Below are 57,249 nucleotides of genomic sequence, written 5' to 3'. Positions count from 1 at the left end.
GCCACTTTGCGTCAACATTTCAATTTGAAAGCTTTTACATAAGCGATGTCAGGATCAATACAATGAACCCTCTTTATCTGACATGTGTTCTCGCAAATAATCCTCAATCTGATACCGTCCGTCCATGGCCCGGAAATTTCTCCAACGTGGCAAGACAGGCTCGCCTTATTGAAGCGGCTGGCTTTGATGCCCTGCTCTGCGCTGAGCCAGAATCTTTTTCACAAAAATTATCTAAACAGAATGGGTTTTCTTACGAGAACTACACGTTGTCAGCTGCTCTTGCCGCAATGACCAAGACACTCAAGTTGATTATCCCTGTGCCAACAAGCTGCAGTGAACCATATAACGTTGCCCGTCGGCTTGCAGCCATTGACCATATCAGCAATGGCCGCACAGCTTGGATTGCAACTCCCGTATCCAGTTACGATACACTGGCACATTATAATTCTATTGTGACAGACAATGATCCTTACGAACGGGCAGGTGAATTCATAGACGTGACAAATAAACTCTGGAATAGCTGGTCTGCCGAAGCCATTATCATACGCGAGAATGGACGATCTGGTGTTGACGCTTGCCTTAACAAACCGATCCAGCATGTCGGTAAACATTTTTCAGTCATGGGCCCCTTGGACGTCCCCCGACCGCCGTACGGTCCTATCCCGATAGCGTGGACCGACATCAGTGAGGCAGGAAAAAAACTCGCTGTATGCCACGCTTCATGTATATTTACTGACCAACCTACTATGACACATACAAGCCATTTCAAAGATGAAATACATCACCGCCTATTAACGCAAGGTCGTAAAAAGGAAGACATAAAAATCATCACAAACCTGACCGTCACATTAACATCTGCGACCGAAACAGGAGATTCTGCTCATCCTGCAATGATGCAAGAGACATATCAGCCCGAAAGACCAACATATATCGGCCACGCAGAAGGCCTACTCAACTTCATGAAACGCTGGCATGCTCATAAAGCCACCGATGGTTTCAATCTTATTTGGTCTCAAGGAGAAAGCGGTCTTATCGCGTTTGCCAAAACGCGAAGCGCTGGAGTTGTTAATCTGCTATAATGAATTGCCCTATGTGTTTCACAGACTTGCCTATGGAACTGAAGCTGAAGGGGTTGTTTGAAAAGTCAGTAGCTGAGATCTAGCGAGGGGTTTGGGGGGGCTGAAAGCGCAATGCTGGGCCATCGGGACAAAAGTTTAGTGCTTTCAGTTTCGAAAAGACCCGCGAGACCGATCTGGCAGGCTTCTCAAACAACCTCTCAGTGACGTGTTTTTACTTTCTGAACGCCAGACGGAGGTGATCAAGCCATATTTCCCTGAAGCATTGATAGGCCGGCTTTTAGTTTCCGTAACATTCAAGCAGATCGCATCAGTTGGCACCAGATCGCAATACCCACAAACATCCATTCACGAACGGACGGTTATCCGATCCTGCGCGCCTTTCCTGCCAGCAGCACCGTGATCTTCTCCCTACTCACTGCGCTCAATTCTTACTTTCTGATGGCTTTGTTGCACAATTCATTTTATCGGCGTGCCGAGGCCGTTATAGAATCTTCCGTTACACGACTGCGCGTGTGAGAGGGCTTCCGAGCGCTGTGAACCGGTTAAGGATAGCAACACGGATATGAACTTCGGTGATCTGGCGGTCGAAATCGCGTGCCGTCAGACGTTGTCCCAGGAGCTTGATGCAGTGCATCTTCGTCTCGACGCGGCTTCGTCGATGGTAACCGCTCCGCCGTCTCCAGATAGCCCGTCCGAGATGCCTGCAAGTCCGCAGAGCTTCATTTCGGGCGATGGCCCCCGGTCATGTGGGGCACCAGGGCTTTGCGTTTTTCCGCGGCGGAATGATAGCCCGAGCACGACGTTCGGCAATGGTTTCATGGATGTCCTTGTATCATACGCGCCATCAGCCGTAACGCTGGCGATGTCCTCTTCATCGGGGATCTGCCCCAGAAGCACCGGCAGAACCGGAGTATCACCGATCTCGTTTCCCGTCATTTCTACGGCTCTGATTTCCATTGAGCCTTCGTCGATCCCGATATGGAGTTTACGCCAGATACGACGTTTCGAACCGCCATGTTTGCGCCGATGCCATTCACCTTCTCCCTCGACCTTGATCCCGGTGCTGTCGATCAGGAGACGCAAGGGGCCCTCTGAGCCGCGATACGGGATATCGACCGTCACGGACTTCTGCCGACGGCTCAGTGTGCTGAAATCCGGCACAGACCACGCAAGTCCGGCCAAGCGCAGAAGACTTTCGACAAAACCCGTCGTCTGTCGCAGGGCAAAACCGAACAGAACCTTCAGCGTCAGACAGGTCTGGATCGCGCAATCGCTATAACCCGGCTGACGCCCACGACGCCCAGTCGGAAGGCCCTCCCAATTCATCCACGGGTCAAACCATACCGTTAGAGACCCACGTTTCTTCAGCGCCGAATGGTAGGAGGACCAGTTCGTCGTTCGGTAGCGCGTCGGCGTCGGTTTGCTCATCACACTCAGCTAACAAACTGGTTCCAGACAGGGAATCCCTGCCCCGTATTTGCGCAACAAAGCCCCTTCCGATCACCATTGCTTGCTCCGTATCTCAATACGGAACCCTGTAAAGCGGCAAGCAGGCTATGTGGGAGCTCTGAACGTCGATTGAGCCTAATTTTCTTTTGGTGACACACATGCGCTGTTCTTAGGTCAGGCTGTGTCGTCTGGACCTGATATGATAAAAACAAAGTGCCAGAAAAGACATATATCGGTTTGGCAAGCCCGACGCCCTGAACATGATTCTGATCACGCTCTCCTGCCAGAGCAGATCCCGCAGCCGGATCGCATGGCTCAGACGCCATGATGTGCCGGTAGGCGCAAGATCGACATTGTCTAGCGCCTCGCATGATATGACAGGTGTTACCACCGGCAGGGTGGCGATATCCGCGGTTCGTGCTGAAGGTGAGAATAAACTCATCCCCCCACTCACAAACGCAAACAGGACAGTCAACCGCAGACGTATTCTTGTCATCTCAGATAGAATGTCCTGTTTCGTCGTGTGTTCGATCCGTATCATGAACCAAAATTACGCCATGTTATGCTATAGCCTGTCGTCAGCTAGGCCCTTTGTATGGCGCATAAAGGTTGTACTTTCTATCCTCCGTCCTCTCTGTTCGTCCGCTTTTGGGAGGCTGGTAGATGCGGTGACATGGCTTCCGCGACGGCCAACGAGAGCAGATAAAGGATATCCCCCCGGTCGGGAAAGTCATGTCGGCGGCACGGCTGTGCGCAACCGCCTGTTCGTGGAGGGCGCTGTATTGCTATCGTGCCGGCTTTCCATGGCCTGGCCTCCCTGCCCTCTTCGGTGACTGGAAAAACATGCACCCGGGGTCTGCATCGCTGGTATGAAAGAGGTAAGATCAACAGCACGATTTTACGTGCGCATCACCACACTGCCCGAGCCCTCAAAAAAGGGCATGGATCAGGCCTGCGGACAATCTGGAGCGGTCTGACTACAAAAATCCACGCCATTTGCGGTGTTCTGGTAATCCAGCGGAATTTGATAGCACACCGAATCAGGATGCCGATATCACTCAGGTGGAACCACTGCGAGAAAACATCTACCCAGATGCCTTCCTTGTTGACAAGGATGTGATGCGAGCAGGTTGATCGACAGGCTGACAGACCGCGGAATTACCACGCTCACTCCACTAAAACGCAACAGAACAATACAACCGAAAACAGATTTCGTTCTCTACCTAGAGCGAAACTCTATCGAGTTTTTCTTCAATAAATTCAAAGAATTCCATTCCATTTCGACCTACTACAACAAGCTTAAATCCACCTTCCTCGTAGCTGTTCAACTCACCTTACTCTTTATCCCGCTCAACTGACGACACACCGTCGATCGGCATATCGTGTTTGCGGCACCCCATCATTGCACACGAATATATGTTATTTTTTCGTATGCACCTTACGACTCGTATTTATTTTGTTGACCACTCTCATTTACGGTGGAAATATAATGGAGCTACGCCTTTCGATGTTACCTGCGGAGTGAGAAGGTTGATACATTCCCGACCGATACCAGTTTCACATCGATGTTGTGCTTGCCTATGTCCGGTGCGGGCTTTTTTGTAACTCTGTCGATTCGCAGCTGTTGGCTGGGCCTATGCGCTGATGACGTTTGTGATGCTGGCTGCATAAACTCAGCACAATGACGGTGTTTGTGTTGGCTATTTTATTCAGATCCGAACGCCATGCGCTCCCGCATTCTATACAAGCCACAACACCGAAAAACTCCTCCAAAATCACGCTCCGGTTCATTCCAACACCATGCGATGACGGCTAATCTTGTGGCGCCGTCGATGTTGGAAGACCTGAGTGCCCTCCATAGATAATTGACTGTATTCCAAGGAGGTTTTTGAAATGAGCAAGCGTTTCTTCCGACAGAATACAGCCTGTATGCCCTCCCTACTGGCTGCGACGAAAGTCTCAACAACCGACAACCTAAACTTCCAAGCGGCAACTGGCATGAAAAAGTAAGGGGCTATGCCCTTTTTAGCCTCTGGTTACTGCGTAAAGGCACAACAAAATGTCGCGAACAATGCGAACCCATCCACATATTGTCTTGTTACGTGACGATGATACTGATTTTTTGAAAATTCCCAGTCTTATGAAAAACAAGAAATTTTCGCCACTTCCCTGCATAGTAAGTGGAGGCCTTCTTTTACTAAGCGGAATAACCACGCCCGCATTTTCTCAACCATCACTACAAAATAAAAATCAAGAAGATGTTAAAGGTGCCCCCATACCTGCACAGAAGAATACAAAAAAAGGCAACATAAAAAGCTCTGCCGTTGTCGCCTCAAAAAACACTGAAGAGATAAGAGTAACAAGCACAGGCCCCATACGCGCCGCAGAAAAGAGATTGCGGAAAGTACCTGGCACATTTGCTATCATCAGCGCTAAGGATGTGGAAAAAGGGCGCGCGGCAACACTTGAAGATACACTTGCTTTTCAGCCTGGCATTTTAGCTCAGGCGACCACAGGAAGCACCGGCAACAAAATTTCCATTCGTGGCTCTGGAGCGGGAGTCTTCTACGGCGGATATAGCCTCGGGATGAAATATCTTGTTGACGGCCTAACAGTGAGTGGCGTCGGCGGTTTTCAGGAGGATCGACTTAATACAACCGGCTACCAGCGCACCGAAGTTCTATACGGTGCGAATGCCTTTGACTACGCAGCGACATCACTGGGTGGTGGAATTAACTTCATAACCCACACAGGGGTCTCCGCGCCCGGGTTTATGGCACATTTTGAAGCCGGAAGTTACGGCACTTTGAAAGAACAGGTTAGCCAAGGCGGGACTTTTGATCACAAGAAGGGAGACTATTACGTCACGGCTGCACGCACCAATCGCCAGGGTTTTCAGAGTTATACTGCCATGTACCGAACGGATGTGGTGGCCAATGTTGGTTATCATTTTACCGACAGACTTTCTGCTCGTCTCATCTTTCGATGGGATGAAGGCTTCGGTCATTACGGTGGCTTGCTGACCAGAGAACAACTCAGAAAAACGCCCACCATTAACCCGAATGACTGGGGCGGTCGTCCAACCCGCAGTTCAATGCTCGGATTTAAAACGGACTATGTTTTTGATGATAACTCCAAACTGGAATATGGCATTACATGGAATGACTACCCTCTTTTCAATGGAACCAATACCAAACAGTTTAACTTATGGCGCTCAACCGACATCAATAACTCTCTTAAATATAATAGGAAGGACAGACTCTTCGGACGAGAAATTGATACCAATTTTATTCTGAGCGACGTACATATGATATCAGGAGATTCCCGTTATTATACGTCGTCGGTTCTTTCCACGACCTCGAACCGGGAAGACTGGACATTACATCAACGCGTCAAATATGGCGGCTCTCACGATTCCGTCTTCGCTTTTGGTAACAATTTTAATCTTTTCAAAAATCTTTGGCTTACAAGCGGGTTTTCTGTCATTTGGGTTGACCGGAACATACGCCTTGTTGATCGGCTTGTTCCCAATGCCTCTTTGCAAAGCAGAGAACACTATAACAATGTCTTCATCACACCGCGTGTTGGGCTACTCTATAATATAAACCCCAATATAGATGTATTCGCAAACTTTAGCCGTTTAATAGATCCTCCTGTCACATGGAATTATCATAACGTGCAGGGTGGCAGTCCCTATAATGATACAGGCACAGTAGGCCCGCTCAAAGCCCAACGCGCCAATTCTGTAGAAGTCGGCATACGAGGACGAGTTGGTCGTTTTGAAGGCAATCTGACACTTTATCGGACATGGATCCGTGACGAACTCCTGACCGTTGTCGTGCAGCGCGCAACCAATACAACAGCAGAAATCACAGCGACCTCAAATGCCAGCCCGACCATTCACCAAGGGGTCGAGGCCGGCTTATTAACGCACCTTATAGACTCCCGTCGTTATGGCACTCTGGGATTTCGACAGGCGCTAACGGCCAATGATTTCCACTACCGTCATGATTCGGTGTTTGGTTCCAATAGGTTACCGTCGTTGCCAATCTGGATGTACCAAGCTGAACTGCAATATACTCATCGCTCAGGTTTTTACGCAAATTTCGATTTTCGGTCTTCCTCCAGTTACTACGTGGACTATGCCAACACATTGAAAGCCCCCAGCTATGGTATATTTGGTCTAAAACTTGGGTACGAAGCTCCTTCAAAAAAGTGGAGTACATTTCTCGATTTTCGAAACCTAGGTAACAAGCATTACGCGACTGCAGCCTATACGGCCTATAACCTTGGCGGACGAGATGCTGCAATGTTCTATCCGGGTGATGGATTTAGCGTATTTGGCGGCGTAACGGTCCGCTTCGCCGGACTGGGTCGCAATCTATAGGTTGGAGCGTTAGAGAAGCCCTTTTTGTGGCTTTAGTGGAGTTAATAATATCACTATGTTAGCCATCGCACCCGTACGCAAAAAAGACTTCTTAGCCCCCCCCTCCGATATTCAGGCATCCATTTCGGCGAGAAATTGAATTTCTCCCTGAAAGTCTGCCATCATGCTCGCCTTTTCCTCATCAGAAAGCCATGAAGCCTCAATGGCCCGGAGAGACATCCTCATGACTTCTTCCACGCCCAGTGACAGAATTCGCGCCATTGTCACGTAAGTCGTGCCGATATCTGTCCCGAACATCGGAGGATCGTCCGTACAAGGAACAAGAAACAGACCTGCATCATGCATCGCTTTCAGCGATGCAGCCCGCTTTTCCATGCGCTGCGGCACACAGGTATGAGAGCATACCGTAAACGGTACACCTTGTTCCCTGCATCGACACGTCAGAGCCGGGTCTGCCAGAATATTATAGCCATGATCAATCCGGTCACAGCCCAGAACATCAAGGCAAGTTTCAACATTGCGTGGCGGCGCCTGTGTCAGCGTCTGATTGTCCTCACAGGCATGTGCCGTGCAGCGTAGGCCTGCAGACCGAGCCAAAGCATAGGCCCCCTCGAACAACTCTGGCGGTCCTTTGAATTCGGCACAATCCATTCCGATCCCTATGACCTCCTCTCGCCGATGGGCGAGAACATCCCTCACCATCGCTATCGCGATCTCCGGTCCCAGTTCGCGGTTGATGGCAGGAATCAGGCGCCCGGTAACGCCGAACTCCTCTTTCGCCTGACGAAGACCATCCACAAAACCATCCACCATTGTCTCGTAACTGACGCCGTGCGGGTAATGGTAATCTGGGCTAAAGAAAAACTCGGCGTATCGCAGGTTTCCTTTCAGATACCCATCCGCAAGCGCCTCGTAAGACACGCGAGCAAAATCGTCCCGTGTGACCATGCAGCGACCTATCACCTCAAGCCGCGACAGGAAATCGTAGAAATCCGTAAAGGCATAGAATTTATCAGGATCCGTTACCGGAAGCGCAACATCGTTCTTCGCTGCAAGAGCAATAACGGTCCGTGCGCTCAGCGAGCCAGCCAGATGACAGTGCAGGTCAATCTTCGGAATTGCTCTTATAAGAGCGTCAATGCTCATAATAGATCTTTCTTATTGTGAACACGCACGTCACTCCGACTGCGCCACAGAGGACAAAACACGATGGCACAGTTGACCAGAAAGCCGATTAGCCCCGGATTGATACCACCAATAGACACCCCAGACGCGAACAGTGCGATAGCCACGCCTGCTCCCGAAAAAAGCCCCAGCCCCGCGATCCGGGCCGAAACGGGCCAGCCAGTCAGAATCAGGAACCACAGGGAAGCAAACTGAATTCCGACATAACCACTGAGGTTCAGAGCCGTCAGCATGATAGCGGGAGCATGCGCGGTGGCGACCAGCGCCAGCACGAGAAACAGAATAACCGCCAGATTGATGGCCCTTTTAGGATGCCGACGCCCCAAGCCTGGTGCGATATTTCGCGTCATCATTGCCGCGATGTTGAGAGAGGTCGCCGCCAGAACCAGCAACCCGGCCAGCAATGCGCCCGCTGCTGCCAGCGCCACGATCCACGATGGTAGAAGCGTGGCGGCGACATGGAAAAACACGGCATTTGGATCTGGCAACGACGGAAGAAACCTGAGAGCGAAAACAGTCGCAAATACGGCGAATGGATACATCACCATATAGAGCGGCATGAAAACCATTGCTCGGCGCACAGCCTGCGCCGAGCGCGCCGTAAACAAATATGGCGTGACGGAAGGCTGAAAATAAAATCCAACGCCCTGATAAATGATCGTGCTGATCGCAAAGACAAGACTGCTACCAGTGGGAAGCGGAAACGTCGGCGTTGTTATTACAGCGTGCCCGGCGGAGAGTTTATATTGCATGCCTATCGCACCGACGCCGACAGCGGCGATGCCGAACAGCATTAGAACATCCTTGAGGAATGCAACGTAAGTCGAAGCACGCACGCCGCCCAGTGACACATAGGCAAATGCGATCACCGCGCATCCCGCCAGCCCCGCAGCTGGCGCTGCGGAGAAGCCCATCGTATCAAGAACAGAGCTCAGACCAATAAACTGAAACTGTCCCCATGGAACCAGAGCGATAACGCATGCCCATGCTGTTAGCCGCTCGAACGCAATGCTTCCAAAATGCCGTCCAAACACCTCGGGTAAAGTGCATGCATTATACTGTTTCGCCCGGCGCCAGATGGCTGGCCCGACAAAATATCCAACAGGAAATGCCAGAAGAAGATAGCCTAGAAACCAGTATCCGTAGCTCACACCGTGCGCATAAAGACCAGATGGAAAAGCAACGATCGAACCAATACTGTAAATCTCACCTACAGTAAGAATAAACAGCATGGGCGCAGGCAACGCCCGATCCGCCACAAGCAGCGTTTCAACTGACATATGCCGTGACCGCACTCGCGCAAGCCACGCAGCACCGAGCGAAAGGATAAGGATACTGGCGACAATCATCCCGGTCATATGGACCGCTCGCATAACCATAGACACAACGATGTCAGCGGAAACCACGCAAATATCCAGAGAAAAACAACCGGGATTCCGAAAACGGTAAATGATAGACAACTGAGAAACGGCGCGACAAAAACAATCGCAATAAACGGCACGCCCAAACCTAGCGCCAATGACTTCCTGTTTGGGCGAGCGGACATCACGGCTTCTTTTTTCCGGCTTGAACGGACCGTCGGGTCTCGCTCAGGACCAGCTCCATAGCCCAGCCAATGGTTGCCCCAATATCCTTTCCGTCCATGCCAAACTCTTCTCTGAGCGTCAGCCAGGAGAGAACATTGTCCAGACAGGCCAGGACAGCCTCTGCCCTCAGTCGGTCAGATGCGGAGATGTCAGGTGTGTTGCGCCATAAGACTTTACGTCTCCGAACAGCCAGTTCATTACGGAACGTGCTGCGCATTGAGCGCCCAATTCGAGTAAGAGCAAGAATGCGCGCAAGATCCGGACGACTATCGAACTTTCCGGCGGCTACCTGAAAGCCTTTTACAACGTCATCTGTGTCATCCTGTGACGCCAGCCCGAATACCTCTGTATTCAACCAGTCAGCCGTTGCCGCCAGGAGATGGTCGCGCGACGGAAAATAACGATACACCGTACGAAGTGAAACACCGGCCTTTTTTGCAAGTGCAGAAGTGGAAATACTGCCATCCTCGCTCTCTTCAAGAAGAGCAATGAAGGCCTCAATAATACGTTGCCGGGTTTGGGCTGCATATTCGTCGCGTAGCATCTGACACACATATGTAATTTTGACACAAGTGTGTCACATAAATATGGTTCTGACAAGCTCAGGGCTTCGCCAAAAAAAACATCCGGATTTTTCTGGCAATAGCAATATCAATATCAAGTGTTTATGATTCTTACATGAAATAACGTATATTTTTAGAATATATTCATATCAAAGCGCATAATACCCCCTGGGGTATTGGCAGAATATTCATTCCCTGCCGGGCCATGCCAACAGGCAGAGAAACTGCATACACACCGCCCCCAGTGGCAGCCACACAAAACCTGCGGTAATCCACGCAGACAGTTCCAGAGGCTGCATGGCCCCGGCCTCAACATAATGGCCTTGCGAAAGGAATTGCGCCAGAACAAAGCCAGTCAGCCCCATTGCCAGCTTCGTAACCCACGTGTTGATAGAATACGCCAGACCGGCAGATCCAGTTGAGGTCCGCGGATCACCATCATCCACGGCTTCTGCCAGCAAAGTATAATATAGCGGAGACATCACGCCCTGAGCCAGCGCCAGAAGCGCTATGGATAGGAAAAAATATGTCATGGATGCACCTGACACGGCCATGGCCAGATAGGCCATCCCCTGCGCAATCAGGCATATGAGCCCGGCACGGATGGTCCCCAGATGTCTGGCAAGCGGAAGGCATGCTGGCACACCCGCAAACAACAGGACGGTGACGAAGGTAATGATATTGGCACCAAGCTGCTCCGTGCCGCGCAGAATAACGTGGGCATAATACAGGGCAAACCCGAAAAGGGCCGCCTGCCCCACGAAATAAAAGAACGCGAGAAGGTTGCTCAACACCCATTGCCGGTTTCCAAAAAGATGGCGCAGCGTATCCACCATATCCTGCCGGACAGGCGCCGGCGGATACCGCACCGTGCAGCCGCGCGCCACGCACAGCCATAAGATACTGCCCAGAACCGACAGAACCAGCACATAGATGGCTATGCCATATCGGTGCTGCGCCACACTTTGACCTCCACCCAACCATGTGATGGCGGGAACGGTCAGCAGCGCCACAAACAGCGATCCGGCCTGACAGCCCATCATACGGAATGCATTAAGGCCGATGCGCCCTGTCGCAGAGCGGCTTATCATGACGGCCAGCGCACCATAGGGCGTATTGATGCACGAATAGATCGCGCCAAAAACGATATAGGTTAGTCCCGCCCAAAGGATTTTCCCCGTGGGAGAGAGCGGCAAGGCCAGAAAACAGAGGAAACCCGTTATGCCAAAAGGAATGGCGAGGATCCGGATCAGGCGCGGTACGATCAGACCGCCCCGGCGATCCACAATATAGCCAATGGCTGGATCGCAGAAGGCATCAACAACACGAGCCACCAGTAGTATCCATGATACGGCAATCAGCGGCAGGCCATAGATATCCGTGTAGTAATACATTAGGTACGATGACGTCATGCCCCACATCATGTTGGAGGCAGCATCACCGCAACCGTAAGCCATCTTTTCTTTCACGGAAAGCGTCTGCTGGTTGTTCATTATCCTACTTTTCCTGAAACTCTTAGGCATGCCTTACGCTATCATGGGATTGTGAAACCACAAGCCAGGCCGGATCCCGTCAATCCATTGCCTTTTACCAAGCCCGCTTTAAGGAAAATTCAGAAAAGGATCGACGAAAAGTGGACCATTGAGCACATGGCCGAAATCGCGCATATCAGAGTCCGAGCGCTTCATCGCCATATTCAAGACGCGGCAGGGCTTGCACCATCTGAGTGGCTCACGCAGCAGCCCATTGCCTGCGCTCGCGATTTACTGGAGGAAACAAACTTTTCTATCGATGAAATTACGCCGAGCTACGGCTTTGGCGCGACGACCAATTTTCGTCAGTATTGCCGGACTACCACCGGACTTCCGCCAGCTAGCAACCGATGCCCTTTCCGTCATCACGATCCAACGGCCGAGGGCCTCTTATCGAAGGAACCTGACATGCACTTCGAACTGACCTCGAAAACCTAACTGCGAGATTCGTTCAAAGCGCGGTGTAGTCGGAGCCCTTCCCCTGCATCTGCTTCGACCATCGTCTCTGCGAGCAAACAGCGCAAGCACTCCGGTCTCTATGCGGAATGAACCGAATGTATTCTTTCTGATTTAGATCACCAGAAGCGAATATCTAATTTTCGGAAATTTTCTAGAACCGGCTTATCACAGATAATTTTTCCCTAATGCCGTATTCAGGTTAACCGCATTGATAAGGAACGCAACATAAGTATCTGCAAGGTTTGCTTCGCCTGCATTTTCTAAAAGCGATGCCTGCAGTAGTTCTCTTTGTGAAATGTCACCACGCTGATACTGTTTCCCGAGAGCGTCAATCCGTGCTTGTCCAGTCTTCAGAAGAGAAAGCTGACTTTGATATCGAGACAGGAAAAATTTTTCATAAGAAAGAAGGTTTTCAATTTCAATCCACGCGTTCAAGACTACATTTTGGTAGAATAGGCCTGCGCTTCTCTGCTCCGAACGACGAAGTTCCAGTTGGCGCGACAGACGGCCACCATTAAAGATCGGAAGCGAAAGAGTGGGGCCAAAGGAGGTATTCCGTGCGTTCCACCCCAATTCCGCAACTGTGAGGGCATCAAGGCTGATCTGACCTGTCAAAGTAATCTGCGGATAGAAATCAGCCTGCGCCATGCCAATCGTGGCTGTCGCGGCATGAAGACGCGCTTCTGCTGCCCGGATATCCGGACGGTTTCTGGCGATATCAGAGGGAATCCCTAGAGCGATCTTCGGAATTTTCACATCCAAAAGATTTGCGGGCTTTGCCAGTTCAGGTATCTCGGCATCCGGTCGCCCTGTGGTAAGAACAGCCAGAGCCCGATGCAGCGACGCCTGCTTCAGGGCCAATTCTTCTTTTTCCCCCTGAGCTTCATGAGAGAGCGCCTGTTGACTGCCCAGATCAACACTCGCCAGCAGACCATGTGCATGAACAGCCTGATCAATACGCAGAATGTTTTCCGCTCTCTCCAGCTTTTTTTCAGCCTGATTGAGACGATCGGAAACCCAAAGCCACTGGAAATAGGTTCGGGCGATTTCTGCCTGTGTCGAGAGATGCATGGCATCCATATCGGCTTGCACGGCAGAAAATTCTGCCTTTGCTGCCTCCTGAAGGCGGCGCTGCCGCCCCCATAGATCAAGCTCCCATGAGGCAACCGCGCCAATACTGTAATTAGTATAGGAAACGCCTTCTGGTTCCTGCCCTTGCATTCCTGGAGACAATCCCAGAAGCGGCTGCAGAACCTGCCCTACACCCGCTGTAGCAAGGCGTTCATGTGTATAGGCCGCCTGCCCGTTCAATGACGGAAGGCTTTCAGCCGATGCCGCGCGACGTTGAATTCTGGCGGCTCTGATCCTCTCACGTGCCAGCACCATATCAAGGTTTCCAGTTTCTGCACGGCGCATCAGACTATTCAGCACGGGATCGTTAAAAATGCCCCACCACAGCGCAGAGGACGGCTGAGAGCGCGCCACGGTATCAGCATTTTGCCAATGATCCGGCAATATCGGCTTAGGCCGCACGAAATCCGGCCCCATGGCACACCCCACCATGGCGAACAACACAGCGAACAGGATCATGCCCCGCCTGCAGATGAAAAAAAACTTTTCAGACATGGGCAGGTGCTTTCTGAACGGGCGCATTACGGTCAAACAAAAGAGCGTAAAATGCTGGCACAGCAATCAATGTCAGCACTGTCCCCCCCACAAGACCGCCAATCATGACAATGGCCATAGGCCCCCAGAACACATTGAAGCTCAAGGGAATGAACGCCAGAACCGCAGCAACGGCGGTCAGGCAGACAGGACGAGCCCGCGTTAACGTCGCTTCAATAATGGCGTCATGCAGCGGCACGCTATTTCCGTGATTGAACTGGATCTGATCAACCAGCAGGATCGTGTTACGCATGATCATGCCAGCAAGCGCGATAAGCCCAAGCAAGGCGACAAAGCCAAAAGGCGCACCTGTCACCAGCAGGCCGGACACCATCCCGATAAGACCGAGAGGCGCCGAGAACAGCACAAGCAGAGAGCGGCTAAAGCTTTGCAACTGGATCATCAGGACCAGAAGCATCAATCCCCCGGTCAACGGCAGAAAAGCGAAAATCGCATCATCTGCCGTTGAGGAAAGCTCCACGTCTCCGCCCGTTTCAATTCTGTATCCCGCGGGAAGTTTGCTCCGCAGCCTCTCTATTGCAGCAGCCGAACGCTGCACCACTGTGGCGGGCTGCACGCCCGTTGCAACGCCGGACTGAACGGTCATGCAGAGTTCGCCATTTCTCTGCCAGAGGATAGGAAAGTCGGTTGTCACCCGTATGGCACCAAGCTGACCAAGCGGCACGACAGATGCTCCCGTCGTGATAGGGAGGCTCTTCCACTGGCCAGGATCAGAGCGCACAGGGCGCGGTGCGCGCACCATGACCGCAATATGATGGTGTCCGTCGGGAATATCTCCCGCAACTTCTCCTGAAATGGCGGCCTGGAGCTGTGCTGCGACACTGACGCGGTCTGTCTGAAAATACGCCAGTTTCTCCGGGTCGGCGTCAAGTGTCAGGCTTGGTGTCCGGTTGCCCCAATCCGCCTGCACTGAGACCGCGCCTTCAGTGCCACGCAGGATTTCATCGACCTCATGCGAGATGGCCCTCAACGTTTCAGGATCTGGCCCTAAGATGCGATACTGTACCGGAAAATCCGCCGTCGGCCCCAAAGACAGACGCTGGACATGCAAATGTACGCCTACGGGGAGAGACATCGCTTCAATCTGCCGAATGAGGTCTTCTCGTGCCTCAAGGCTTTGCGCGACCAGAAGAAGCGTCGCGTGTGTCACACTCGGCGTGGCGGGTGCATAGGGAAGATAAAAACGTGGTGCACCATCACCAATATGCGCTTCCATGTGGCGCAACGATGTGCTTCCCGTGAGACGCCTTTCCAGAATGCGAACAGCGCCGCTGGTTTCCTCCAAAGCCGTGCCCGGTGGCATGGCAACATCCACGATCACTTCCGGGCGATCTGACTGAGGGAAAAACTGCTGGTCCACCAATAGGAAACCACCACACGCCAGGAACAGTAGCGCTATAGTCCCGCCCGCCACCGCTTTCTTGTATCGTAGGCTGGTACCCAGGATAAGGCGTAGCATTGTCCTGACGCGACGCTCATAGGATACCGGCATATGGCTTTTGGGTTCGGGCAGGAGATGAACACCCAGAAACGGGATGAAAACTACGGCAACAATCCAGCTAAAAAGCAAGGCGGCCCCACTGACCCAGAAAATCTCGCCCGCATATTCACCCGTTGTTGACTGAGCCAGACCAACCGGCAGAAAGCTGATCACTGTCAGCACCGTGCCCGTCAGCATGGGGAACGCGGTGTGGCTCCACGCAAAAGAGGCTGCCTCCTCCCGACTGCGCCCCTGTTCCAGTTGCACGACCATGGCTTCAATACTGATGATGGCATCATCCACCAAAAGCCCGAGCGAGAGGATGAGAGCGCCAAGAGAAATCCGGTCCAGCCCGATATGGTCCATGCCCATATAGAGACTGACCCCGGAAAGGGTCAGCGGCACAGAGCAGGCTACGATAATCCCCGCTTTCCAACCCAGACTGACAAATGCAACCAGAAGAACAACACTCAAAGCCACGACAAACTTGATCAGGAATGTATTCACCGCTTCCCGGATCACGCTGCTTTGGTCTTCTACCTGTGTCAGCATCATGCCTGCGGGAAGCTCAGCCGAAGCTGCTACCTTCTGAAGCGTTTTGCCCAGCGTAAGACCATCTGCGCCATCAGCCATTGCTACAGCTATGACAACGGCAGGCTTGCCGCCATAACGGATCAGTGAAGGCGCAGGATCTGCGTAGTCACGATTGACCTGAGCAATATCTCGCACGCGCACAATGCCGGATCGCCCAGCTATCGGCGTATTTTCAACAGACCGAACGCCGTCAAGCGCACCGGACACATTTAGAGGCACAACAGTTTTAAAGTTGACGGAACCGCCAGACGCCAGAGCCGATCTGCTCTGAAGCGCCTTGGCAACCTGATCAAGACTTATCCCTCTGGCAGCGCTCTGTTGCGGATCAATATCGACGGTGATCTGCCGGGGGACTTCCCCACTGATCTGGACTTTCCCCACACCATGAATAGTCTGAAAAATCTTCTTCAAATATTCCGCATTTTTTATAAGGTCAGCATTCTCATCGCCAGTCAGGGCGAACACATACCCATAGACATCCGCATAATCATCATTGGCAGCAAGTGCCACGCCGGACGGAAGCGTGGGAGCAAGATCAGAGAGCTTGTTACGGACCTGCTGCCAGATAACCGGAACACGGTCCTTTCGTTCATCATCCTTGAGAAACACCTGCGTCACACACGCCTCTGAAACACAATAAGTGCTAAGGATGTCTATTGCTTCAACATCGCGAAGCCCCTGTTCAAGTGGCTCTGCAACCTGCTTTTGCATCTGCTGCGCACTTGCGCCCGGCCATTGCGCAGAAACAACCATATTCTTCAGCGTAAAAGCCGGATCTTCCGCACGCCCCAGATGGAAAAAAGCATATCCACCAGCAAGAAAAAGACAGGCCATCATGAAGCTGACCAGCGCCGGGTGACCAACGGCCCAGCGTGAAACGTTGAAACGCTCCATCATCAGCCTTCACTCGCCTGACTGACAACATGAACAGGCTCATCCGACTTAAACGACCCGTCGTTATTGGTGACGATCCTCTCACCGGCAGTCAGCCCTTCAACAAGTGCGTCCGCGCCCCTTAACCCGACAATCTGGACACGCCGCAGCACAAGATGTGGTTCCTGCTCCTCTGTCAGCCCCCAGAGATGTGCATGATCCTGATCTTCTGAAATCAAAGCAGTCAGCGGCACGCGCACCGCATGAGATACCTCATGCGGTACAAGCACAATGGTGACGAGGCTATCGACGGCCAGGGGGAGCGAATGGTCCAGCTTCAGTTTCACGTCCTGCATCTGGCTGCTGTCATCAACCGCGCCGATTTCCTTGATAACAGCATGCACAGACTGACTATTTTGGCTTACAGATACGCCAACATCTGCCCTATCCCCTACAGTCCATGAGGAGGATGATGGAACCTTGAAATGCACTTCAGGCTCTCCGGCGGACAGGCGTATAATCTCACTCCCCGCGCCAACAAGACGACCAGGAACGCCCGTGACGCTGATAATCCGTCCATCTTCTGGAGCGCGAATTTTGGCTTCAGCCACTTGAATCTGAGCCTGCGTCAACGCTGCGCGCGCGGATTTGTATTTTCCCTGAGCGACCTGCCATGAATGCGCACGCTCTTCAACAACGCCAGAAGACAAGCCACCAATGGTGTCCAGCCCCTGACTCCTTTTATACGTTGCCGCTGCCTGTTTTACTTCGGCTCGGGCAGCGTCAACCTCCCCTTCAGCCTGCTCTTCCATCTCCAGCAGAAGCCTGTCTTCTAACGCAGCCAGTATGTCTCCACGATGAACATATTGGCCACTTACGACAGAGATCGCTGTGATGCGTCCGGCTTGTGTCGGAGCAAGGGGGATACTTCTGCTTGTTCCATATGTTCCAACAAAAACGGACTTCTCTGACGATGCATCCTGCACCGTCAGAGCTTGCACGGCAGGAAGAGACGCGCGCCGCATGGAAGAAGGTGCAGGCTTACACCCCAGCAGGCATGAAGCCGCAATTAAGGGCAGCACCCTTTTCAGGACGTCTGAACGGGTTCGACAAGACATGATAATTTCCGAAAAAAACTGGAACTGTATTCTTCACGGCGGTGCCGCGATAATCGAAATTCCTAAAAGAATAAGAACAATGCCCGCGGCCTGATGTCCACCAAGCTGGTCACGGAAGTAGATCCAGCCAGCAAGATTGGCCAGAACGATGGAAAGACCGGCCGAGCCTGCATAGACAATGCCCATAGGAACCAGGCGAAGAGACAGAGCAAGAAAGACAAAGGACGAGACGTACCCTGCAACCATGATAATAGTCGGAAGAATTCTGGTGAAATCCAGAGTTTCCTTCTGGGCTGCCGTTGCAACAACCTCTGAGACAACCGTCATGAAAATGTAGAAATAGCCGAGCATTTTATAAACGCAGCACCCCGGATTCATGCGTCAACTGCTCCATCAGACCATGGAGACCGTCTCGGGTTTTCTGATCCAGAATATCTGCTTCAAGAATATCCCACAGAGAAAGGCCATCAGCCGCCATGCAGGCAAGCAGCAAAGCTGGCGTCATGGTCTCAAACAACCCTACCGATCGGATAACGCGCCAGTAATGCTGTATCCATTCCTGACTGAGTTGTGGGTCTATCAACATGGCAGCCAACAGATGGCGAATGATGACGGGCGTCTCTTTAGCGCCATCCTGATTAAGCCCGATATAAGCCCGTGCGGCCCGACCGAATTCGACCGGGTCTTTCTCCATTGAAGCAATAATTTCGTGCTTGAACAGGTCCATTTCACGCTTGAAAAGACCATCCAACAAGGCTTTTTTGTTGGGGAAATGGTGCAGCAAACCGCCTTTGCTGACATTGGCCTCTTTGGCCACCAGTTCCAGCGTAAACGCCTGAATGCCGTTTGTGACAAGTATCTGCCCCGCTGCGTTGAGCAGGTCATTTTTTACCACATCGGGTTTGTTCGCACGTTTTGGTTTCATAGTCATGAAAGTTACATACCGTCCAGACGGTATGTTTTCAAGAGAAAAGCAGCAACGCACTATGCGCAGGCAAATTTCAGCTACTGAATGCGGCAACGCGGCCCCGCATTCAGAAAAAATCCGCCTATGAACCGGAACTGGCACGTAAATGTGTCATGAAATGACGGAGGCCCCCATTAGATTGGTGGTGAACTGACAGTCGATTTTGGCCTCCGTCGTCTTCTCTGCTGCACCGCACAGACCATAACCTGCGTTACCCGGCAAGAAGGCCACTCCCCAACCTTCAGCTGAAAAAAACCAGATGAGACTGGCCCCAAGGCACATCTCGTATCCACGAAATCCAGTTGCCATAATGCTTATGGCTTTCAATCCCACCATCAAACGTCAATGGGCTATAAGGAGTAATTCATAATTTAAGGCACATGAAATCCGCCTCGCCACGCCCAAAAACCATTCCGATATCAAGACATTCATCGGGCGGCATGCCTATAGTCACTACGTCTTTCGCATTGGCCGCAAACCGGGTCCGATGCTGGACAATTATGCTTCCTTGGTCCGCAGCGGGCGCGTACACGTTGCCCTTCATGATGAAACGGTTCACGGCTGATCCCGGAGACCGATGCCATGCTTCTCGACAACGTGGCGGTCGCCCCCGCTGCGCAGAGATTGGGTATAGGGAGAAGACTGCTGGAGTTTGCGGAAAACACCGCCTCCAAGGCTGGTTTCAGTCACATCAAGCTCTATACCAATGAAGCCATAACTGAAAACCTCTCCCTCTATCAGCGCATCGGGTATGCTGAGACGCATCGCGCCGAGGAAAACGACCTTCGACGAGTTTATGTGGTCAAGGTACTGCCCGAACGTCCTTGCTCGCCATGAGCAACGAACGGATCGTCTGCGATGATCGGAACAGGGAGATGAGGAACTGGCATTACTATGACAGTTCGGAGGATGAGGGATAGACGTTCATCCCCGCGCGTGTGCGGGGAACACCGCGCATGCAACGCCTTCACATCGTCTTCATACGGTTCATCCCCGCGTGTGCGGGGAACACTCTTTGTGGAACCACTTGATCTTAAAGCATTATTTTTATGTCAAAGAATCTACCAGCCTTATGACTGTTTTTATCCCCTTCCACGTCGCCTTGGAAGGGTCATTGCTGCAGGCCCTGGTTGCATCGGAAGAGCGGCTTCACAGCCAAAGGCAACCAACCGCAAGCCGTCAAGATCCACCGGCACCCGACGGTTCCTTCCGCAAGTATCAAATTCAAACCCGGCGTCATTTGGAGCAGCCCAGGCGATCACAGCATTGCCGTCTTCAATATAGGCACAAACTTGCCCCCATATCATTTCCCGCACTCGCCGCCCGTAACTGCCAATATAGACACCGGCTCGCACTTCCAGAAGCCACACAGCCAGCCGCCCGCGTAACCGCGGAGGCGCATTTTCAACCACGATGACCAGCATCACCTAGAAAATGCAGAGAGACGGACATCCAGAATCTGAGGAATTACTCCTGCAGCTGCGTTGCAGCTTCCCGGCCTTTCAGGAAATCGATGAAAACACGTAAAGGCAGGGGCATTTGTCTGCGGCTGGGATAATACAGACAGAAGGGTTCTGCTCTGGGCATCCAGTTCCGGAGGATCGGCTGTAGTCGCTTTTGCCCGATGTCTTGCTGGACAAGGGCTTCATAAACATACGTGCAGCCAACCCCAAGAATGGCCGCCCTGATCATGCTGTCGTCATCGTCGAGTACGAGAGGACCGCTGACAGCGACAGTGAACAGGGTCTCTGCATTTTCAAATTCCCAGTCATAACGCCGTCCACTGGGGAAGCGACGACCGATACAGGCATGACGCATCAGATCGTGGAGTTTCTCAGGTACCCCATGAATGGAGAGATACTCCGGTGATGCGACGACGGCGAAGCGTTGTGACGCACCGACAGGAACAGATACCATGTCTGCTGCTACGCTTTCACCAAACCGGATACCGGCATCGAAGCCTTCAGCAACGATGTCGATCAGCCGCTCTTCCGTCACGACTTCCAAACTGACCCTTGGATATTGAAGAACGAAGCGGGCCATACGATCAGCCAAGAGACGGGCAGCTGGCCGGGGCATATTGATCCGCAGGGACCCCATTGGTGTGTCCTGCATGGCCCTCAGATCTTGCAGGGCGAGACTGACATCTTGGAACGCCGGTTCAAGGGTCTGAAGCAACCGCGCTCCTGCTTCGGTTGGCAGGACGCTTCGGGTCGTGCGGTTGAGCAGACGGACCCCCAGTTTTTCCTCCAGCGCCCGTAAGGCATGGCTTAAGGCGGAGGGAGAGACACCTCGTTCTTCTGCAGCCTTCCGAAAGCTCCTGTGCCGGGCAACGGTGGAAAATATTTCAAGCTCATGAAAAGAAGGATTCATTCATGAGCTGTATTCAGTAACACATGAACAAATCAAGCTCTTATCGCCCTGAAAGGCACTCTTCATAATTCCCTCCTGACAAAGTAGGGAGCGCATTTCATGAAACGGCATCAGCTCGGGGCATCAGATCTCGCCATTTCAACCATAGGGCTCGGCACCTGGGCCATTGCCGGTCCTGGTTGGGAGTTTGGCTGGGGCGCACAGGATGATTCCGATAGTCTGGCCACATTGGAATATGCCATTGACCAGGGTGTAAACTGGATTGACACGGCCGCCGTCTATGGCCTCGGTCATGCTGAAGCGGTAGTCGGCCTGTTGCTCCGCCGCATCCCGCCGTCCCGTCGACCGCTGGTTTTTACCAAAGGCAGTCTGGTGTGGGATGAGCAGAGCCGGGAAATTACACACTCGCTTGATCCGGCGTCCCTGGCTCGGGAAGTCGAAAGCAGTTTGAGGCGTCTTGGGACGGACGTCATTAATCTCTACCAGATCCACTGGCCCTCTTTTCCGCCCGGTGGCCCGGATGAAGGGCTGGAAAAGGCTTTACACGCCCTTGATCGCCTCAAGATATCCGGAAAAATCCGGGCCATCGGGGTATCGAACTTCAATGTCTCACAACTGGAACGCGCGCTGGCCGTCACGTCCATCGCCTCGCTTCAGCCACCCTATTCCGCGCTCATGCGAGATGTGGAACAAGAGATTTTGCCTTTCTGTCAGGAAAAGGCGATCGGCGTTATTCCTTATTCTGTCCTTCAGTCGGGACTGCTGAGTGGCAGCATGAACCGTGACCGTATCCACAATTTGCCAGAAGATGACTGGCGCAAGACACGCAGTCCCGACTTTCAGGAACCGCGCCTGTCCGAGTGCCTTGCTCTCGTGGAAGTATTCCGCAGGATCGGGATTTCCCATCAGGTCACACCGGCTGCAATTGCCATTGCGTGGGTTCTACGCAGACCGGAAATCACCGGAGCCATTCTGGGCGCACGTCATCCAAGGCAGGTGGATGACCTGCTCAAGGCAGCGCAGATTCATCTGAACGCGGCAGAGATAGAAGAAATCAGACCTTTTCTTCCGGAGGGCAAAGGGACAAACGTGCCAGCGGCTATAAGCTGACACGGCGGTTCGTCCAGCCATCACACTCATGCGTGCCTAACTGACAGGCAGGTGGGCATATGGGATGTCAGCAAGGCGACTATCGCCTGCCCGCTTGTTCCATCAAACGGAAAGTTCGTTCCGTTCCAAGGGACGAAAAGCTGCACGGAAGAGAGGTTATCGAAAGAGAGCCTGTGTAATAGAGTTCTGCTTCAGGAAACAGGGATTTTTCTTAAGTATGAAATTGCGGCAACTTGGTAAGAGCGGCCCTCAGGTATCCGAAATCGGTCTTGGGTGTATGAGCATGTCCGGCATGTATGGTCCGGCTGATCGGAAAGAAAGCATCGCTACCATCCATGCCGCGCTGGACGCTGGGATCACACTTCTCGACACCGGCGATTTCTACGGCATGGGCCATAACGAGATGCTGATCGGTGAGGCAATCAAGGATATTCCTCGCGACAAATTCCTCGTCAGCGTCAAGTTTGGTGCGATGCGCGACCCAGGTGGCAACTGGGGTTCCTACGATGCACGGCCTGCCGCCATGAAGAACTTCCTGGCTTATACCCTGCAACGGCTCGGGCTGGATCATGTCGATATCTACCGGCCTGCACGGCTGGACCCGGCAGTGCCTGTTGAAGAGACGATTGGTGCCGTCGCCGAGATGGTTCAGGCTGGTTATGTCCGACATATCGGTCTTTCGGAAGTTGGCCCGGAAACCATCCGGCGCGCGGCTTCCGTCCATCCGATCAGCGACCTTCAGATTGAATATTCGCTGATTTCGCGTGGCATTGAGGACAAAATTCTTCCTGCCTGCCGTGAACTCGGCATCGGCATAACAGCCTATGGCGTGCTCGCGCGAGGTCTGATCAGTGGGCACTGGCAAGGGGCGAAGGGACCAGGGGATTTTCGGGTTCGTAGTCCCCGCTTTCAGGAAGGCAATGTCGAGCGCAATCTGGCTCTTGTGGAGACATTGCGCGAAATTGCAGCATCCAAGGGCGCGAGCGTGGCTCAGTTGGCAATTGCCTGGGTAGCCGCACAGGGTGACGATATTGTCCCACTTGTAGGAGCCCGCCGGCGTGACAGGCTCTCCGAGGCGCTGGGTGCGCTTGATCTTGCACTGATGCCCGACGATCTGGCGGCTATCGAGCAGGCTGTTCCCAAAGGGGCTGCGGCCGGGGCACGTTACGATCCGAAACAGATGGCGGTACTCGATAGCAAGAAACCGGGGTTGGGGGAGAGTTAAGAGTAAGATAGAGCCGGTGCAGATATCCGGGCCGCCCGGCTCTCTCCTTTACTACCCTCACAGGCGACGCTCTTCAGCTTTTTTCAGATTGGCAGATACAGACACTTACGTCCGGTTTTCAGAATTTAGCATAGTGCTTCCCGTGTCCGTCATGAGGCGACTGCCGCCTGTCTGTTGCAAGTTCATTAAGGCGGCGGCGGCCCCTCAAAGCCAAGAGCCTTGCTGATGGAAATCGCGATCTCGACGAAAGACGCTTCACCATTTTCAGCGTAGAAGCAGGAGGCTGACTACCTCGGCCAACATCCCGACACCCAGCCTGATCTGGTGGACGTCCAGCGCTGCATATCCCATGACCAGCCCCGCACAGGCCGGGGCGTCTTCCGGCCGCGCGGGATCATAAAGCGGCGACACCGGATAAAGGCCGATCCCCTTCTGGCCGCCGCGCGCCACCAGTTCGGCTTCCACTGTCGCGGGCAGGTCGCACAGCCAGACCACGATATGCAGCCCGGCATCCGCGCCCTCGATTGCGATCCGCGCACCAAAAGCCTGTTCCAGAGCATCCAGCAGGCAGCGGCGACGTTCGCCGTTGCGTCTGCGAACCCGCCGGATATGCCGTTCATACAGCCCACTTTCGAGAAGCGATGCGAGGGCGTCCTGTTCAACCGTTGGCGTATGCCGGTCTGCAAGCTGCTTGGCAGCGGTAAAGACCGACTTCAGACCGGACGGCACAATAAGATAGCCAATGCGCAGGGACGGCGAGAGGGTTTTGGAAACCGTCCCGGCATAGATGACGCGGCCTGTTTCGCTCCCAAGGCCATACAAAGGCGGCACGGGCTTGATGTCGTAGCGATACTCGCCGTCGTAATCGTCTTCCACCACATAGGCTCCGGTCGCGCTGGCCCATGCGAGCAACTGCTGGCGTCGGGAAACCCGCATGACACCGCCAAGGGGAAACTGGTGGGAAGGCGTCACATAGGCCAGACGGGCGTTCGTGTGGGCCAAAAGGCCAGTATCAAGGCCGTCTTCGCGAGCGGAAACGGCAACCGGCACTGCCCCGGTCGCCGCGAATGCCTGCCGAGCCATCTGGTAGCAGGGATTTTCCACGACAAACCTGTCCGCAGGATCAAGCAGAATGCGCGCGCACAGATCAAGACCCTGTTGCGAGCCGCTGACGATGATGATCTGTTCCGCGTCGCAGCGGATGCCGCGCGCACGCCACAGATAGGCTTGCAGCGCCGTGCGCAGCCGTAGCGAGCCTTCCGGACGGCCATAGGTCAGCCGGTCGGGCCGATGCGACGCGGCAGCCAAGAACGCACGCTTCCACAACAGGGTTGGGAAATCCGCCGTGGACAGGTCGCCATAGCGGAAGTCGATGACCGGCTCCCGGTCGGTTGATGCAGGGGTGGCCCTGTCCGCCAGCATTTTTATCCGTTCGCCATAGGCGGACAGCCGATGCCGGGACCGGGGACGTACGCTTCCCGCACCTTCAGCCGGAACCGGCAGAAGCGACGCAACCCGCGTCGGCGCGCCCTGACGGCTCTCAAGGAATCCCTCGGCCAGAAGCTGCTCGTAGGCCGATGTCACGGTCGAACGCGCCACCCCCAGTTCGGTCGCAAGCGCGCGGGTAGAAGGCATGGCCGCACCGGGCTGATACAGCCCCTCCCCGATCTGCGCCTTCAGCGCCTCGTAGATCCGCCGCCCGCCCAGCCGCCTTGTGCGGGATGGCTTCGGATCGGCATCGTCGGACTGGACTGTCATTATTTATCGGAACTGGACGTTAAGAATGGTCCAGTCTCGCGCTACTTTTTGGAAAAGCCAAGGAGTAATCCATGTACGTTCCATCCGCTTTTCGAGAAGACGACCCTGATACGCTGTGCGCGATCATCCGCAACGCCCGTCTGGCGCAGTTTGTCACCGCGACGGCCAGGGGGCCGATCGCAACACCGCTGCCAATGTTTCTGGACCCGGATGAGGGCGAATTCGGGGTAATTTATGGACATCTCGCCAAGCCCAACCCGCAATGGCAGGAACCCGTGCTGGGCGAGGCGCTGGTGATCTTCATGGGCGCGGACGCCTATGTCAGCGCCGGCTGGTATCCTTCAAAGCAGGTCAACCACAAGGTCGTCCCGACCTGGGATTACGAAGCCGTGCAGGCATTCGGTCCGGTGGAGTTCTTCAGCGATGCGAGCCGCCTGCTCGATGTCGTCACGCGGCTGACGGACCGGCACGAAGCGCACCAGAAGACGCCGTGGCATGTCACGGATGCGCCGGATTCCTTCATTCAGGGACAGCTCAAGGGCATCGTCGGGCTGCGCCTGCCGATCACCCGGCTGGTGGGCAAGCGCAAGATGAGCCAGAACCGCTCGGCCGAGGATCGGGCGGGCGTCGCCCGTGGACTGGCGGAAAGCAGCGATCCGCTGGATCGTGCAGTTGCCGGCATGATTCCGCTGGATGGCAAATAAGACATCGCCTCCCGTTCTTGACATATCGTTCCAGAACACCGATATGTCAGGACATGGCAAGACCCAAGGCATTTGACCGAGATGCGGCCCTAGCCGCAGCAACGAAGACCTTCGCGACCTACGGGTACGAAGGAACGTCGACCGCATTACTCGTCAAAAGCATGGGGATCGGCCGTCAAAGCCTGTACGACACTTTCGGGGACAAGCATGCGCTGTATCTTGAAGCGCTGCAGCACTACTGTTTTGACAGTGTAGGACAGCTCGCGGCAGCACTCCAGTCGGCCGGTTCCCCTCTGGCCGGAATTGAAGCCGCCCTGCTGGGCTTTGCGGCCCGCATTCAGGATGACACCATGTGTCTTGGCGTAGGCTCAATATGCGAATTTGGCCGACGCGACCGGGAAGTGGCCGCCATTGGCAAATCATCGGCCGCGAGCCTGCAGAACATTTTTGCCGCAACGATCCAGCGCGGCAAGGAGCTTGGCGAAATCCCGCCGGAGATCGACCCGAAGGATGCCGCATGGTTCATCAATGCGACGTTCATCGGCCTGAAAGTCATGGCACGCGGGGGCGCGACACGCGACGACCTGCGCGCCACCGCCCAGATGGCCCTGCGCTGTCTTGGCTAGGGAGAAAGCTCTCCCTTTTTTGCTCTTTATTTGACTATTCGTTCCATAACGATGAGCGAACAGTCAGCAGATCGACCAGGAGTTTCCACCAATGAGCCTTTCACTGACCGGAAAAGTTGCTTTTGTTACCGGCGGATCGCGCGGGATCGGCGCGGCCATTGTCCGTCGCCTCGCGGCAGACGGCGCGGCCGTGGCCTTCACCTATGCCGCCTCGGCTGCCGAAGCCGACAAGGTTGCATCCGAAGTCGCCGCGGCCGGGGGCAAGGCCCTCGCCATCAAGGCGGACAATACCAATGCCGATGAAATCAAGGCTGCCGTGTCGCGTACGGTCGCGGAGCTGGGCGGCCTCGACATTCTGGTGAACAATGCCGGCATCGTGCTCGGTGGACCGGTGGACGAGTTCACGCTCGACACCTTCGACAGGATGTTCGCCGTCAATGTGCGCGGCGCCTTCGTCGCAATTCAGGCAGCCGTCCCGCACATGAAGGAAGGCGGCCGGATCATCAACAATAGCAGCGTGGTCGCGCATTACACCGCGTTCCCCGGCTCCTTCGCCTACGCGATGACCAAGGGGGCCGTCAGCTCCATGACGCGCGCCATTGCCCGCGATCTCGGGCCGCGCGGAATCACGATCAACGCGATCGAGCCCGGCCCGACCGAAACCGACAACATCAAGAACGACGCGATGCGCGACATGCTGCGTCCCCGCATGGCGCTCGGCCGCCTGGGGTCGGATACGGAAGTCGCGAGCTTCGTGGCCTATCTCGCCAGCCCTGAATCCAGCTTCATCACGGGCTCCCTGCTGACGATCGACGGCGGTTACTCCGCCTGATCCCGGCCGACCGGAACCATACCCAGCAAAGGACAGTCCAGATGTCAGATGCAGGAGAAACAGTCCGGCAGTTCGTCGCATCCTTCGAAAAGAGGGATGCGGACCTGCTCGGGACATTCTTTGACGACGCCATTGTGTTTTCCAACCACGGCGACCCCGAAGTGCGCAGCAAAGAGAACGTCGTGCAGGTCTGGAAGCGGGTCTTCGAGACGTTCGCGCAGGTGCGTTTCGAGACGATCCATCAAGCCGTCAACGGTGCGATCGTACTGGCCGAACAGATCCATCACCTGGCCCTGCCCGGTCGTGAATCCGCCGCCATCCCCAACATGGCGACCTATGAGGTCCGCAATGGCCGGATCGTGCTCTGGCATGATTACAGCGACGGCCAGTCCGCCCGCGCGGCCCTGAACGCCACGAAGCCGCTTGCGGCGTCGCAGTCGTGACCTGACGCATATCCCTTTTGACTAACCATTCCAAGGAAGACTGACATGCACGCTATCGTCATGCGCGAACCCGGTGGCCCCGACGTTCTCGAACTGGTCGAAAGGCCCGACCCGGTGCCGGGTCCCGGCGAGGTTCTGGTCGATGTGGCCGCAGCCGGTGTGAACTTCATGGATACCGGCGTCCGGCGCGGGATGTTCTGGACGGAAGCCGATCCGAAGATCCTCGGCGTCGAGGGCGCGGGCCGCGTCCTGTCTGTCGGCGAAGGTGTCGAGGACTTCCGGCCGGGCGAGCGCGTGACCTGGGTTTATTCTCCCGGAAGCTATGCCAGTCGCGCCATCGTTCCGGCGGCGGCACTTGTGCCCGTTCCCGATGCGATTGACGACCGGACAGCCGCATCCGTCATGATGCAGGGCCTGACGGCCAGCCATTTCGCGACGGATTTCTACCCCGTCCAGCCGGGCGAGTTTGCCCTCGTCCACGCGGCAGCGGGCGGGCTCGGCCTGCTGCTGACGCAGATCATCAAGATCCGGGGCGGCAAGGTCATCGGCCGGGTGTCCTCGCAGGAAAAGGTCGAGATCGCGCGTCAGGCCGGTGCCGATCATGTCATCGTGGATGCTGGTGGCCATTTCGCCGAAGAAGTCGTGCGCCTGACTGACGGCGAAGGCGTGCATGTCGCCTATGACGGCACAGGTCCCGTGACGTGGAAGGCGTCGCTCGATGCTGTGCGCCGGTCCGGCACGCTGTGCTGGTTCGGCCCGGTGCTCGGCGGCCCCGGCCCGATCGAGATCACCAGCATCCCGAAGAGCATCAAGATCGGCTACGCGGTCTTCATGGACCATGTTCATACGCCGGATCTGCTCCGTGCCCATTCGGCGCAGCTCTTCAACTGGATCATTGAAGGCAGGCTCAAGGTTCACATCGGTGGCACCTACCCGCTGGCCGACGCCGCCCGCGCCCATGCCGACATGGAAAGCCGCAAGACGACCGGGAAGCTCCTGCTGATTCCGTAAAAAATGGAGAAGCCGGGATCGCGCAAACTATGCGATCCCGGAAATAAAGGGATGGGACAAGGCGTATTCGACCATCAATCCCCACACAAATGAAAATGTGAAAACGTATCTGGGCAGAAAACAGACGCCCCAGCACGCGAGAGTCTTTCTCGACTTCGTCATTTCGCACCGTCAGGCGTATTTGCATGCCTGAATGTTGCACATTCTGTCGGCTCAGAACGAAAGAATTAATCTCAAGGCGATGCTTTTACGCATGCGCCAATATAATCGGCAGCCCGCTTCGTTCCCATCGCCCGCTGCATCATCGATGAGGATCCCCTACGCAAAGCTTGCGTTCTTGACCCTCAGAAGAGGGATGTCGGTCTTCATGCTCCGCACGCCTTTGATCCGCGCGAGCTGTTCGCTCTGAAAACGTCACAGTCCTGGAAGGTCTTCTGCAACAACGCGCAACAGGAAATCACAATCTCCCGCGAGGACATGCGCTTCTGTCCCCTGTGGAAGTTTTCCAATTTCCTCGACGAAATGCTCGGACTGTCTCTCGTCTTCTCCTGTCAGCCATATCCTGACAAAAGCCGTCACACCGAACCCGGCTTTTGCAGGATTCACAACGGCGACATAGCCCTCGATAACGCCACTTTCTTCCAGCACCCGCACCCGGCGCAGGCATGGTGATGGAGAGAGCCCGACGCGCCTCGCAAGTTCATTGTTGGGGCAGCGGCCATCTTCCTGAAGAACACGAAGAATACGCCGATCAATCGCATCCAGTTTCACTGGCATCTTATATCAGGAATGAAATTTCTGACACAATCATATGCCAAATATTGGTGGATAAATTGGCATAAACACAACCTAATATCTGCTGGTCCGCGCTATCCTACCCTCTCTCGCATCGCAAGGATGGCGATCCGGAGCATAATCGGAGAGCATGAAAACACCGTGGAAGCTGGTGGATTTTCTTCTAAAGCGACGCATCTTCGGTGAATCTGCATACACTTCTTGCCTTCTGGACGATCTCCATCCTCCTTACCGCAACCCCTGGTGCTGACTGGGCGTATGTCATTTCCGCTGTGTTCGGTCTGTTCCTGGGATACCTCGCCATTACCGCAACGGTCGCGGGCGGTATCGGTGCGCTTGTTGCAAATATGCCGCTTGCAATCATCATTCTGACGTTTGCAGGCGCGGCCTATCTCATAAAACTGGGCATTTCCCTGTTGCGTCATCCTCCCCTACCGAAAGAAGGACATGAACGGGAAACTGGTGCGCGGCGCTGAATTACCAAAAAGTTCGCCATCAGTGGCCTGAACCCCAAGGCTCTTCTGTTTTTTCTCGCCCTTCTGCCCCAGTTTACAAATCCGGGTTCATCGTGGCCGATCTTTTTACAGATCGGGATCTTGGGAATCATTCATACAATAAACTGTGTATCCATCTATCTGATGGTCGGATTTGGCTCGCGGACAATATTAAGCAGCCACCCCAGAGCGTCCATCGTGACCGGCTACATATCCGGAGTGATCATGATTATGCTTGGGCTGGGTCTGGCGTCGGAAGACATCATAAAATTACTCCACTCATGACAATGGAATATGGAGAGAGAAGATATTGGAAACTGGCTCTCTGCACTGGTTCTATGGATTAGAGTGAAGCCCGCTGTATCGATTTCCCGATTTCCATGAATGTCGAAACCGCGGGGTTTTTCGTAGTAATCGGCGTTCGAAGAACAACGTCGAGTTGGGGAGCGTCTGTTAAAGCCCGTGACATCAGCCCCGCCCCAGTTCGGTACACAGCGATGAGGGGATAAGGGCTACGCCCAGTCCTTTTGCAACAAGCTAGATGATCGTATGCTGTAACCGCGGTTCAAGCACGACATGCGGGACAACTCCCCTGGCCGAAAAATAGTTGTTGATCACGGATCGCAGAGCCGGCGCTGTCGTAGCGGGTGCTCCGATGATCTTCTCCTCACGGAGTTCCTCAGGACCGATCTGCTCGGCTGTAGCAAAAGGATGCTCCTTACGCATGATGATGCGTAATCGCTCCCTGGCCAACAGCAAAGTCTGCAGGTGCGGCGCATATCCGCAGTCAAATGTTAAGGCGGCATCCAGTGTTCCTGCCACCAGCATATCATCGATCTCTGTCGGCGTGCGTTCATCAAGCACAAGGCGGACATCCGGCCTCGCCTCCGCGTAAAGCTGGACGAGTTGCGGCACGACACTGTGGGCGGCATGCATCATGAATCCAAACCGCAATTCGCCCTTCATGCCGCTGGCAACCAGCCAGACATCCCGACAGGCCTCCTCAAACTGCCCCAGTACATTTCGGCAGTCTTTCATGAAGTGTTTGCCGGCCGGGGTCAGCGCCACGTTGCGCGAGTTTCGTTCAAACAGCTTCACGCCCAACGTGTGCTCGATAATGGCAATCTGACGACTGAACTGCGGCTGGCTCATGTTCATCCGCTCGGCGGCCCGACCGAAATGAAGCGTCTCCGCCAGGGCCATGAAATATCACATATGCCGCGTGTCCATCTGATATCCTGAAAGCATTAATCGTGAACCATATGAGCATTGGATTATATCAATAGCGTCCAGTAGCGTCACGCTTTTGCTGACCTCCCGATATTTTTGATGCTGAACAATCTGCTGATCGTCCTGCCTATCTTTGCCCTCATTCTTACCGGATGGATCGCACGCAAATCGGATGCGCTGGGTCCCAATGCCACGCGCGAGGTCAATCGGCTGGTGGTCTATCTCGCACTGCCCGCGGTGCTGTTCGACATCGTGGCGAATGCAAAAATAACCGATCTGTGGGAGCCGGGATTCATTGCCGCGTTCACGCTTGGCTGCTTTATCGTGTTCGCCGGGACGCTGTGCTGGCGGGTTTCAACAGGACATCATCTTGCCGACGCCGCTATTGACAGACTGAATGCGAGCTACGCCAATACGGGGTTCGTCGGTTTCCCGCTTGTCCTGTCTCTTGTCGGCGATACCGGCATGGCGCCAACGCTCATCGCCACGATCGTGACGGTCTGTGTGCTGTTTGTCATAGCGATCGTCCTGATCGAAGCCGGGCTGCAGACCGAAGCACGCCGTCGCGACATTGTCACGAAAACGCTTTTCTCACTGGTGAAAAATCCGTTGCTGGTGGCGCCCACGCTTGGTGGCCTTGTCATGGTATCCGGTGGCCATCTGCCCGGACCGGTTCATGCCTTTCTGAAACTTCTCGGCGGGGCCGCTCCCCTTGCGCTCTGATCGCCCTCGGTCTGTTCCTTGCCGGGAATTCTGCCGGCGCCGCGTCTGCACGCCCGTCCACTGCCGCCATTCTTGTCGGTCTGAAGCTGATCGCCCAGCCTCTGGTTACATGGATCATTGCAGCGCCCCTGCTCCACCTGCCTCCGGCGATGACGCATATTGCCGTGCTTCTTGCCGCACTTCCGACGGGAACCGGCTCGTTCATGCTGGCGGAATTCCATGACCGGGAGGCGGCTCTTACCGGACGTGTCGTTCTGGCCTCCACCGTGCACTCGATTGCAACGATTTCGCTCTATCTCGCCTTCGCACCCGGGTAGGGACGTTCATCGGCATTGCGGCGAAGTCGCGAGCCAATAATCTCCACCAGCCAGTCCACAAAGACACGCACGCGTGGAGAAAGCTGTCTGCTGCTCGGATAAAGGACCGAGACCGGCGTTGGCATAGGTGGAAAATCAGGAAGCACTTCGACCAGTGCGCCATTCGCAAGGTCATTGGCTAAACCGTAGCGCGGAACCTGCACGAGGCCAAAGCCAAGTCTGGCTGCTTCGGCATAGGTATCAACACCTCCGACCAACAGGCGCGCCGGAAGCGAAATCTCGATCACCTTCTCTCCGCGCGTAAACTCCAGCGGCAGTGGCTGGCCGGTGCGTGAGGACACGAAGCCGATCATCTGATGGCCCTCAAGATCGTCGGGAGAGGCTGGCGTTCCGTGCCGCGACAGATACGCCGGGCTCGCAACCGTCACCTCCTCCATAACGCCGAGGGGACGGACGATCATATCGCTGTCCAGCAGGTTTCCGGCCCGCACAACGCAATCCACCCCTTCGCGCACCAGATCGACAAACCGCTCGCCTTCGCCAAGATGAACGGTCAACGCCGGATGTCGGGCGAGGAAATCTGGCAGTGCCGGCAGCAGAAGCATGCGCGCCAGACGTCCGATCACATCAGCGCGCAGAAGTCCCGCAACGGCACCACTCGCGCTACGGTCGGCGTCTTCGAGGTCCGCCAGAATCGCGACACAGCGGCGATAATAGGCGGCGCCTTCTTCGGTGGGCCGGACGTGGCGGGTCGAGCGGTGCAACAGGCGCGTCCCGAGCCTTTGCTCCAACGCCCTGACCGCGGCGGTCGCAACCGGGCGGGAGACGCCGCAATCGGCTGCCGCAGCAGTGAAACTGCCACGGTCAACAATGCGGACAAAGAGGTCGAGTGTCGCAAGCCTGTCCATGGGATTATTCCATGAGGCAAAACAATGCTGACGGAAAGAGCGCTCTTATCGAACAGATGACATTGTGACCAGAATGGCTCCCTCACCAGATGGAGATTCCCATGCCTGCAACGAACACCATCGCCATTGTCACCGGCGGAAGCCGCGGACTGGGTCGCGCAACCGTTGAAGCCCTCGCCCGACGCGGCGTCTCATCCATTCTTACTTATCACACCAACAAATCCGCAGCCGATGACGTGGTCGATAGTGTCGAACGGAGTGGGGCTCGCGCGGTGGCCCTGCAACTCGATACCGGCGACACGCATGCCTTTCCCGCCTTCGCCGACGAGGTCCGGCGCGTGCTGCGCGAATGGGGTGCGGAGCGCTTCAATTATCTGGTCAACATGGCTGGCACGTCCCATAGCGGGCTGTTCGGTGAAGTGACCGAAGAGGATTTCGACGCAGCCTATCGTGTCCACGCCAAAGGCCCGTTCTTCCTGACGCAGACCCTGCTGCCGCTGATCGCCAATGGTGGCCGGATCGTGAACATCTCCTCCGGTCTGACACGCTTCGCCTATCCCGGCCGAATTGCTTATGCCGCCATGAAAGGCGCGGTCGAAGTCATGACGCATTACATGGCCAAGGAACTCGGGTCTCGCCGCATTGCCGTCAACACAGTAGCACCGGGTGCGATTCAAACGGATTTCTCGGGAGGTATGGTGCGGGACAATTCAGACATTGCCCGCCATATTGCAGAAGTAACCGCACTCGGACGTCCCGGCCTTCCTGACGACATCGGCCCGATGATCGCCTCCCTGCTGTCCGAAGACAATCGCTGGGTGAACGCGCAGCGGATCGAAGTCTCCGGCGGTCAGGCGATCTGAAGGCAGGTCGTACTGCTACCGTCAGGAGATCAGCAGACGTTTCCGTGTGATCTTGCCCGATACGGTGGTCGGCAGATGCCTGACGAAGCGGACCTCCTTCAGACCAATCCAGCGCCCGAGGACTTCATTGACCCGTGCAACGATTTCCTCGGAAGAAGGCGCGCATTCCACCACGGAATCAGGAACCACATAAGCGATAGGTCGCTGTCCTCTCAGTTCGTCCGGAACTGCGACCACGGCACACGCATGAACAGCCGGATGTGCTGCAATGATCTTTTCGATCTGCACGCCGGAAATCCTCCGACCCGCGACCTTGATGACATCATCGGAACGTCCGAGCATATGCACGGCGCGATTGGCTTCGATCGTACCTTCATCGAAGGTACGATAATGCCTGCGTGTTTCATCAAGATAAGCTGCAGGAGCATGGATCGCCCTGTCCTTCCAGACACCCGCCAGACAGCCAGGCGGCAGCGGTAGGGAGAGAACAATCTCGCCGCACTGTTCCCCCGGTATGGAGGGCATTATGGCCGGACGGAATCCCGGTGCAGGCCGTCCGATATCATTCATGAGCGCCACCGGTTCACGCTCGGGCAGGCCGAAGAAATGGGCGGTAATGCTCCAGCCGGTTTCGGTCTGCCACCAGTGATTGACCACGGGTTTACGAAAATACGCCCGCGCCCAGTCCAGCAAAGTTGGGTCCGCATATTCCCCGGCGACAAAGATGCGGCTCAGCGCGGGCACTATCGCTCCTGACAGATGGCGGCTCTCCTGTCGCATGAGTCGCATCTGTGTTGGCGTCGTGAACAGACATTTCACCTCGTGCTCATGACTGAGCGTGTGAATGGCGGAAGCAGATGCGCCACCTTCCACGATTATGCTGGTGCAACCGCCGATCAGAGGGGCGTAGACGCCGTAGGAATGACCGACAACCCAGCCCAGATCTGATGTCGTAAAGAAGGTGTCACCGGGTTTGCAGCCGTAGATCAAATCCATGGATAAGGCGATGGCCACGGCATGACCGCCATTGTCACGCACAATGCCTTTCGCATGACCCGTCGTTCCGGATGTATGAAGAATATACAGGGGATCTTCGGAGCGCAGTATGACCGGCTCTGCTGGCGCGGACTGCTCCAGCACGTGGAAATCATGATCGCGCACCGGCAGAAGTGAGGCCGGATAGGCTTTGCGCTGCACGATCACGCAGGCCTGTGGTCTATGCGTCGCTTTGTCCAGCGCCTCATTCAGGGCAAATGCGGATGGGATTGCTGTCTGCCCCTGAAAGCTGCAACTGGCGGTAATGATGACTTTGGGGGCCACATCATCAATCCGGCGCGCCAGTTCCGGCCCCGCATAACCGGCAAAAACCACCACATGCACCGCCCCGATCCGCGCACAGGCCAGCATTGCGATGGCTGTTTCGATCATGGTGGGCATGACGATCAGGACACGGTCGCCTTTTTCCACGCCGAGCGAGCGCAGACCTCCGGAAAACCCCGCCACCCTGCCCTGCAGTTCCCGGTAGGTGACCACCTGTCGTTCCCTGGTGGCGCAGGAATGCCAGATCAATGCTGCCTGCCCGCCGCGACCATTTTCAACATGCCGATCCACGGCATTGTGGCAGGTATTGAGCGTGGCGTCAGGAAACCAGTCATGCCAGCCATCCGCCCGTGTCCTGCATGCGGCCACTGGCGGCTGCTTCCATGTTACGCGCTGTGCCGCAGCCAGCCAGAACTGCTCTGGCCGATTCAGCGCCGCATCATACATCGCCTCGTATGTCGTCCATGGAAGCATGGTATTTTACTCCGTTCAGGCTACGGGCACGTCTTTGCCGGTGATCTGGCTGGCCAGCCACGCGGCGTCACGCGAGACACCGGAGAACCGTCCTGATCCCCATGTGTGCAGCCACGGCAGGCCGAGGAAGTAGAATCCTGGCGCGTCGGTTACGCCGCGATGCCAGACCGGTTTGTTGGCCCCGTTGAAGACCGGAACGTCGATCCAGCGATAGTTCGGGCGGAAGCCAATGCACCAGACGATCGAGGTGATGCCTGCGGCTTTCAGGTCCAGCGGGGTGTTGCTGCCATCGGGCTCCCACACAGGTGCATAAGGGGCTTCGGTTGGGGCCGTAATCCCTTCGCGGACGATGTAGGCATCGATGGATTTCTTGATGTCGGCATTGGTCTTGTCCGCATCATCAAGGTTTTCCGCAAGATCCGGCGCGAAGTGCGCCACTTCATCGCGGATTGTCTCCAGCGTGCCATGCAGGCCCACGCCCTCCTTCGCAAACTTGCGCAGATCAAGATCATGGCCTCCATTTCGGCCGGTGACATAATGATTGGTTTTGTCGCGTGCGCCGTCACGCAAGGGGTGATTGTCCACCGTAAGATCGTAGAAGTGCATGTCCGCAAGCCAGTCCACGACATCGCGGCCACGGTAGAAGCGCGAGACACGCGGGGCGGAACCGACACAGAGATGAACCTTGCGTTTTTCAAGAAACAGGTCCTCGACGATCTGCGCACCGGACTGACCGCTGCCCACGACCAGAACCGCGCCGTCCGGAAGCTGGGCGGCATTGCGGTAATCCTGCGAGTGGACCTGATGGATGGTGGGATTGATGGCACTCGCATAGCCGGGGATAACCGCGTCCTGATACGCTCCCGATGCAATGACCACATGCTTTGCATGCCATGTCTCTCCAGCCGCCACCACGCGGTACCCGCCGCTTTCATGGCGCGTGATGGAGGTGACAGCCGTGTGTTCGTGCAGCGGTGGGTTGAACGAGTTAACAAAGCCCTTCACGTATTCGATGATTTCCTGTTTCACCATGAATCCGTGAGGATCGTTCCCTTTGTAGGGATGACCTGGGAGTTCGCACTGCCAGTTCGGTGTGACCAGGCAAAAATTGTCCCAGCGTTCATCGTCCCACGAATGGCAGGCCGTCTTTGCCTCAAAGACAATGTGCTCCACCTTCTCGCGGCAAAGATACCAGCTCATGGAGAGCCCGGCCTGTCCGCCACCCACGATAATGACGGGAATGCTTTTTTCGTTCTGTGTCATGGTCGTTCTTTTCGTCTCAATAACTGAAAGACAGGACGCGCACCTGCGCATCGGGTCGATTAAGGAAGGGCGCACCGGCCTGTCGAATGGCGTGCAGCTGGCCAAGGGCGCGGCTGCACGGGAAGCCGTAGCGGGCGCGAACCCGCTCACTGGCCTCTGTCAGGGCCGTATCCGCCTTTTCAAGAAACTCCCGGACCGGATAATCCTGACCAGGCGTGAAATGGTCCCTTATGACCAGTGATGGGGAGTAGCAGTCGGTCTCCTTCCCATCGGGCCAGCGCACACGAAAAGTCATTTCGGGCATGGTTATAAAACTCCGGAAACAGGGGCATCGGCATGCCATAAGACTGCCAGACGCCGGTACGCAGGGAGGTGCCGACTGGCCACGCGGCTCCAGTCGAAACGGCGGGCCGTTGCGGGGCCGCTGACCCGGAAATGGTCGCAGCTTTTGACGCTTAGCGCGTCCCGCAAGGCCATAAGCAGGGTATCGGGGCGCGTCAGGTCGCACCACAGCGCATCTGCCCGCGAAAGGTGCCCGGTAAAGGGCACGACTTCCGGCACAATGGCAGGCGTGCCGCAGGCCAGCGCTTCCAGCGGGCACAGGCCGAACCCTTCTGTTATGGACGGATAGGCCAGCACAGCAGCCTGCCGGTAAAAGGCTGGCATATCGTCATCCGCAACCGGTCCGGTTATGGTCACGTGATCCGCTGCACCGCTTTCATGCAGACGTGCTGCGAACAGCGTGCGGTAGGCAGAATGATCCAGCAATGAAGCCCCGCCCGCCACGACCAGATGCACATCAGGCTGTTCGCGGCGAAGGGCCAGAAACGCGTCGAGCAGTTGCAGGGTATTCTTGCGGCGCTCAATGCCGCCTACGGTCAGGATCAGGCGATGGCCAGCCGGCAGACGATACCGTGCCTGCAGCGAGGCATCATACGTGGTTGGTGCGGGCGAAAAGCGCACGGGATCGACCCCATTGCCGACAACGGGCGCTTTGCGCCCATGGTTGTCATGCAGGGCACTTTCCCACATTGCGCTGACGGTAAAGAGTTCGGTCGCCGCCATGAAGCCCCGCTTCTGCCGCGCGGCAAGGACGGGGTGGGAGAAACGGTCGAGATGGTGGACCGTGCGGGCAAAGCCCGGTATCCGCCCCTTTTCCACCAGATCAGCCAGCGCATTGGCGCTGATGGGGTCCTGCGCGTGTAGCACGTCAAAATGCTGCCCATGCAGTGCGTCCGAGATTTCACCAATGCGGCGTTCCACCAGCGTTGGCAAATCTGTCTCCGGCACAGCCGGAATACAGTATGTGGTGCAGCGGGGCGTGCGGAAAAAACCAGTCCCGGTCACATCCGGCGCGATAAGCGTTGCGTCATGGCCTGCGTCACACAAGGCTTCCGCCAGCGCCATGCCGTGCACCACACCGCCGCGCGGATTGGTCGAATGGGTCAGGATTCCAATGGATAGACTCATAGCGCAAATCCCATGAGTGGCGTCCGGGCGAGATCCCAGAAGATTTCCTTCTCGTCCGCCCATGTGACATCCAGCCGCAGCGTGCTGTCACACTGACCGATGACAGAGGCTGCAATATCACGCCCACGAAATCGGGCCATGATCGCCTCAGCATCTTCGGGGCGCGCCGTGAGTAGGTAGCCATAGCTCGGGAATGCGGAGAGCCAGCGCTCCATCGGCGCATCTTCTGGCCGTGGAATGTCATCGAGCGTGATCGTCATGCCCACGCCCGAACATTCGACCAGCATGAGAGCAGTGCCCAACAATCCGGCCATACTAATGTCCTTGGCAGCACGGCTCAGCCCATCCTCGGCTATGCACGGAAGAAGTTCGAGATCACCCTGCAGACGTGCTGCCCCGTCGGTGCCGCACAGGGTTGAGCTTGCATCCCAGAATGGATGCGGGTCATGCCAGCGGCCACGCAGATCGATGGCGGCGATCAGGACTTCGCCCGGTCGGGCATCGAAGCTGGTCAGCAAGTGACTGGCACGACCGAGGATCGCCACCGACAGCGAATTGTGGGTACTGCGCATGTTGGTATGGCCGCCGACAACAGGCACGCCATAGGTGCGTGCCCCGTCATGCAGGCCCGTCAGGATGGACGCAGCCACCTCGGACGTATCGCTCCACAACGCATCCACCACGGCCACGGGACGGCCTCCCATGGCCACGATATCGCTGACATTGACCATCACGCCGCAATACCCGGCAAACCACGGCATTGAGCGGACAAAGCTGTCCTGAAATCCCTCGCAGGCCAGCAGGAGATAGCCGTCACCGTCTGGAAGCGCGGCACAGTCATCGCCAAGACGGATGGCGTCGGGATCTGCCGGTTTCAGGATCGCTGCAGCTTCAGCAATATCCTGTTTGCCCGCAAGGGCGCGACCATGGCGGAGCGTGCGCAGCAGTGTGGCAAGTTGATGTGCCATCACGCCACCTGCCGTATCCGGGGCTGCGGACGTAGCAGCCAAGTCTGATCCTGACCGTGTGCCGGATAGCGCGAAAGATCGGCCTCCATGTCATGATGTGGCAGGCCATGCAGCGTGATGACGCCGAGACTCTTCCAGTGCAGGCGGCGGAAAAACAGCACATTCTGTTCCTGCACCTGGGCCAGAAACCGGGTGGCCCCAAGTTCATGCGCCGTGCTGACTGCCATACGGATGAGTTCCGCTCCGATCCGCCCCAGCTTGCGGTGATCAGCATGCACAGCCAGGCGGGAACCGCGCCAGATGCCGGGTTCAGCTTCATGAATGCGCACCGCTCCCACAACCCGATCCGGCATCCCCGCCAGGCAGCAGGCCGCAATGATGGGAATGGCAACTGCGTCAGTTGCATCCCGGTCGTCGTCCGCGAATACCTGCTGTTCGGTGCAGAACACTTCGCGGCGCAGAGCATGATAACCGGCGCGTTCCCACGGCGTGCGGGCAAGACGCACAACATATTCCGTAGGGATGAACGGCCGGTCTTCCATGCCTTCGAGGATCGTGCTCATTGTTCGTATGCCGAGAGCGAGGAACAGGCGCCACACCGGCCACACCCGGCCCGGATATCGGTAGATTTCATGTTCGCTTCGCGCAGCATCCGGCCCAGTGGCGCCAGCACGGATTTCATGAACTCGGCTGAAGGCGGCGCGTGATTTTCCAGCGGTGTGCCGGAAATGGGCACGAACGGCACTACGAAGGGATAGACCCCGATCGCAATCAGGCGTTCAGCCAAAGCCAGAATGTCTTTGGCACTGTCGCCAAGACCCGCGAGAATGTAGGTATTGACCTGTCCACGCCCGAAGATCGGCACTGCACTGGCGAAAGCGTCCATATAGCGATCAACGCTGACCGTGGCCTTGCCAGGCATGATCTTCTCCCGCACCGCCTGTGTTGCGGCTTCAAGATGCATGCCCAGACTGTCAGCCCCTGCATCCCGTAAGCGCTGGAACCAGCCGTGATCGCGCGGAGGCTCGCACTGGACCTGAAGTGGCAGGTCTACTGCGGCCCGGATGGCACGGGCTGATTCCGCCAGCACGGCAGCTCCCCGATCAATTACGTTGGGTGTGCCGGTGGTCAGTACCATGTCGCGCACGCCGTCCAGTTCCACGGCGGCCTTGGCAACTTCGGCAAGCTGCGCGGGTGTCTTGTAGGCAATGGTGCGGTCGGCCTCCAGCGCCTGGCCGATAGCGCAGAACTGGCAGGAGGTGCGCCGGTCGGCATAGCGGATGCAGGTCTGGTGCACCGTGGTCGCCAGCGTGTCACGGCCATGCAGAAGGGCGATCTTCCAGTAAGGAATGCCGTCCGCCGTGCTCAGGCCATAAAAGCGCGGAGCCCTCGGAAAATGGATTGTGCCCAGCGTCTGGCCATCACGCAGCAGCGTGCTTGTCCCACTCTGGTCAGGCGGACTGGCCTGAAACGGAGACCGTCGTGCACCAGATGTATAAACCGGGACCATGACGGTCTGACCCGCGATGGTGATCGTCTTGTGATCTGAAGGCCCGGCGCCCCCTTTGCGGGCGATACCCCCGGTCTGCTCACCGATCTGAAGCCCGAAGGATTGCAGGTCAGTGACGAGCTTGCGGCCGGAAAGCGTGCCGAGTATCGGAATAGTCATGACGCAGCCTCGTCATTGGAGGAACCAACCGGCCCAGTTGCTCCGTGCTCACCAACATAATGCACCGTGCGTGCGGGCCGCCGGTCCTGCAGTAGGCTGAGCAATTCCGGGCGTGCGTAATGCCCCACGGAATCCATCATCCGCTTGCGCTTGGTGATCAGTGCAAAGTCGAGATCGGCAATCACCATCCCCTCGCCTTCCGTCAGCGGCGTGCCCAGCAGCTTGCCTTCAGGTGAGACGATGGCCGTGAAGCATCCACCCCGCAGCGGTCCTTCCAGCGCGGGATCGCGCGCTATATCCCTGATCTGATCTTCCGTGAGCCAGCCTGTGGCGTTCACGACAAAGCAGCCGGATTCAAGCGCATGATGCCGGATGGTGACTTCCATCTGGTCGGCGAAGATCTGGCCTACCAGCGAGCCGGGGAATTGGGCGCAATGGATTTCCTCGTGCTGGGTCATCAGCGCGTAGCGGGCGAGCGGATTGTAATGCTCCCAGCAGGCCAGCGCCCCGATGCGCCCAGCAGCACTCTCAACAACTTTCAGCCCGGCACCATCGCCCTGCCCCCAGACCATACGCTCATGGTAGGTGGGCGTGATCTTGCGGCGCTTGAGCAGGATCTCGCCTGTCGCATCAAAGATGATCTGCGTGTTGTAGAGCGTGCCGAAATCGCGCTCGTTCACGCCCAGCACCACGACCATGCCGGTGTCGCGGGCGGCTTCAGCCACCATGTCGGTTACCGGGCCAGGGATAATGACAGCGCGCTCGTAGAGCTCCAGATGCTCTCCACCGAAGCGGAAAGCAGGCTGGATAAATGAGAAATAAGGATAATAGGGCACGAAGGTTTCGGGAAAGACCACTAGCTTCACGCCTTTTTCGGCGGCATCGCGGATGGCCTGACAGACTTTCCGGGCAGTCCCCAGACCATCGTCACCAAGGACGGGGCTGATCTGGATGGCTGCGGCGCGAACGATACGGGACATGGCTTGCGGTCCTCCCTTGGGCCTTCAGAGAGTCCAGGTATTGAGGATAAAGGCGTTGTCGCGGCGGGCCAGCAGGATGATGTCGAGCACGTCCTGCGGATTGATCGGCGTGATGCCGGGGATCAGATTCTGCTCGCCGTAGCCATAGAGAGCTTGAAGCGCGAAGCGGCAGGCATAAACCTTTCCGCCTTCTTCAAGGATTTTCGCGATCTGCTTGTTGCAGTTCATGTGCCCCGGAAAGGCCTCGTCACCCAGACGGGGAAAGCCACGCTGCACGCCAAGCGTCACACCCGGACCGTACAGCAGCACTGACGTCTCGAAGCCTTTGCGGATCAGACGTGTGGCCTGCAGAAGATTTACGAACCCAACCGATCCTTCATTGGCGACAGTATGGAAGGTGATGAGGGCTTTTTCGCCGGGTTTGGCTTTAACGTCCTCAAAGACCTTATTTTCATAGTTGACGAAGCAATCGCCATCTTTATGCAGAGCGTGTTCGACTTTCGGCATCGTATGTCTCCCGTATGCTGCGGTCTCCGGCAAGAAAACGGAGTTGACCGCGTTGCCAAAGCGAACCTGGCACAGGATGACAAAGAGGCAAAATATTGTATGCTTCCATTGAATGGTACAAACAGTACAAATTACATCATGCAATACTCTTTGACTGGCATATGAACATACAAAAATAATAACATAGCCATACAATCAGGAGTAATACCCCTAACTATCTGTTTTTAAATAGCCTTCTTATCACGATCTTGTGAACGAATGACATTCTTGTTTTGCCGGTTGCGTGCATGTCACGTCTCAGAATCAGGCAATTTCATCCCTTTTCCGGGATTGTTCTGAGATCACACAATATCGGTAAAACCCGGTGAGCGCTTGTGCTGCAAAACTGAAAGAACCCCGTGAAGAGATTCTTCAAGGCTTGCAGCGTCTGACGCGCTACCAAGCGCAATCCGCGCACGCTGAGGGGGTTCACCACTAATGGTAAAAACGGTGCTGGGAACCAGCGCGAGCCCTCGCCTGCGGGCGTAGGCGACAAAATCCGCACTTCCCCACCAGTCCGGCAGTTTTAACCAGACATGTGGCCCATCCGGGTTCATGCAATGTCCTTCCCCCAGAACCTTGCGTGCAATGGACTGGCGCCGGCGCAGCTCTTTCTGGATAGCATGCAGGATCGTATGCGCCTGCTCCGTCTGCATCCATCGCGCTGTAAGCGCACTGAGCAGGCCGGCATTAGTCAGCGCAATCGCCCGAATGGCGGCTATCACCCTTCGAGTCATGTCAGCATTGGGCAGGACAACATAGGCCGTGCGCAGGCCCGGGCTGAGCGTTTTAGCGAGAGTAGCCACGTAGCTGACACGGCTATGGTCAAGGGCTGCCAATGCAGGTAGGGGGACGTCCATCAACAGGCTGTAAGGATCATCCTCGACGATATGCAGATGGCGATGTTGCGCAACCTTCAGGATATCCTTGCGTCTTTGCAGAGACATCGTCGCCGTGGTGGGATTGTGAATAGTCGGAATGCAGTAAAGCAGCCGGGGATGATGCTCAGCGCACACCCGGTCAAGCTGCTCGGGCATCATCCCTTCCATGTCGCTATCTACACCGACCAGAATAAGGTCGAACTGCGCTGCGATGGTCCGAATACCCGGATAAGCAATACGGTCGGTGACGATCACATCACCTGGTTGAGTGTACGTGCTGGCAATCGCCGCCAGAGCGCTTTGCGCACCCGGACATACAAGGACTTCGTCCGTTCGCCGCAGCCCGATGATAGGAGCAATCCATTTCGCGCCAAGCTGACGCTCCTCCAATGTCCCACCGGTTACCCGGTAGGACATCAGGCTGTTCAGGTCCTGCTGTTTCAGAATGGCTGTAATGTCACTCTGGATAATGCGCTGAAGCGGCGGGTCCTGTGGGATGGGCGGCAGGTTCATTGTGAGATCAACCACAGCGGGACCGGTATGCCGCCAGTGGCTTTCCCCCGCGCCCACACGGATAAAGGTGCCCCGCCCAACCGTCGCATCAATCAAGCCGCGCCGCCTAGCCTCAGTGAATGCCCGGGTGACGGTCGTCAAATTGGTGCCAAGATACTCCGCAATCGTGCGCTGTGGTGGCAGCTTGTCCCCTTCCCGAAGGTACCCTTTACGGATGGACAGCGCGAGAGCGTCCGCGAGTGTCATGTAAATTGCGCTCGGACTTCGGCTGACTTCTTCTTTCCAGTGCGCCAGATAGGGGTATGCAGACATAAGATAGAATTTCCATACAATCGATGAAAATCCATTTGACCATATGCCATACAATCAGCGCAATCACGATACTGCACTTCTGGCTATGAGGAATAGTTGGCTCTGGCTTAGAATGACATAACCTGAAGCGATGTCGATAAGCCCATGTGGAAGTACCTACCCTACACGATAGTCATACTGATCTTCTGCACAGCCCTGCAAGGTTGGGCTTATGCCCACGACCAGTCGACACCGGAGCCGACTGCCAATAGCGTAGATCCGGGCATGAATGAACGTGTGATAAGGATACCTCTCCGCACAGGCGGATATGTCAGAGCCATTCTCGGTTCTCCGGTCCAGCCAAAAGCAACGATCATCATGTTCCCGGGCGGAACTGGTGATATCGGCCTTGGGCAGGACGGACGCATCCAGCACGCCGACAACTTCGTCATGCGAACACGTGAAGTGTGGAACAGGCAAGGCTATGCGGTTCTCATTCCGGACACAGTGAACCACCTCCCCCTTAGAGGGCTGCGTAGTTCTGCACACTATGCCCATCTTGTGGAGGATATCATCGCTTTCGTGCGCAGGCAGGATTCAGGCCCTGTCTTTCTGTTCGGTACAAGTTAGGGAGCAATCGCAGCCGTCAATGGTGCGGCCCAGACTACTCCCGGGAACATTGCCGGTGTCGTACTAACTGAATCGGTGTCCGTTATGGGAGGCAGCAGGGAAACCATCTTCAGTGCTCATCCAGAAAAAATACAGGCTCCCGTCCTCATTGTCGCCAATCGGGATGACCGATGCAACGTTGCTCCGCCACAAGACGCAAAGCGAATTAGCGCACCCATGGCAGGTAGTCATGAAGTCACCGTGTTAAGGGTGGCTGGTGGCACAACCCGGTCCGGAAAAAACTGTGATTCCCTGACCCCACACGGTTATTTCGGTGTTGAAGCTGAGGTTATTACCAGAATCAGTGCATGCCTGAATGCCACGATCCGAACTTTATCCTTAAAATAAAAGGGAACTCTGTTCCGCCACAGAAACTGTAACTTTAATCCTACTTGCCTGTACGCATTAACGTTGAAACCATTACCGACGAAATAAACGCGAAAACTGATGCGGTAAGCAGTGCCCATGAGAAACCGTGGGAAAATGCCTGAAAACCGGGATGTCGTACTGATCCCGGATGCCATACCGGAACGCTCGTGCGGGACGGCACTCATGATCGCTTTCTGTGTCTCTCCATTAAGCAGGCCGCCACCGCCTCCTAGCACGATCATTCCACCCATGATAACATGCCAGGCAACACTATAGGCACCCCATGCTGTTATAGCGTTGCCTACAGCAACAAAAAGTAGACCTATGGTGAGGATACTCGCCGATGAGAGACGGCGTTCCAGAAGCCTTCCTATATGTGGGAAGACCAGCATTGCGAGAGCAAACGGGAGCATGTCGAACCCCGCCTGTAAGGCTGACTGCCCCAGACCGTTCTGCAGAAACAAGGGGAGCATGGACGCCATGACCTGTGCAGCAGCCGCATAGGCAAACATTGCCCAGACAGCCCCCAAAAACCGCAGACTAGGGCCAATCGACATTCAGGATTCCCAAATAGGCTAATCGCTGCTTCATAGGTCTCCGTGTTGATGGGGAGAGCGTGCGATGGGGATCAAGCGATACGAATTGAGCACAGCGCAGTGGGGGCAGATCAGGGTTCTGTTGCCTGGGAAAGCGAGTGATGCTGGGCGGACTGGATCGGATAACCGTCTGTTCGTAAACGGATGTTTATGGGTCTTGCGATCCGGCGCTCACTGGTGCGACCTGCCTGAACGCTATGGAAACTGGAAGACGGTCCACCGGCGCTTCAGTCGTTGGTGCCATGCGGGCGTGTGGGAGCGAGTATTCACCGCGCTGACCGCCGATCGTGACAACGCGTACCTGATGATCGATAGCACCATTGTCCGTGCCCACCAGCACGCGGCGACCGGAAAAGGGGGGCGCAAAATCAGGCGCTGGGGCGTTCCCGAGGTGGATTGACCACCAAGATCCACATGCTGGCCGACGCCCTGGGTCGACCGTTACGGTTCATTATCACCGGCGGTCAGGTTCATGACGCCACCCAGACATCTGCATTGCTCGAAGGCCAGGCTGCGAGCGCGGTCATCGCCGATAAGGCTTATGACAGCAATGGGTTCCGCGAACAGATTGCTGTCATGAACGCAGAGGCTGTCATTCCGTCAAAACGGAACCGCAAGGTGTTCATCCCGCACGACCAGACTCTTTATAAAGACCGAAACCGTATCGAGCGATGCTTCAATCGCCTCAAACATTTTCGTCGTTTCGCAACGCGCTACGATCGCAGAACCATCCATTTCACAGGCTTCATCTATCTCGCAGCAGCCATGATCTAGATCGCATGAATGTCGATTAGCCCTAGAAAACAGGCGAAGATCCAGCATAGGCCGTGCCTGCGCCTGCTCAACTGCAATAAACGCACATGCGGAGATACCACCTCCGATAAAACCACCCAGCGCACTCCATGACGTCCAACCTGCCGCTTGGCCATTGATGAGCCCCCATGTGAGACCGAACATGGAGGGTTCGAAAAACCCTCTGGTTTTGGGCCTTTCTCTGTGATTCCCTCTCTTGTGTGATGACTGGAGGAGTGGCTCATGACGCAGTCTGGTTTCTTTGATGTTGAAGAGCGGCTTGCTCGGTTGAGTGGGCTTGGTGACCAACTTGAAGCGTTTTCCCGTACTGTAGATTTTGAGGTGTTCCGTCCGGAGCTGAACAAGGCGTTGGCCTATTCAGACGGAAGCAAAGGCGGTCGTCCTCCGTTTGATCCAGTGCTGATGTTCAAAATTCTGGTCATCCAGACGCTGAACACCCTCTCCGACGAACGGACAGAATACCTGATCAATGACCGTCTTTCCTTCATGCGGTTCCTTGGTCTGGGCCTGTCGGAGCAAGTGCCGGATGCCAAGACCGTGTGGCTGTTTCGTGAGCGTCTGACACAGGCGGGTGCGATCGATGGTCTGTTCAATCGCTTTGACGCAACTCTGCGGAATGCCGGTTATCTGCCGATGTCAGGCCAGATCCTGGACGCTACACTGGTAGCGGCCCCAAAGCAGCGCAATACCAATGGGGAGAAGGCCGATCTGCGGGAAGGACGGATCCCACAGGATTGGCAGGACAAGCCGTCAAAGCTGTCCCATAAAGATCGTCATGCACGCTGGACCCTGAAATTCACCAAGGCAAAGCGTCAGGATGACGGGACGATCCCGTCTACGGATCTCGCCATCCCTTTCTTTGGCTATAAATCGCATAGTTCCATCGACCGAAAGTTTCGGCTGATCCGCAAATGGAAGACGACGGATGCCGCCGCCAGCGATGGTGTCAGACTACGTGAGGGGCTTCTTGATCACAGCAATACGGCGTCTGATGTCTGGGCAGATACAGCTTACCGCTCAAAAGCCAATGAGGATTTCATGGAAAAGCATGGCTTTGTCTCGAAGGTTCACAGGAAAAAGCCTCATCTCAAGCCCATGCCACGACATATCCAGAAATCGAATGCAGGAAAGTCCGTTATTCGGTCGCGTGTCGAGCATGTTTTTGCCGATCAGAAAGCGCAGACAGGACTGTTCATACGAACCGTAGGCATAACGCGAGCCACCATGAGGATCGGGCTGGCCAATATCGTCTATAATATGCGCCGCTTTCTCCTCCTGGAGCGAATTAACGCCGCAGCGTAGCAATCCAGAGCATGAGACCTTCACTCTGCTCAAAACGCAGAGTGAAAATCAGGTCAACAAACCAGCAAGCAACACGCAAAAAAAGAACCAATTAACGGTTCTTCGATCCCTCCACCTGCGAATTGTCGATGATGCCCTCTGGCAGGCGACCAAGGCCCGCCAGAGCGTCATTGCCGAGAAATACGTCAACGTCACCGAGGCTGTTCGCGCTCACCACAAGCGCAACTGGCTGAATGGCACCCGTCGGCCGAAATCCCTGCTGTCGGGTCTGCTGTTCTGCGGCCAGTGCGGTGGTCCCTACACGCTGCGGGGTTCCGACCTTTTCGCCTGCTCGTCCCATGTCACCAATGGCTCCTGCACCAACAGCCGGACGATCCCCCGTCCCGATCTGGAGCCCGCGTGCTCTCCGGTCTCAAGGACCGGATGATGGCGCCGGAGATCGCGGCCGAAGCGATGCGCGCCTACGCCGAGGAGACCAATCGGCTCAACCGCGAGCGCCGCTCCAACGCCGATGTCTGGCAGGTCGAACAGGTGAAGGCCGAGAAACAGTTTCGGGGCATCATCGAGGCCATCAAGGAAGGGATGTTCCATCCCAGCATGAAGGCGGAGATGGATACGCTCGAAGCCCGCAAGATCGAACTGGCGTCCCTGCTGTCCGACGTCCCCGACGATGTGCCGGACCTGCTGCCAAGTGCTTCGGCCGTCTATGCCCGCAAGGTCGGACGCCTGACCGACGCCCTCAACCATCCCGAGGAACGGCTGGAAGCCGCCGAGGCACTTCGGGCGCTGATCGAAAAGGTGGTGCTGACGCCCGGCCCGAACCGGGGTGAGATCGACGCGATGCTGTATGGAGAACTGGGCACGATCCTGACCTGGATCAAGCGCCAAGCCATTGGAAAGGCTGAAAAAAGAAACACTCCCGGAGCTGGGCTCAGGGGAGTGTCGGTATCAGTGGTTGCGGGGGCTGGATTGCTTCTCAGCTTGCAGCAATCACAAGTTGAGAGCAAAGCGGGATTAAGAGGCTGTTTTAATGAACTTTTTTCTGCCCATGCATGAACTCTTACTGAAAATAAATCGCCCCTGCCCTCATAAAACGTAGAATTTATGCATCCAAAGCCACGTCAGCTTCCGCCTTCATGTGGGACATAAAGTGCCTATCCCTATATTCTTCAAAGCGGACGTCCTCGGGTCTCCCAATTCACGATCACCTAATATCCCGCCAACCACTCGAATGATGAGTAAAAATCTTCTGACACAAACCATCATTGGCATAAATAGGTTATCCTTACCGAGACCGCGAGGTAACTCCACAATCCGTTCCTATCGAATTCTTAGCTCCCATGCCCGAGACGGTGACCGGGTCGAAATCCGTGGGAGCGGGAATGCCATGCGATCAGGAATCCAGCAATTGCGAGCACCAACACAGCCCAGGGCAATGATGCTGCACCCCATATGTCGAGCAGCGCGCCGCCCAAAAGGCCCCCGCCGGCTATGGCACTGTTCCACGCCACGACATTTATTGACAACGCGACATCCGCGCCATCACCGGCCGCATCCGCCAGTGCCGTCTGGAGCAACGTCGCAGCGCCTCCGAATGTCAGACCCCATATGGTGACACCGATCATGATCACCGCAGGTGATGTGGACCCGAGTGCGAAAACACCCGCGACAGCAGCGAATATGGCCAGACTGAGCAGGACGGACAGGCGCAAGGCGTGATCGACCGTGCGGCTGGTCAGCCAGATGCCAACCAGAGCGGCGACCCCGAACAGCAGCAGGATGCGATCTGCCTGTCCCGCCAGTCCGGCAGGTGTGACGAACGGCACGATATAGGTGTAGAGCACGTTGTGCGCGAGCATCCAGGCCATCACTACGCCCAGAACAGACCGCACGCCCGGCATGTCCAGAACATGCCGGAATGGCAGGCGCTCGTGATGCGCGGCCCCCGGAAAGTCAGGAACCTTTGCCAGAACCCATGCGATCAGCAGTATGCTCAGGCCTGACATGACCCAGAAGGCCAGACGCCAGCCGACGGCAGCGCCCAGCCATGTCCCGGCGGGTACCCCCAGCGACAGTGCAATCGGTGTGCCGACCATGGCAATCGCCAGGGCACGGCCTTGCTGGGCGCGCGTCACCATCCGGCGTGCGTAGCCAGCCAGCAACGCCCAGGCGAGACCCGCCGCGGCACCCGCTCCGTACCGGGCCACGAGGGTCGCACCGTAATGCGTTGAAAACGCGGTAATGGAATTGAACACCATGAAACCTATGATCGCCAGCAGCAGAACCTTTCTGCGCCGCCATCGCTGCGTGGCGAGTGTCAGCGGGATCGCCGCACTCAGTGAGCCTATGGCATAAGCCGTCACCATCTGCCCTGCCAGCACAGGGGAAATATGCAGACCCGCACCAATCTCGGGCAACAGACCGGCTGGCAGGGTTTCGGTCATGATGCAGATAAAGCCGGTCATTGCCAGTGCGAGCAGACCAGCAACAGGCAGGCGTTCATTGGAATTTTGTGAGGGTAATGTTGTCTTCGGGGTCATGCGCCACTCATATACGGATCGATTGGTACATATATATGGGAGCAGCAAAATCTTGGCAATTATTTCTGGATCACTTAATATGGAAGTCTTTCGGAAGGAGCAATAGTATGGCGCGGACTGGGCGTCCTCGTGAATTTGACCGCGACAAGGCGATTGACGCCGCCACAGCGCTCTTCTGGGCGCAGGGCTATGAGCCGACCTCCCTGACCCAGCTCAAGTCCTGCATGGGTAATATCTCGCCCGCGAGCTTCTATGCCGCGTTCGGCTCGAAGGAAGCCCTGTTCCGCGAAGTCGTGCAACGTTATCTGGAGACCTACGGACAGGTGATGGCGCCCTTATGGGACGAGAGCCTGTCCCCGCGCGATGCCATCGAACAGACGTTGCGTGGTTCGGCGCGCATGCAGGCAACCCGTACACACCCGGCCGGGTGTCTGGTCGTCTGTGGCGCCAGTAACTGCTCACCTGAAAACGAACCCGTCCAAGCGCTCCTCGCGGCGGAACGACAGCGCACGCGTAAGGGCATCAGAGCCTGCGTGGAACGCGCCATCGCCAATGGCGAATTAAAAGCATCCCCGGCGACAAAGGTCCTGCCCAATATTCTCACGACTTTTTTCCACGGCATGACATGTGAGACCAGGGACGGGGTGACCTCCGACACTCTGGATGCGGCCGTCACGTCTCTCCTGACATTGTGGGATATCAACGCAGTGAAGCGGGGGAAGAGCAAAGTGTCCTAAAAAACGCCGACGATCTGACTGCGGCGAGACGATTTGGATCCTATAGGAGTATTCCATATCAGTCGGTCCACAAATTGTTGACTGTGCTTCGCGTTCCTATTATGGATCGATTGGTATGGAAATTGTGCCTTCGAAACATGATGCCACGCCTCTTCAGGGAATCCGATCATGAGCACATCAAAAATCGCCTTCGTCACGGGCGCCAATCGTGGCATCGGCTACAGTATTGCGAAGCATCTGACAGCCTCCGGCATCAGCGTGATCGGCACTTATCACGCCAATAAAGATGAGGCGAAAGCAGCCGAATGCGCCCTCAGTCAGGAGGGCGCAAAGCTGCGCATGCTGCAACTGGACATCACGAACCATGCGTCGTTCACGGATTTTGCTCACCGGGTAAAAGCCCTTCTCGGAAACGAGTTCGGGCAGCAGGGACTAAATTATGTTGTCCAGAACGCTGGCAACATCATCCACACACGCTTCGATGCCGCAACATCCGAACAACTCGACAACCAGTACAACATCCACTTCAAGGGCCCCTACCTGCTGACGGTAGCGCTCCTTCCGCTGATCCGCGATGGAGGCCGCATTCTCAACATCACCTCTGCCGCAACACGCTTCTACCTGCCGGATCATGGCCCCTATTCGGCCATGAAAGCGGCAACCGAGGTCATTTCGCTCTACATGGCAAAGGAACTCGGCGAGCGGGGCATTACGGTCAATGCCGTCGCCCCCGGCGCGGTCGCATCGGACTTCGGCGGAGGCCTGGTCCGTGACGATGCCGGAATCAACAGGAGCTTGGCAGAGATCACGCCACTGGGGCGCGTCGGCCAGCCTGATGACATCGGTGCGGCGGTCCGCGCTCTTCTGTCTGACGACATGCACTGGGTGAATGGTCAACGCATCGAGGTGACAGGCGGCCAGTCTCTTTGATCGCACACAGAAAAAAGCCAGGGGACTCCACATGATTCACGTTATGGCCAGCAGTGTTATCAATGCACCCGTTTCGTCTGTCTGGGGGCTGATCCGCGATTTCGGTGCTCTTGGTCGCTGGTTGCCGGGTGTGAAACGCTGCGTGATTGAAAGCGATGATCCCGGCGACCGTGTTGGCGCGATCCGTCGTGTTGAAATGGGCGATGTCGGTGTCATCCGTGAACAGCTTCTGGCGCTGTCCGACGTGGATCATGCGGTGACTTTCTCGATCATTGAAGCGGCTTTACCGATCCGGAACTACCGGTCGACCATCACGCTTCTGCCTGTAACGGATGGCGATCGCACATTTATCCGGTGGTGCGGTCAGTTCGAAGCGGCTGCCGAACACGCAGCCAGCATGGAGGCCAGAATGCCGATACATATCTACCAGCCAGCGTTCGACAGGCTGGCAGAAATTCTTGCGTTGATGGAAACACAGTCATGAGCAGCTTTAATGGCAAATCCGTCCTCGTGCTTGGCGGCAGCCGCGGGATTGGGGCCGCCATTGTCCGCCGCTTCGCAACAGATGGCGCGAAAGTCGTTTTCACGTACCCGCCATATCTTTTCCCGAAAGCGCTTCTGGACGAGACGGCCGTTGCCTGCAGCTTCCTCAATGCCCCCTGCGGCCAACGCTCACCATGGAAATAATCGTTCTGCAGGTCCACAATGATCAGAGCTTTATCCGTCATGTCTGTCGCCTTTTCTGCATGCGATGATGACGGAAACTCACGCCTGCTCCACCTCGACAGGCACCGGAACAGGCCGCTGCCGCACGAAGGCCAGCACATTGCCTGCCAGGACGACCACGAGCCCGATCAGCATGACAAGCGTCCACTGCGTCCCTTCGAAAATGCCTGATACCGCAAGAGCCAGAACAGGGGAAAGGATAGTCGTATAGCCGGCCCTGTCCGCTCCAATCCGGTGCACCAAAGACAAATAGGTCAGAAATCCGATGACGGAGCCGAATACGGACAGATAGGCCAATCCCCCAAGCCACGCTGCGGTAAGCGGAATAGTGAAGCTGTATCCCTGCGTCAGGGCAACCGTTCCAACGATGAGCGTGCCCATTGCCATCGCATAGAAGACGGCATTCGGCAGATCCAGATCGAAACGTCCGATCCTGCGGGTAACCATATTGCCCAGTGAAAAGAATAGAGTGCCCGCCAGTGCAAGCCCAACCCCGGTGAGGCTGCCGTCTCGTGCCCCTCCCCCATGATCTCCGCCAAGCAGCAGTGCGACGCCCATTACTCCCAGAAAACCGCCGCCAATAATTCGTGCGTCAGGCCGCTGACGAAAGAAGAGCCAGAGGTTCAAGGCATTCAGGACGCTCACCAGACTGAAGATTACCGAGACCATGCCGCTCGGCAGATAAGCCGCTGCCCGGTAGAGCACGAGATAATTGCCGGAGAACAGACAGATCCCCATGGCTATCAGCCATGGAATACTTGCCGCTGCCGGTCTTCTCAACCGTCCCGCCAGACATAACCAGCCCCCGAGCAGAACGAGCGAAAGTGCGAAACGCCAGAAGATAGCGATCTCTACCGGCCCAGCCCCAAGCTGAAGATGCATGGCGAACCACGTCAGTCCCCAAACCACAACGACGGCGATAAACAGAAGGACGTTGGTCATAGCGACGACTTACTCTTCTTTCTGCGGCTGGGCTCAAGACCAGCCAGTTGTCCCCTTCCATCGCAATCCAGAGCGTTGCTCTTTCCAGCTGAGCCAGCGCATCAGCAGTCGCTTCGGGAGACCCGATCTTTCCTGTCCGCAGGATGCGGGTCATGGCCTCTCGCACAGACTTGAAAAATACCCTGAAGGCTTCCTGCGTCTTAGGTGTCGCGGACGTCACGCCATAAGCCAGATCGCGCATCGACGCACCTTCATAACCATATTCACGAAACACCTCGCGCGTTTCGTTCACAATATCACGCAGGGGAGCCGGCTCCCGCTTTTGTTCTTTGTCTCACGAACACTCGTTCGTAACCTTAGATCCAGTGTCCTCAAAGGGGCAATTCATAAATCAGCTGTGCTGAATAATAACAATGACGATACCCGGCTTTCACTCAAAGGCTACCGGCTGCCCAGGACTTGCACACCTTAACCGGCGAAACGGGTCATGAACTGTTCAGACATACAGGCAATGAGAAATGAAGTCGCGACGGACACTGCGGCACTATTTCGTCAAATGGCGGCGCTTTTCGCGCTGGGCGTGGCTGCACGCACCGCAAAGACTGTTTCACAGCATACACCGGTTATGAATGTTTTTGGATAATTGGTGATCAATACCAAAAGTCCGCGTTGCCTTAAAAACAAATATAGCGATAGACTCAATTTCCGAGGTAAGCGCGTAAGCAGACCCGGTACTTACGCGCTCACAACCGAGATTGGATTCGAAAAATCTGCTCCCTAGAAGCATCAGCCGTCCGTTGACCGGGTGACTTCTTCCCAATCGGCAATTTCTTTTTCCATGCGAGAGAGACGGTCACGAACTAGGCGCAGGGCGTCACTGCCCAAGAGGAGTTGCGGAGGCGGCGCGTCCGACGCAACAAGCTTAAGCACTGCGGCGGCGAGTTTCGCCGGATCGCCCAACTGCTTGCCGTCCTTCTCGTGTCGTGCAGCCCGGATCGGATCGAACAGAGCGTCATAGTCCGCGATCGAGCGCTCGGTCCTGACCATCGAACGCCCGGCCCAGTCTGTGCGGAATGATCCGGGGCACAGCGCCGTGACATGAACGCCGAAGGGCGCCATTTCTGCACGCATGACTTCCGAAATCCCCTGCAGGGCAAACTTACTGCCACAATAATACGCTATGCCCGGCATGGTGATCAGACCTCCCATTGAGGTCACGTTCACGATAAACCCGCTGCGACGTTCGCGAAAACGCGGCAGGAAGGCTTTGGCGACCGCAACAGCTCCGAAGACATTGACGTCGAACTGGTGGCGCATTTCCCCGAGAGGGGATTCCTCCAGAATGCCCTCATGCCCATAGCCTGCATTATTGATGAGCACGTCGATCGGGCCGTGGTCTTCTTCTGCCTGTGCGACGATGGCGGGAATACTGTCGAACTCGGTAACGTCACACAGGACTACGCCAACATCCGGCAGTCGTTCCAGTAAGGACGCGTGTGCGGTTTGCGACCGGACTGTGCCAATCACCCGATGCCCTGCCGCAAGGGCGGCCTGGGCAATGGCAAAACCAAACCCTGAATTGGCGCCCGTGATGAAAAAAGTTTGCTTTGACATGGCTTCACTCTGCTTGATCGTATTCATGCTTTGATCAATAATATTGTCTTGATGCATTTTCCATCGCAATTCCTCTGATTTTCTTGCTCGATCCTATGATTCCTTCACCTGAATCCTTTTCTCTTCTCGCGCTGGCCGCCGAACTCGCCCCCCGACCTGGCTACAATGCCACGCTCTTGCCGGGTATCCGCATCCTGCGTTCCGATACCATCCTTGAAGATGTACCGGTCCTGTATCGCCCTGGTGCGGTCTTCGTCTTGCAAGGGACCAAGCAGGGCTTCCTCAATGGCGAGGTCTACCGATATGACGCTGACCATTATCTTGCCGTTTCGGTTCCAGTGCCTTTTCGGATGGCTTCGCAGGCTAGTCCTGCTCGGCCTCTGCTTGCCATCTACTTTGATTTTGACCTGCAGCTTGCAGCTGAAATCGTGACCACCCTGGATGGGCAGATTGGTCACGATGAGAAGGTGCAGGCAAGAAGTCTGGTTTCCAGTCGGATGATGCCCTCCATTACGGGTGCGCTCCAGCGTCTGCTTCATGCTCTTCATCATCCACAGGAACTCGCCATCCTTGGTCCGGGGTTGCTGCGCGAGTTGCATTATCGCGTCCTGATCGGTCCTCAGGGCTGCTCGCTCATGGCGGCGCTGCGTCGCAATGACACGACAGACAGGATCGTGCAAAGCCTGTCGCTGATCCGCGAACGCTATAATGAAGGCTTGTCAGTATCGGAACTCGCTGCAACGGTCGGTATGAGTGTCCCTTCCTATCACGCCGGCTTTAAGTCTCTTACTGGCAACACTCCGATCCAGTACATCAAGGCTTTACGGTTGCACGAAGCCAGACTGATGATCGCACGGCGTAAGGGAGCGATTGCTGCTATTGCCGCCGAAGTCGGCTATGCCAGTCCCGCCCAGTTCAGCAGAGACTTCAAACGCCATTTCCGCCGCAGTCCCAGCGAAGAGACAAGGTGGATGCGGGAACATTTAGGGGATCCGATGTGGGATCGAAATGAAAATCTTGCACCTGAAGCATCCCGAAAACGACCGCATTTGAAAAATGGCCAGGACTGATAGATCCGCGCAGTCGGCCTTTGGCAAGAGCCGTTCTGTTCTTCTTCAGGTGCCTCACCTATATGTATCACTCGGCACATATTGGGGACCAAGATGACAAAGACGCCTGCAGCACGACGTGGCAGACCGCGCACCTTTAATCGGGACGAAGCCCTCCGAAGCGCCATGAATGTGTTCTGGCAGCATGGTTTTGACG

Annotated in this window: 54 protein-coding genes and 5 pseudogenes (2 of these 59 only partly in view); 27 read left to right on the top strand and 32 right to left on the bottom strand. The window is 56.0% G+C overall.

Annotation, left to right across the window (positions count from 1 at the left end):
- Together ASN_RS15005 and ASN_RS15000 are read left to right on the top strand one after the other, a co-directional pair.
- Positions 1–42, top strand: partial view of an NtaA/DmoA family FMN-dependent monooxygenase gene (locus ASN_RS15005; protein ID WP_058988644.1) — the 3' end only. It extends 1,176 nt beyond the left edge of the window; only the last 42 of its 1,218 coding nucleotides appear in the window; the start codon falls outside the window, past its left edge; its stop codon occupies positions 40–42.
- Positions 43–62: 20 nt separating this feature from the next.
- Entirely contained in the window at positions 63–1,079 is a 1,017-nt protein-coding gene (locus tag ASN_RS15000; RefSeq protein ID WP_058988643.1) for an LLM class flavin-dependent oxidoreductase, read from the top strand.
- Between the two features lie 496 nt (positions 1,080–1,575).
- Here the strand turns inward: ASN_RS15000 and ASN_RS14995 are convergent.
- Positions 1,576–2,507, bottom strand: a pseudogene (locus ASN_RS14995) (IS5 family transposase).
- Between the two features lie 723 nt (positions 2,508–3,230).
- Between ASN_RS14995 and ASN_RS20630 the strand changes: the two are divergent.
- The 3 genes and pseudogenes from ASN_RS20630 to ASN_RS14985 all read left to right on the top strand — a co-directional run.
- Positions 3,231–3,377 (top strand): annotated as a pseudogene (locus ASN_RS20630) (IS5/IS1182 family transposase); the annotation flags it as partial.
- Between the two features lie 281 nt (positions 3,378–3,658).
- Positions 3,659–3,886, top strand: a complete 228-nt coding sequence (locus tag ASN_RS20590; protein WP_081473661.1) for a transposase — start codon at positions 3,659–3,661, stop codon at positions 3,884–3,886.
- Between the two features lie 701 nt (positions 3,887–4,587).
- Positions 4,588–6,915 carry a TonB-dependent receptor family protein gene (locus tag ASN_RS14985; protein WP_231948256.1) on the top strand — a complete coding sequence of 776 codons (2,328 nt, stop codon included), beginning with the start codon at positions 4,588–4,590 and terminating at the stop codon, positions 6,913–6,915.
- A 111-nt stretch (positions 6,916–7,026) separates the two neighbouring features.
- On the opposite strand, the gene add is transcribed toward ASN_RS14985, so the two are convergent.
- From add to ASN_RS14965, 4 genes are all read right to left on the bottom strand, one after another.
- The gene (gene add / locus ASN_RS14980; RefSeq protein WP_231948255.1) at positions 7,027–8,061 is read right to left on the bottom strand and encodes an adenosine deaminase; all 1,035 of its coding nucleotides are present in this window, start codon (positions 8,059–8,061) and stop codon (positions 7,027–7,029) included.
- Positions 8,058–9,458, bottom strand: coding sequence for a sodium:solute symporter family protein (locus ASN_RS14975; RefSeq protein WP_058989378.1), 1,401 nt, complete (start codon positions 9,456–9,458; stop codon positions 8,058–8,060). The genes add and ASN_RS14975 overlap by 4 nt, the downstream gene beginning before the upstream one ends.
- A 187-nt stretch (positions 9,459–9,645) precedes the next feature.
- A complete protein-coding gene (locus ASN_RS14970; RefSeq protein WP_058988641.1) occupies positions 9,646–10,230 on the bottom strand; it encodes a TetR/AcrR family transcriptional regulator in 585 nt (194 codons plus the stop codon).
- A gap of 207 nt (positions 10,231–10,437) precedes the next feature.
- Positions 10,438–11,742, bottom strand: coding sequence for an MFS transporter (locus ASN_RS14965; protein WP_058988640.1), 1,305 nt, complete (start codon positions 11,740–11,742; stop codon positions 10,438–10,440).
- A gap of 51 nt (positions 11,743–11,793) precedes the next feature.
- On the opposite strand from ASN_RS14965, the gene ASN_RS14960 reads away from it, so the two are divergent.
- Positions 11,794–12,219, top strand: a complete 426-nt coding sequence (locus tag ASN_RS14960) for a helix-turn-helix domain-containing protein (protein ID WP_058988639.1) — start codon at positions 11,794–11,796, stop codon at positions 12,217–12,219.
- Between the two features lie 186 nt (positions 12,220–12,405).
- Here ASN_RS14960 and ASN_RS14955 read toward each other — a convergent pair whose 3' ends face one another.
- Genes ASN_RS14955 through ASN_RS14935 form a run of 5 tightly spaced genes read right to left on the bottom strand, consistent with a single transcriptional unit; the run spans position 12,406 to position 18,922 of the window.
- A complete protein-coding gene (locus ASN_RS14955; protein WP_231948254.1) occupies positions 12,406–13,830 on the bottom strand; it encodes an efflux transporter outer membrane subunit in 1,425 nt (474 codons plus the stop codon).
- A 28-nt stretch (positions 13,831–13,858) separates the two neighbouring features.
- The gene (locus ASN_RS14950; RefSeq protein WP_082666714.1) at positions 13,859–16,897 is read right to left on the bottom strand and encodes an efflux RND transporter permease subunit; all 3,039 of its coding nucleotides are present in this window, start codon (positions 16,895–16,897) and stop codon (positions 13,859–13,861) included.
- Positions 16,897–17,991 carry an efflux RND transporter periplasmic adaptor subunit gene (locus tag ASN_RS14945; RefSeq protein WP_231948253.1) on the bottom strand — a complete coding sequence of 365 codons (1,095 nt, stop codon included), beginning with the start codon at positions 17,989–17,991 and terminating at the stop codon, positions 16,897–16,899. Before ASN_RS14945 ends, ASN_RS14950 begins: the two co-directional genes overlap by 1 nt.
- Positions 17,992–18,024: 33 nt before the next feature.
- Positions 18,025–18,318 carry a DMT family transporter gene (locus ASN_RS14940; RefSeq protein ID WP_231948252.1) on the bottom strand — a complete coding sequence of 98 codons (294 nt, stop codon included), beginning with the start codon at positions 18,316–18,318 and terminating at the stop codon, positions 18,025–18,027.
- A 25-nt stretch (positions 18,319–18,343) separates the two neighbouring features.
- Positions 18,344–18,922 carry a TetR/AcrR family transcriptional regulator gene (locus ASN_RS14935; protein WP_039904892.1) on the bottom strand — a complete coding sequence of 193 codons (579 nt, stop codon included), beginning with the start codon at positions 18,920–18,922 and terminating at the stop codon, positions 18,344–18,346.
- Between the two features lie 618 nt (positions 18,923–19,540).
- Between ASN_RS14935 and ASN_RS20085 the strand changes: the two genes are divergently transcribed.
- Positions 19,541–19,795 (top strand): GNAT family N-acetyltransferase, encoded by a 255-nt coding sequence (locus tag ASN_RS20085; RefSeq protein ID WP_197603299.1) that lies wholly within the window; start codon positions 19,541–19,543, stop codon positions 19,793–19,795.
- A gap of 245 nt (positions 19,796–20,040) precedes the next feature.
- On the opposite strand, the gene cas2e is transcribed toward ASN_RS20085, so the two are convergent.
- Entirely contained in the window at positions 20,041–20,382 is a 342-nt protein-coding gene (gene cas2e, locus ASN_RS14920; RefSeq protein WP_058988636.1) for a type I-E CRISPR-associated endoribonuclease Cas2e, read from the bottom strand.
- 43 nt (positions 20,383–20,425) lie between these two features.
- On the bottom strand, positions 20,426–21,331 hold the full coding sequence (locus tag ASN_RS14915) for a LysR family transcriptional regulator (RefSeq protein ID WP_058988635.1): 906 nt from the start codon (positions 21,329–21,331) through the stop codon (positions 20,426–20,428).
- Between the two features lie 99 nt (positions 21,332–21,430).
- Between ASN_RS14915 and ASN_RS14910 the strand changes: the two genes are divergently transcribed.
- A complete protein-coding gene (locus ASN_RS14910) occupies positions 21,431–22,441 on the top strand; it encodes an aldo/keto reductase (RefSeq protein WP_058988634.1) in 1,011 nt (336 codons plus the stop codon).
- A 217-nt stretch (positions 22,442–22,658) separates the two neighbouring features.
- The gene (locus ASN_RS14905) at positions 22,659–23,666 is read left to right on the top strand and encodes an aldo/keto reductase (RefSeq protein WP_082666713.1); all 1,008 of its coding nucleotides are present in this window, start codon (positions 22,659–22,661) and stop codon (positions 23,664–23,666) included.
- 264 nt (positions 23,667–23,930) lie between these two features.
- Here the strand turns inward: ASN_RS14905 and pdxR are convergent, their stop codons facing one another.
- Entirely contained in the window at positions 23,931–25,424 is a 1,494-nt protein-coding gene (gene pdxR, locus ASN_RS14900) for a MocR-like pyridoxine biosynthesis transcription factor PdxR (RefSeq protein ID WP_058988633.1), read from the bottom strand.
- A gap of 71 nt (positions 25,425–25,495) precedes the next feature.
- On the opposite strand from pdxR, the gene ASN_RS14895 reads away from it, so the two are divergent.
- The 5 genes from ASN_RS14895 to ASN_RS14875 all read left to right on the top strand — a co-directional run bounded on the left by ASN_RS14895 (position 25,496) and on the right by ASN_RS14875 (position 29,040).
- The gene (locus tag ASN_RS14895) at positions 25,496–26,128 is read left to right on the top strand and encodes an FMN-binding negative transcriptional regulator (RefSeq protein WP_058988632.1); all 633 of its coding nucleotides are present in this window, start codon (positions 25,496–25,498) and stop codon (positions 26,126–26,128) included.
- A gap of 53 nt (positions 26,129–26,181) precedes the next feature.
- On the top strand, positions 26,182–26,754 hold the full coding sequence (locus tag ASN_RS14890) for a TetR/AcrR family transcriptional regulator (protein ID WP_082666712.1): 573 nt from the start codon (positions 26,182–26,184) through the stop codon (positions 26,752–26,754).
- Between the two features lie 91 nt (positions 26,755–26,845).
- Positions 26,846–27,586 carry an SDR family NAD(P)-dependent oxidoreductase gene (locus ASN_RS14885; RefSeq protein WP_058988630.1) on the top strand — a complete coding sequence of 247 codons (741 nt, stop codon included), beginning with the start codon at positions 26,846–26,848 and terminating at the stop codon, positions 27,584–27,586.
- Between the two features lie 41 nt (positions 27,587–27,627).
- Positions 27,628–28,029: a nuclear transport factor 2 family protein gene (locus tag ASN_RS14880; protein ID WP_058988629.1), complete on the top strand. Its 402-nt coding sequence runs from the start codon at positions 27,628–27,630 to the stop codon at positions 28,027–28,029.
- Positions 28,030–28,074: 45 nt separating this feature from the next.
- Positions 28,075–29,040 carry a quinone oxidoreductase family protein gene (locus tag ASN_RS14875; protein ID WP_058988628.1) on the top strand — a complete coding sequence of 322 codons (966 nt, stop codon included), beginning with the start codon at positions 28,075–28,077 and terminating at the stop codon, positions 29,038–29,040.
- Positions 29,041–29,454: 414 nt separating this feature from the next.
- On the opposite strand, the gene ASN_RS14870 is transcribed toward ASN_RS14875, so the two are convergent.
- Positions 29,455–29,817, bottom strand: a complete 363-nt coding sequence (locus ASN_RS14870; protein ID WP_231948251.1) for an Lrp/AsnC family transcriptional regulator — start codon at positions 29,815–29,817, stop codon at positions 29,455–29,457.
- 200 nt (positions 29,818–30,017) lie between these two features.
- Between ASN_RS14870 and ASN_RS14865 the strand changes: the two are divergent.
- A pseudogene (locus ASN_RS14865) lies at positions 30,018–30,614 on the top strand (LysE family translocator).
- A gap of 252 nt (positions 30,615–30,866) precedes the next feature.
- Here ASN_RS14865 and ASN_RS14860 read toward each other — a convergent pair.
- A complete protein-coding gene (locus tag ASN_RS14860; protein WP_231948250.1) occupies positions 30,867–31,532 on the bottom strand; it encodes a LysR family transcriptional regulator in 666 nt (221 codons plus the stop codon).
- A gap of 126 nt (positions 31,533–31,658) precedes the next feature.
- Here ASN_RS14860 and ASN_RS14855 point away from each other — a divergent pair.
- A pseudogene (locus ASN_RS14855) lies at positions 31,659–32,599 on the top strand (AEC family transporter).
- On the opposite strand, the gene ASN_RS14850 reads toward ASN_RS14855, so the two are convergent.
- A complete protein-coding gene (locus ASN_RS14850) occupies positions 32,575–33,507 on the bottom strand; it encodes a LysR family transcriptional regulator (protein WP_058988627.1) in 933 nt (310 codons plus the stop codon). The pseudogene ASN_RS14855 and the gene ASN_RS14850 sit on opposite strands and share 25 nt — an antisense overlap.
- 101 nt (positions 33,508–33,608) lie before the next feature.
- On the opposite strand from ASN_RS14850, the gene ASN_RS14845 reads away from it, so the two are divergent.
- Positions 33,609–34,370 carry an SDR family NAD(P)-dependent oxidoreductase gene (locus tag ASN_RS14845; RefSeq protein WP_058989374.1) on the top strand — a complete coding sequence of 254 codons (762 nt, stop codon included), beginning with the start codon at positions 33,609–33,611 and terminating at the stop codon, positions 34,368–34,370.
- A gap of 21 nt (positions 34,371–34,391) precedes the next feature.
- Here the strand turns inward: ASN_RS14845 and ASN_RS14840 are convergent, their stop codons facing one another.
- The 12 genes from ASN_RS14840 to ASN_RS20305 form a co-directional block, all read right to left on the bottom strand.
- Positions 34,392–36,164 (bottom strand): AMP-binding protein, encoded by a 1,773-nt coding sequence (locus tag ASN_RS14840; RefSeq protein ID WP_058988626.1) that lies wholly within the window; start codon positions 36,162–36,164, stop codon positions 34,392–34,394.
- Positions 36,165–36,179: 15 nt separating this feature from the next.
- The gene (locus ASN_RS14835; protein ID WP_058988625.1) at positions 36,180–37,427 is read right to left on the bottom strand and encodes an MSMEG_0569 family flavin-dependent oxidoreductase; all 1,248 of its coding nucleotides are present in this window, start codon (positions 37,425–37,427) and stop codon (positions 36,180–36,182) included.
- Positions 37,428–37,443: 16 nt separating this feature from the next.
- On the bottom strand, positions 37,444–37,731 hold the full coding sequence (locus ASN_RS14830; RefSeq protein ID WP_058988624.1) for an MSMEG_0570 family nitrogen starvation response protein: 288 nt from the start codon (positions 37,729–37,731) through the stop codon (positions 37,444–37,446).
- 2 nt (positions 37,732–37,733) lie between these two features.
- Complete coding sequence (locus ASN_RS14825; protein WP_058988623.1) at positions 37,734–38,897, bottom strand: MSMEG_0565 family glycosyltransferase; 1,164 nt, start codon at positions 38,895–38,897, stop codon at positions 37,734–37,736.
- Positions 38,894–39,868: a sll0787 family AIR synthase-like protein gene (locus ASN_RS14820; protein ID WP_197603373.1), complete on the bottom strand. Its 975-nt coding sequence runs from the start codon at positions 39,866–39,868 to the stop codon at positions 38,894–38,896. Before ASN_RS14820 ends, ASN_RS14825 begins: the two co-directional genes overlap by 4 nt.
- Positions 39,865–40,428 (bottom strand): MSMEG_0567/Sll0786 family nitrogen starvation N-acetyltransferase, encoded by a 564-nt coding sequence (locus ASN_RS14815; protein ID WP_058988621.1) that lies wholly within the window; start codon positions 40,426–40,428, stop codon positions 39,865–39,867. Before ASN_RS14815 ends, ASN_RS14820 begins: the two co-directional genes overlap by 4 nt.
- Positions 40,425–41,534, bottom strand: a complete 1,110-nt coding sequence (locus ASN_RS14810) for an MSMEG_0568 family radical SAM protein (protein ID WP_058988620.1) — start codon at positions 41,532–41,534, stop codon at positions 40,425–40,427. The genes ASN_RS14815 and ASN_RS14810 overlap by 4 nt, the downstream gene beginning before the upstream one ends.
- Positions 41,531–42,514: a Nit6803 family nitrilase gene (locus tag ASN_RS14805; RefSeq protein WP_058988619.1), complete on the bottom strand. Its 984-nt coding sequence runs from the start codon at positions 42,512–42,514 to the stop codon at positions 41,531–41,533. Before ASN_RS14805 ends, ASN_RS14810 begins: the two co-directional genes overlap by 4 nt.
- 24 nt (positions 42,515–42,538) lie before the next feature.
- Positions 42,539–43,021, bottom strand: a complete 483-nt coding sequence (locus ASN_RS14800) for an MSMEG_0572/Sll0783 family nitrogen starvation response protein (RefSeq protein ID WP_058988618.1) — start codon at positions 43,019–43,021, stop codon at positions 42,539–42,541.
- Between the two features lie 341 nt (positions 43,022–43,362).
- Positions 43,363–44,766, bottom strand: coding sequence for an aminotransferase-like domain-containing protein (locus tag ASN_RS14795; protein WP_058988617.1), 1,404 nt, complete (start codon positions 44,764–44,766; stop codon positions 43,363–43,365).
- Between the two features lie 156 nt (positions 44,767–44,922).
- Positions 44,923–45,225, bottom strand: coding sequence for a hypothetical protein (locus ASN_RS20080; protein ID WP_197603298.1), 303 nt, complete (start codon positions 45,223–45,225; stop codon positions 44,923–44,925).
- Positions 45,226–45,680: 455 nt separating this feature from the next.
- A complete protein-coding gene (locus ASN_RS20305; protein WP_058988616.1) occupies positions 45,681–46,340 on the bottom strand; it encodes an MFS transporter in 660 nt (219 codons plus the stop codon).
- Between the two features lie 64 nt (positions 46,341–46,404).
- Here ASN_RS20305 and ASN_RS19025 point away from each other — a divergent pair.
- Both ASN_RS19025 and ASN_RS14770 read left to right on the top strand, forming a co-directional pair.
- Positions 46,405–47,153 (top strand): IS5 family transposase gene (locus ASN_RS19025; protein WP_407922285.1). Its coding sequence is split into 2 segments (ribosomal slippage): positions 46,405–46,741 and positions 46,741–47,153, totalling 750 coding nucleotides; the frame shifts between segments, so codons are not numbered across the junction.
- A 261-nt stretch (positions 47,154–47,414) separates the two neighbouring features.
- Positions 47,415–48,494: an IS5 family transposase gene (locus ASN_RS14770; protein WP_058988614.1), complete on the top strand. Its 1,080-nt coding sequence runs from the start codon at positions 47,415–47,417 to the stop codon at positions 48,492–48,494.
- A 91-nt stretch (positions 48,495–48,585) separates the two neighbouring features.
- Here the strand turns inward: ASN_RS14770 and ASN_RS20300 are convergent, their stop codons facing one another.
- On the bottom strand, positions 48,586–48,834 hold the full coding sequence (locus ASN_RS20300; protein ID WP_058988613.1) for a hypothetical protein: 249 nt from the start codon (positions 48,832–48,834) through the stop codon (positions 48,586–48,588).
- Here ASN_RS20300 and ASN_RS20295 point away from each other — a divergent pair.
- Together ASN_RS20295 and ASN_RS14760 are read left to right on the top strand one after the other, a co-directional pair.
- A complete protein-coding gene (locus ASN_RS20295; RefSeq protein WP_330937342.1) occupies positions 48,754–48,921 on the top strand; it encodes a zinc ribbon domain-containing protein in 168 nt (55 codons plus the stop codon). The genes ASN_RS20300 and ASN_RS20295 overlap by 81 nt on opposite strands.
- Entirely contained in the window at positions 48,894–49,550 is a 657-nt protein-coding gene (locus tag ASN_RS14760) for a DNA resolvase (protein ID WP_231948248.1), read from the top strand. The genes ASN_RS20295 and ASN_RS14760 overlap by 28 nt, the downstream gene beginning before the upstream one ends.
- A 275-nt stretch (positions 49,551–49,825) precedes the next feature.
- Here the strand turns inward: ASN_RS14760 and ASN_RS14755 are convergent, their stop codons facing one another.
- On the bottom strand, positions 49,826–51,034 hold the full coding sequence (locus ASN_RS14755) for an MFS transporter (RefSeq protein WP_058988612.1): 1,209 nt from the start codon (positions 51,032–51,034) through the stop codon (positions 49,826–49,828).
- 107 nt (positions 51,035–51,141) lie between these two features.
- Here ASN_RS14755 and ASN_RS14750 point away from each other — a divergent pair, with 107 nt between their 5' ends.
- The 4 genes and pseudogenes from ASN_RS14750 to ASN_RS19310 form a co-directional block, all read left to right on the top strand.
- The gene (locus ASN_RS14750; RefSeq protein ID WP_058988611.1) at positions 51,142–51,771 is read left to right on the top strand and encodes a TetR/AcrR family transcriptional regulator; all 630 of its coding nucleotides are present in this window, start codon (positions 51,142–51,144) and stop codon (positions 51,769–51,771) included.
- A 168-nt stretch (positions 51,772–51,939) separates the two neighbouring features.
- Positions 51,940–52,701, top strand: a complete 762-nt coding sequence (locus ASN_RS14745; RefSeq protein ID WP_058988610.1) for an SDR family NAD(P)-dependent oxidoreductase — start codon at positions 51,940–51,942, stop codon at positions 52,699–52,701.
- Between the two features lie 31 nt (positions 52,702–52,732).
- Positions 52,733–53,185 (top strand): SRPBCC family protein, encoded by a 453-nt coding sequence (locus tag ASN_RS14740; protein ID WP_058988609.1) that lies wholly within the window; start codon positions 52,733–52,735, stop codon positions 53,183–53,185.
- Positions 53,182–53,292: pseudogene (locus ASN_RS19310) on the top strand (SDR family NAD(P)-dependent oxidoreductase); the annotation flags it as partial. The gene ASN_RS14740 and the pseudogene ASN_RS19310, both read left to right, overlap by 4 nt.
- Positions 53,293–53,466: 174 nt before the next feature.
- On the opposite strand, the gene ASN_RS14730 reads toward ASN_RS19310, so the two are convergent.
- Both ASN_RS14730 and ASN_RS14725 read right to left on the bottom strand, forming a co-directional pair.
- Positions 53,467–54,369, bottom strand: a complete 903-nt coding sequence (locus ASN_RS14730; protein WP_058988607.1) for a DMT family transporter — start codon at positions 54,367–54,369, stop codon at positions 53,467–53,469.
- Between the two features lie 786 nt (positions 54,370–55,155).
- Positions 55,156–56,040 (bottom strand): oxidoreductase, encoded by an 885-nt coding sequence (locus ASN_RS14725; RefSeq protein WP_231948247.1) that lies wholly within the window; start codon positions 56,038–56,040, stop codon positions 55,156–55,158.
- A gap of 38 nt (positions 56,041–56,078) precedes the next feature.
- On the opposite strand from ASN_RS14725, the gene ASN_RS14720 reads away from it, so the two are divergent.
- Both ASN_RS14720 and ASN_RS14715 read left to right on the top strand, forming a co-directional pair.
- Entirely contained in the window at positions 56,079–57,053 is a 975-nt protein-coding gene (locus ASN_RS14720; RefSeq protein ID WP_082666711.1) for an AraC family transcriptional regulator, read from the top strand.
- 93 nt (positions 57,054–57,146) lie between these two features.
- Positions 57,147–57,249, top strand: the start of a protein-coding gene (locus ASN_RS14715) for a TetR/AcrR family transcriptional regulator (RefSeq protein ID WP_099048385.1). 509 nt of this gene lie beyond the right edge of the window; the window shows 103 of its 612 coding nt (coding positions 1–103); its start codon is at positions 57,147–57,149; its stop codon lies off the right edge, out of view.

The organism is Acetobacter senegalensis (assembly GCF_001499615.1).
GTDB lineage: Bacteria > Pseudomonadota > Alphaproteobacteria > Acetobacterales > Acetobacteraceae > Acetobacter > Acetobacter senegalensis.
This window is presented reverse-complemented; position numbering and strand designations above follow the sequence as displayed.

Excerpts from the sequence above, each read along its gene's own strand:
- ASN_RS15000 (WP_058988643.1), top strand. The coding sequence starts at position 63 with ATGAACCCTCTTTATCTGACATGTGTTCTCGCAAATAATCCTCAATCT.
- ASN_RS14985 (WP_231948256.1), top strand. The coding sequence starts at position 4,588 with ATGTCGCGAACAATGCGAACCCATCCACATATTGTCTTGTTACGTGAC.
- add (WP_231948255.1), bottom strand. The coding sequence starts at position 8,061 with ATGAGCATTGACGCTCTTATAAGAGCAATTCCGAAGATTGACCTGCAC.
- ASN_RS14975 (WP_058989378.1), bottom strand. The coding sequence starts at position 9,458 with ATGACCGGGATGATTGTCGCCAGTATCCTTATCCTTTCGCTCGGTGCT.
- ASN_RS14970 (WP_058988641.1), bottom strand. The coding sequence starts at position 10,230 with ATGCTACGCGACGAATATGCAGCCCAAACCCGGCAACGTATTATTGAG.
- ASN_RS14965 (WP_058988640.1), bottom strand. The coding sequence starts at position 11,742 with ATGAACAACCAGCAGACGCTTTCCGTGAAAGAAAAGATGGCTTACGGT.
- ASN_RS14955 (WP_231948254.1), bottom strand. The coding sequence starts at position 13,830 with ATGATCCTGTTCGCTGTGTTGTTCGCCATGGTGGGGTGTGCCATGGGG.
- ASN_RS14950 (WP_082666714.1), bottom strand. The coding sequence starts at position 16,897 with ATGATGGAGCGTTTCAACGTTTCACGCTGGGCCGTTGGTCACCCGGCG.
- ASN_RS14945 (WP_231948253.1), bottom strand. The coding sequence starts at position 17,991 with ATGTCTTGTCGAACCCGTTCAGACGTCCTGAAAAGGGTGCTGCCCTTA.
- ASN_RS14940 (WP_231948252.1), bottom strand. The coding sequence starts at position 18,318 with ATGACGGTTGTCTCAGAGGTTGTTGCAACGGCAGCCCAGAAGGAAACT.
- ASN_RS14935 (WP_039904892.1), bottom strand. The coding sequence starts at position 18,922 with ATGACTATGAAACCAAAACGTGCGAACAAACCCGATGTGGTAAAAAAT.
- ASN_RS20085 (WP_197603299.1), top strand. The coding sequence starts at position 19,541 with ATGCTTCTCGACAACGTGGCGGTCGCCCCCGCTGCGCAGAGATTGGGT.
- cas2e (WP_058988636.1), bottom strand. The coding sequence starts at position 20,382 with ATGCTGGTCATCGTGGTTGAAAATGCGCCTCCGCGGTTACGCGGGCGG.
- ASN_RS14915 (WP_058988635.1), bottom strand. The coding sequence starts at position 21,331 with ATGAATCCTTCTTTTCATGAGCTTGAAATATTTTCCACCGTTGCCCGG.
- ASN_RS14910 (WP_058988634.1), top strand. The coding sequence starts at position 21,431 with ATGAAACGGCATCAGCTCGGGGCATCAGATCTCGCCATTTCAACCATA.
- ASN_RS14905 (WP_082666713.1), top strand. The coding sequence starts at position 22,659 with ATGAAATTGCGGCAACTTGGTAAGAGCGGCCCTCAGGTATCCGAAATC.
- pdxR (WP_058988633.1), bottom strand. The coding sequence starts at position 25,424 with ATGACAGTCCAGTCCGACGATGCCGATCCGAAGCCATCCCGCACAAGG.
- ASN_RS14895 (WP_058988632.1), top strand. The coding sequence starts at position 25,496 with ATGTACGTTCCATCCGCTTTTCGAGAAGACGACCCTGATACGCTGTGC.
- ASN_RS14890 (WP_082666712.1), top strand. The coding sequence starts at position 26,182 with ATGGCAAGACCCAAGGCATTTGACCGAGATGCGGCCCTAGCCGCAGCA.
- ASN_RS14885 (WP_058988630.1), top strand. The coding sequence starts at position 26,846 with ATGAGCCTTTCACTGACCGGAAAAGTTGCTTTTGTTACCGGCGGATCG.
- ASN_RS14880 (WP_058988629.1), top strand. The coding sequence starts at position 27,628 with ATGTCAGATGCAGGAGAAACAGTCCGGCAGTTCGTCGCATCCTTCGAA.
- ASN_RS14875 (WP_058988628.1), top strand. The coding sequence starts at position 28,075 with ATGCACGCTATCGTCATGCGCGAACCCGGTGGCCCCGACGTTCTCGAA.
- ASN_RS14870 (WP_231948251.1), bottom strand. The coding sequence starts at position 29,817 with ATGCCAGTGAAACTGGATGCGATTGATCGGCGTATTCTTCGTGTTCTT.
- ASN_RS14860 (WP_231948250.1), bottom strand. The coding sequence starts at position 31,532 with ATGGCCCTGGCGGAGACGCTTCATTTCGGTCGGGCCGCCGAGCGGATG.
- ASN_RS14850 (WP_058988627.1), bottom strand. The coding sequence starts at position 33,507 with ATGGACAGGCTTGCGACACTCGACCTCTTTGTCCGCATTGTTGACCGT.
- ASN_RS14845 (WP_058989374.1), top strand. The coding sequence starts at position 33,609 with ATGCCTGCAACGAACACCATCGCCATTGTCACCGGCGGAAGCCGCGGA.
- ASN_RS14840 (WP_058988626.1), bottom strand. The coding sequence starts at position 36,164 with ATGCTTCCATGGACGACATACGAGGCGATGTATGATGCGGCGCTGAAT.
- ASN_RS14835 (WP_058988625.1), bottom strand. The coding sequence starts at position 37,427 with ATGACACAGAACGAAAAAAGCATTCCCGTCATTATCGTGGGTGGCGGA.
- ASN_RS14830 (WP_058988624.1), bottom strand. The coding sequence starts at position 37,731 with ATGCCCGAAATGACTTTTCGTGTGCGCTGGCCCGATGGGAAGGAGACC.
- ASN_RS14825 (WP_058988623.1), bottom strand. The coding sequence starts at position 38,897 with ATGAGTCTATCCATTGGAATCCTGACCCATTCGACCAATCCGCGCGGC.
- ASN_RS14815 (WP_058988621.1), bottom strand. The coding sequence starts at position 40,428 with ATGAGCACGATCCTCGAAGGCATGGAAGACCGGCCGTTCATCCCTACG.
- ASN_RS14810 (WP_058988620.1), bottom strand. The coding sequence starts at position 41,534 with ATGACTATTCCGATACTCGGCACGCTTTCCGGCCGCAAGCTCGTCACT.
- ASN_RS14805 (WP_058988619.1), bottom strand. The coding sequence starts at position 42,514 with ATGTCCCGTATCGTTCGCGCCGCAGCCATCCAGATCAGCCCCGTCCTT.
- ASN_RS14800 (WP_058988618.1), bottom strand. The coding sequence starts at position 43,021 with ATGCCGAAAGTCGAACACGCTCTGCATAAAGATGGCGATTGCTTCGTC.
- ASN_RS14795 (WP_058988617.1), bottom strand. The coding sequence starts at position 44,766 with ATGTCTGCATACCCCTATCTGGCGCACTGGAAAGAAGAAGTCAGCCGA.
- ASN_RS20305 (WP_058988616.1), bottom strand. The coding sequence starts at position 46,340 with ATGTCGATTGGCCCTAGTCTGCGGTTTTTGGGGGCTGTCTGGGCAATG.
- ASN_RS14770 (WP_058988614.1), top strand. The coding sequence starts at position 47,415 with ATGACGCAGTCTGGTTTCTTTGATGTTGAAGAGCGGCTTGCTCGGTTG.
- ASN_RS20300 (WP_058988613.1), bottom strand. The coding sequence starts at position 48,834 with ATGGGACGAGCAGGCGAAAAGGTCGGAACCCCGCAGCGTGTAGGGACC.
- ASN_RS14755 (WP_058988612.1), bottom strand. The coding sequence starts at position 51,034 with ATGACCCCGAAGACAACATTACCCTCACAAAATTCCAATGAACGCCTG.
- ASN_RS14750 (WP_058988611.1), top strand. The coding sequence starts at position 51,142 with ATGGCGCGGACTGGGCGTCCTCGTGAATTTGACCGCGACAAGGCGATT.
- ASN_RS14745 (WP_058988610.1), top strand. The coding sequence starts at position 51,940 with ATGAGCACATCAAAAATCGCCTTCGTCACGGGCGCCAATCGTGGCATC.
- ASN_RS14740 (WP_058988609.1), top strand. The coding sequence starts at position 52,733 with ATGATTCACGTTATGGCCAGCAGTGTTATCAATGCACCCGTTTCGTCT.
- ASN_RS14730 (WP_058988607.1), bottom strand. The coding sequence starts at position 54,369 with ATGACCAACGTCCTTCTGTTTATCGCCGTCGTTGTGGTTTGGGGACTG.
- ASN_RS14725 (WP_231948247.1), bottom strand. The coding sequence starts at position 56,040 with ATGCATCAAGACAATATTATTGATCAAAGCATGAATACGATCAAGCAG.
- ASN_RS14720 (WP_082666711.1), top strand. The coding sequence starts at position 56,079 with ATGATTCCTTCACCTGAATCCTTTTCTCTTCTCGCGCTGGCCGCCGAA.